The sequence below is a fragment of the Agathobaculum sp. NTUH-O15-33 genome, from assembly GCF_033193315.1.
Classification (GTDB): domain Bacteria; phylum Bacillota; class Clostridia; order Oscillospirales; family Butyricicoccaceae; genus Agathobaculum; species Agathobaculum faecihominis_A.
Window position 1 is genome coordinate 2797501 of the sequence record NZ_CP136187.1, and the last position, 57340, is coordinate 2854840.

The 57340-nt window shown below is 57.0% G+C and carries 52 protein-coding genes, 1 rRNA gene and 1 pseudogene (2 of these 54 running past the window's edge); 14 read left to right on the forward strand and 40 right to left on the reverse strand.

All coding sequences use genetic code 11. The annotated features are described in order from the left end of the window. The 16 genes from RWV98_RS13580 to rplS all read right to left on the reverse strand — a co-directional run. Window positions 1-130, reverse strand: a 16S ribosomal RNA gene (locus tag RWV98_RS13580) (it extends 1407 nt beyond the left edge of the window). A gap of 566 nt (window positions 131-696) precedes the next feature. Next, window positions 697-1014, reverse strand: coding sequence for an SCP2 sterol-binding domain-containing protein (locus RWV98_RS13585; protein ID WP_280963431.1), 318 nt, complete (start codon window positions 1012-1014; stop codon window positions 697-699). Between the two features lie 116 nt (window positions 1015-1130). After that, complete coding sequence (locus RWV98_RS13590; protein WP_280963432.1) at window positions 1131-1523, reverse strand: hypothetical protein; 393 nt, start codon at window positions 1521-1523, stop codon at window positions 1131-1133. Then, the gene (gene yihA / locus RWV98_RS13595; protein ID WP_317861390.1) at window positions 1520-2122 is read right to left on the reverse strand and encodes a ribosome biogenesis GTP-binding protein YihA/YsxC; all 603 of its coding nucleotides are present in this window, start codon (window positions 2120-2122) and stop codon (window positions 1520-1522) included. Before yihA ends, RWV98_RS13590 begins: the two co-directional genes overlap by 4 nt. 21 nt (window positions 2123-2143) lie before the next feature. After that, window positions 2144-4558: an endopeptidase La gene (gene lon, locus RWV98_RS13600; RefSeq protein ID WP_317861392.1), complete on the reverse strand. Its 2415-nt coding sequence runs from the start codon at window positions 4556-4558 to the stop codon at window positions 2144-2146. Between the two features lie 203 nt (window positions 4559-4761). Then, complete coding sequence (clpX, locus tag RWV98_RS13605) at window positions 4762-6078, reverse strand: ATP-dependent Clp protease ATP-binding subunit ClpX (RefSeq protein ID WP_317861394.1); 1317 nt, start codon at window positions 6076-6078, stop codon at window positions 4762-4764. A gap of 37 nt (window positions 6079-6115) precedes the next feature. Next, window positions 6116-6697: an ATP-dependent Clp endopeptidase proteolytic subunit ClpP gene (gene clpP, locus RWV98_RS13610; protein ID WP_317861396.1), complete on the reverse strand. Its 582-nt coding sequence runs from the start codon at window positions 6695-6697 to the stop codon at window positions 6116-6118. A 43-nt stretch (window positions 6698-6740) separates the two neighbouring features. Continuing rightward, on the reverse strand, window positions 6741-8072 hold the full coding sequence (tig, locus tag RWV98_RS13615) for a trigger factor (RefSeq protein ID WP_317861398.1): 1332 nt from the start codon (window positions 8070-8072) through the stop codon (window positions 6741-6743). Between the two features lie 81 nt (window positions 8073-8153). Then, entirely contained in the window at window positions 8154-8855 is a 702-nt protein-coding gene (locus RWV98_RS13620) for a metallophosphoesterase (RefSeq protein ID WP_317861400.1), read from the reverse strand. A gap of 5 nt (window positions 8856-8860) precedes the next feature. Further along, window positions 8861-10354: a threonine synthase gene (gene thrC, locus RWV98_RS13625; protein WP_317861402.1), complete on the reverse strand. Its 1494-nt coding sequence runs from the start codon at window positions 10352-10354 to the stop codon at window positions 8861-8863. A 25-nt stretch (window positions 10355-10379) separates the two neighbouring features. Beyond that, a complete protein-coding gene (locus RWV98_RS13630) occupies window positions 10380-11348 on the reverse strand; it encodes a dipeptidase (protein ID WP_317861404.1) in 969 nt (322 codons plus the stop codon). A 1-nt stretch (window position 11349) separates the two neighbouring features. After that, complete coding sequence (locus tag RWV98_RS13635; RefSeq protein WP_317861406.1) at window positions 11350-11697, reverse strand: YraN family protein; 348 nt, start codon at window positions 11695-11697, stop codon at window positions 11350-11352. Beyond that, window positions 11694-12311 carry a ribonuclease HII gene (locus RWV98_RS13640; protein ID WP_317861408.1) on the reverse strand — a complete coding sequence of 206 codons (618 nt, stop codon included), beginning with the start codon at window positions 12309-12311 and terminating at the stop codon, window positions 11694-11696. Before RWV98_RS13640 ends, RWV98_RS13635 begins: the two co-directional genes overlap by 4 nt. After that, on the reverse strand, window positions 12308-13171 hold the full coding sequence (gene ylqF / locus RWV98_RS13645; RefSeq protein ID WP_317861410.1) for a ribosome biogenesis GTPase YlqF: 864 nt from the start codon (window positions 13169-13171) through the stop codon (window positions 12308-12310). Before ylqF ends, RWV98_RS13640 begins: the two co-directional genes overlap by 4 nt. Window positions 13172-13173: 2 nt before the next feature. Beyond that, window positions 13174-13758 carry a signal peptidase I gene (gene lepB / locus RWV98_RS13650; RefSeq protein WP_317861412.1) on the reverse strand — a complete coding sequence of 195 codons (585 nt, stop codon included), beginning with the start codon at window positions 13756-13758 and terminating at the stop codon, window positions 13174-13176. A 135-nt stretch (window positions 13759-13893) separates the two neighbouring features. Continuing rightward, window positions 13894-14235, reverse strand: coding sequence for a 50S ribosomal protein L19 (rplS, locus tag RWV98_RS13655; protein WP_280963445.1), 342 nt, complete (start codon window positions 14233-14235; stop codon window positions 13894-13896). Between the two features lie 215 nt (window positions 14236-14450). Here rplS and RWV98_RS13660 point away from each other — a divergent pair, with 215 nt between their 5' ends. After that, entirely contained in the window at window positions 14451-15758 is a 1308-nt protein-coding gene (locus RWV98_RS13660) for an alpha-amylase family glycosyl hydrolase (RefSeq protein WP_317861416.1), read from the forward strand. A gap of 61 nt (window positions 15759-15819) precedes the next feature. On the opposite strand, the gene RWV98_RS13665 is transcribed toward RWV98_RS13660, so the two are convergent. Both RWV98_RS13665 and RWV98_RS13670 read right to left on the reverse strand, forming a co-directional pair. Continuing rightward, window positions 15820-17904 (reverse strand): S-layer homology domain-containing protein, encoded by a 2085-nt coding sequence (locus RWV98_RS13665; protein ID WP_280963447.1) that lies wholly within the window; start codon window positions 17902-17904, stop codon window positions 15820-15822. An 88-nt stretch (window positions 17905-17992) separates the two neighbouring features. Beyond that, window positions 17993-18787 (reverse strand): YlmH family RNA-binding protein, encoded by a 795-nt coding sequence (locus RWV98_RS13670; RefSeq protein ID WP_317861418.1) that lies wholly within the window; start codon window positions 18785-18787, stop codon window positions 17993-17995. A gap of 93 nt (window positions 18788-18880) precedes the next feature. Between RWV98_RS13670 and RWV98_RS13675 the strand changes: the two genes are divergently transcribed. Genes RWV98_RS13675 through RWV98_RS13685 form a run of 3 tightly spaced genes read left to right on the forward strand, consistent with a single transcriptional unit; the run spans window position 18881 to window position 20442 of the window. Next, window positions 18881-19453 (forward strand): biotin operon repressor, encoded by a 573-nt coding sequence (locus tag RWV98_RS13675; protein WP_317861419.1) that lies wholly within the window; start codon window positions 18881-18883, stop codon window positions 19451-19453. Further along, entirely contained in the window at window positions 19405-19863 is a 459-nt protein-coding gene (locus RWV98_RS13680) for a biotin--[acetyl-CoA-carboxylase] ligase (RefSeq protein ID WP_317861420.1), read from the forward strand. The genes RWV98_RS13675 and RWV98_RS13680 overlap by 49 nt, the downstream gene beginning before the upstream one ends. 36 nt (window positions 19864-19899) lie before the next feature. After that, entirely contained in the window at window positions 19900-20442 is a 543-nt protein-coding gene (locus RWV98_RS13685; RefSeq protein WP_317861422.1) for a hypothetical protein, read from the forward strand. Window positions 20443-20507: 65 nt separating this feature from the next. Here the strand turns inward: RWV98_RS13685 and RWV98_RS13690 are convergent, their stop codons facing one another. After that, window positions 20508-21323, reverse strand: a complete 816-nt coding sequence (locus RWV98_RS13690; RefSeq protein WP_317861424.1) for a ferredoxin — start codon at window positions 21321-21323, stop codon at window positions 20508-20510. A gap of 105 nt (window positions 21324-21428) precedes the next feature. After that, complete coding sequence (locus RWV98_RS13695) at window positions 21429-23087, reverse strand: ribonuclease J (RefSeq protein WP_280963452.1); 1659 nt, start codon at window positions 23085-23087, stop codon at window positions 21429-21431. A 625-nt stretch (window positions 23088-23712) separates the two neighbouring features. On the opposite strand from RWV98_RS13695, the gene RWV98_RS13700 reads away from it, so the two are divergent. Together RWV98_RS13700 and RWV98_RS13705 are read left to right on the forward strand one after the other, a co-directional pair. Then, complete coding sequence (locus RWV98_RS13700) at window positions 23713-24405, forward strand: 3D domain-containing protein (RefSeq protein ID WP_317861427.1); 693 nt, start codon at window positions 23713-23715, stop codon at window positions 24403-24405. A gap of 102 nt (window positions 24406-24507) precedes the next feature. Then, entirely contained in the window at window positions 24508-25032 is a 525-nt protein-coding gene (locus tag RWV98_RS13705; RefSeq protein ID WP_280963453.1) for a transcription repressor NadR, read from the forward strand. Between the two features lie 36 nt (window positions 25033-25068). Here the strand turns inward: RWV98_RS13705 and RWV98_RS13710 are convergent, their stop codons facing one another. Then, entirely contained in the window at window positions 25069-25449 is a 381-nt protein-coding gene (locus RWV98_RS13710) for a metallopeptidase family protein (protein ID WP_317861429.1), read from the reverse strand. A 151-nt stretch (window positions 25450-25600) separates the two neighbouring features. Between RWV98_RS13710 and RWV98_RS13715 the strand changes: the two genes are divergently transcribed. Beyond that, window positions 25601-26167, forward strand: coding sequence for a hypothetical protein (locus RWV98_RS13715; protein ID WP_280963455.1), 567 nt, complete (start codon window positions 25601-25603; stop codon window positions 26165-26167). Window positions 26168-26264: 97 nt separating this feature from the next. On the opposite strand, the gene RWV98_RS13720 is transcribed toward RWV98_RS13715, so the two are convergent. Genes RWV98_RS13720 through RWV98_RS13735 form a run of 4 tightly spaced genes read right to left on the reverse strand, consistent with a single transcriptional unit; the run spans window position 26265 to window position 30326 of the window. Next, complete coding sequence (locus tag RWV98_RS13720; RefSeq protein WP_317861431.1) at window positions 26265-27263, reverse strand: Gfo/Idh/MocA family oxidoreductase; 999 nt, start codon at window positions 27261-27263, stop codon at window positions 26265-26267. Window positions 27264-27278: 15 nt separating this feature from the next. Beyond that, entirely contained in the window at window positions 27279-28283 is a 1005-nt protein-coding gene (locus RWV98_RS13725) for a Gfo/Idh/MocA family oxidoreductase (protein WP_317861433.1), read from the reverse strand. Window positions 28284-28295: 12 nt separating this feature from the next. Next, a complete protein-coding gene (gene iolE / locus RWV98_RS13730; protein WP_317861435.1) occupies window positions 28296-29186 on the reverse strand; it encodes a myo-inosose-2 dehydratase in 891 nt (296 codons plus the stop codon). A gap of 12 nt (window positions 29187-29198) precedes the next feature. After that, window positions 29199-30326, reverse strand: a complete 1128-nt coding sequence (locus tag RWV98_RS13735) for a Gfo/Idh/MocA family protein (RefSeq protein WP_317861437.1) — start codon at window positions 30324-30326, stop codon at window positions 29199-29201. Between the two features lie 259 nt (window positions 30327-30585). On the opposite strand from RWV98_RS13735, the gene RWV98_RS13740 reads away from it, so the two are divergent. Beyond that, a complete protein-coding gene (locus tag RWV98_RS13740; RefSeq protein ID WP_317861439.1) occupies window positions 30586-31431 on the forward strand; it encodes an AraC family transcriptional regulator in 846 nt (281 codons plus the stop codon). Between the two features lie 71 nt (window positions 31432-31502). Here RWV98_RS13740 and RWV98_RS13745 read toward each other — a convergent pair whose 3' ends face one another. The 9 genes from RWV98_RS13745 to murC form a co-directional block, all read right to left on the reverse strand. Continuing rightward, entirely contained in the window at window positions 31503-32114 is a 612-nt protein-coding gene (locus RWV98_RS13745; RefSeq protein ID WP_280961054.1) for a cytidylate kinase-like family protein, read from the reverse strand. 204 nt (window positions 32115-32318) lie between these two features. Continuing rightward, window positions 32319-33500 carry an iron-containing alcohol dehydrogenase gene (locus tag RWV98_RS13750; RefSeq protein WP_317861441.1) on the reverse strand — a complete coding sequence of 394 codons (1182 nt, stop codon included), beginning with the start codon at window positions 33498-33500 and terminating at the stop codon, window positions 32319-32321. Window positions 33501-33581: 81 nt separating this feature from the next. Next, window positions 33582-34343: a carboxymuconolactone decarboxylase family protein gene (locus tag RWV98_RS13755; protein WP_280961062.1), complete on the reverse strand. Its 762-nt coding sequence runs from the start codon at window positions 34341-34343 to the stop codon at window positions 33582-33584. Window positions 34344-34597: 254 nt separating this feature from the next. After that, window positions 34598-37051: a M56 family metallopeptidase gene (locus RWV98_RS13760; RefSeq protein WP_317861443.1), complete on the reverse strand. Its 2454-nt coding sequence runs from the start codon at window positions 37049-37051 to the stop codon at window positions 34598-34600. 24 nt (window positions 37052-37075) lie between these two features. Beyond that, window positions 37076-40471, reverse strand: coding sequence for a M56 family metallopeptidase (locus RWV98_RS13765; RefSeq protein WP_317861445.1), 3396 nt, complete (start codon window positions 40469-40471; stop codon window positions 37076-37078). A 40-nt stretch (window positions 40472-40511) separates the two neighbouring features. Further along, complete coding sequence (locus RWV98_RS13770; protein WP_317861447.1) at window positions 40512-41000, reverse strand: M56 family metallopeptidase; 489 nt, start codon at window positions 40998-41000, stop codon at window positions 40512-40514. A gap of 19 nt (window positions 41001-41019) precedes the next feature. Continuing rightward, window positions 41020-41391: a BlaI/MecI/CopY family transcriptional regulator gene (locus RWV98_RS13775; RefSeq protein ID WP_317861449.1), complete on the reverse strand. Its 372-nt coding sequence runs from the start codon at window positions 41389-41391 to the stop codon at window positions 41020-41022. Between the two features lie 164 nt (window positions 41392-41555). Further along, window positions 41556-41897: a hypothetical protein gene (locus RWV98_RS13780; RefSeq protein WP_280961066.1), complete on the reverse strand. Its 342-nt coding sequence runs from the start codon at window positions 41895-41897 to the stop codon at window positions 41556-41558. Between the two features lie 10 nt (window positions 41898-41907). Then, entirely contained in the window at window positions 41908-43287 is a 1380-nt protein-coding gene (gene murC / locus RWV98_RS13785; protein WP_280961067.1) for a UDP-N-acetylmuramate--L-alanine ligase, read from the reverse strand. Window positions 43288-43415: 128 nt separating this feature from the next. Here murC and spoVG point away from each other — a divergent pair, with 128 nt between their 5' ends. Both spoVG and RWV98_RS13795 read left to right on the forward strand, forming a co-directional pair. Then, window positions 43416-43676 (forward strand): septation regulator SpoVG, encoded by a 261-nt coding sequence (gene spoVG / locus RWV98_RS13790; protein WP_280961068.1) that lies wholly within the window; start codon window positions 43416-43418, stop codon window positions 43674-43676. Window positions 43677-43769: 93 nt separating this feature from the next. Beyond that, window positions 43770-44906 carry an MGDG synthase family glycosyltransferase gene (locus tag RWV98_RS13795; protein ID WP_280961069.1) on the forward strand — a complete coding sequence of 379 codons (1137 nt, stop codon included), beginning with the start codon at window positions 43770-43772 and terminating at the stop codon, window positions 44904-44906. A gap of 197 nt (window positions 44907-45103) precedes the next feature. On the opposite strand, the gene RWV98_RS13800 is transcribed toward RWV98_RS13795, so the two are convergent. After that, window positions 45104-45661, reverse strand: coding sequence for a TetR/AcrR family transcriptional regulator (locus RWV98_RS13800; protein WP_280961070.1), 558 nt, complete (start codon window positions 45659-45661; stop codon window positions 45104-45106). Window positions 45662-45847: 186 nt separating this feature from the next. Here RWV98_RS13800 and RWV98_RS13805 point away from each other — a divergent pair, with 186 nt between their 5' ends. Then, on the forward strand, window positions 45848-48160 hold the full coding sequence (locus tag RWV98_RS13805) for an efflux RND transporter permease subunit (protein ID WP_317861451.1): 2313 nt from the start codon (window positions 45848-45850) through the stop codon (window positions 48158-48160). After that, window positions 48147-50249, forward strand: coding sequence for a hypothetical protein (locus tag RWV98_RS13810; protein WP_317861453.1), 2103 nt, complete (start codon window positions 48147-48149; stop codon window positions 50247-50249). The genes RWV98_RS13805 and RWV98_RS13810 overlap by 14 nt, the downstream gene beginning before the upstream one ends. Window positions 50250-50307: 58 nt before the next feature. Here RWV98_RS13810 and RWV98_RS13815 read toward each other — a convergent pair whose 3' ends face one another. Next, a complete protein-coding gene (locus RWV98_RS13815) occupies window positions 50308-50520 on the reverse strand; it encodes a helix-turn-helix domain-containing protein (RefSeq protein ID WP_317861455.1) in 213 nt (70 codons plus the stop codon). 263 nt (window positions 50521-50783) lie between these two features. Here RWV98_RS13815 and RWV98_RS13820 point away from each other — a divergent pair, with 263 nt between their 5' ends. After that, window positions 50784-51101, forward strand: coding sequence for a helix-turn-helix domain-containing protein (locus RWV98_RS13820; RefSeq protein ID WP_317861457.1), 318 nt, complete (start codon window positions 50784-50786; stop codon window positions 51099-51101). 466 nt (window positions 51102-51567) lie between these two features. Here the strand turns inward: RWV98_RS13820 and RWV98_RS13825 are convergent, their stop codons facing one another. Beyond that, the gene (locus RWV98_RS13825; protein WP_280961074.1) at window positions 51568-53355 is read right to left on the reverse strand and encodes a Na/Pi cotransporter family protein; all 1788 of its coding nucleotides are present in this window, start codon (window positions 53353-53355) and stop codon (window positions 51568-51570) included. 114 nt (window positions 53356-53469) lie between these two features. Between RWV98_RS13825 and RWV98_RS13830 the strand changes: the two genes are divergently transcribed. Next, window positions 53470-54204 (forward strand): gamma-glutamyl-gamma-aminobutyrate hydrolase family protein, encoded by a 735-nt coding sequence (locus RWV98_RS13830; RefSeq protein ID WP_317861459.1) that lies wholly within the window; start codon window positions 53470-53472, stop codon window positions 54202-54204. Window positions 54205-54266: 62 nt separating this feature from the next. Here the strand turns inward: RWV98_RS13830 and rpoD are convergent. From rpoD to RWV98_RS13845, 3 genes and pseudogenes are all read right to left on the reverse strand, one after another. After that, window positions 54267-55425 (reverse strand): annotated as a pseudogene (rpoD, locus tag RWV98_RS13835) (RNA polymerase sigma factor RpoD). A gap of 2 nt (window positions 55426-55427) precedes the next feature. Continuing rightward, on the reverse strand, window positions 55428-57194 hold the full coding sequence (dnaG, locus tag RWV98_RS13840; RefSeq protein ID WP_317861461.1) for a DNA primase: 1767 nt from the start codon (window positions 57192-57194) through the stop codon (window positions 55428-55430). Window positions 57195-57232: 38 nt separating this feature from the next. Then, window positions 57233-57340, reverse strand: the 3' portion of a protein-coding gene (locus RWV98_RS13845) for a deoxyguanosinetriphosphate triphosphohydrolase (RefSeq protein WP_317861463.1). The gene runs 894 nt beyond the window's last position; the window shows 108 of its 1002 coding nt (coding positions 895-1002); the start codon falls outside the window, past its right edge — the gene reads right to left on this strand; its stop codon occupies window positions 57233-57235.

The window sequence follows — 57340 nt, forward strand, 5'->3', positions numbered from 1 at the left end:
ACTCACCCGTCCGCCACTAGGTTAAAGATTCCTATCCCCGAAGGAATATTCCAAAATAACCTCGTTCGACTTGCATGTGTTAGGCACGCCGCCAGCGTTCATCCTGAGCCAGGATCAAACTCTCTAAAAATTGTATTAACAGAGCCAAAGCTCAATTAATCGACTTCTTAGAGTCTGACGATATGGTTTGTTTTAAGTGGAGTTCCATATGTCCACCGATTTACTTTATAGAGTGTTTACTCTTAAAAGAATTTTCAGGTTCACATTCCTACACCAGTCTTTCAACCGATGCAGTCAAGCTTTCTCGTTGTTTAATTTACAAGGTGCAATTTCGCTGTTTCGGAGAGTTTTCAGAACTTTTCAGGCTCTTTCGTTTCTCGGTGACAGCTTATTTAGTATATCAGGTTCGGAATCGTTTGTCAAGAACTTTTTTCAACTTTTTTCGTTTTCAAAGTCTTGCTCAGTTCCTCGCCGCCGCTCTCTCAGAAGCAGCTTATTTAGTATATCGCACACCCCTCCTTTTGTCAACACCTTTTTTAGCGAAAAAAGAAGAAATTTGCGGCCTCCCCAATCTTCGGGGTGGTTTTTATATTTTACTGCAATTTCACGCGGATTGTCAAGGATATTTTCACACAAAAATCCCGTCCGCTTTCTGTGGAAGCAGACGGGATTCTTGTACTTTTTGATCGGAAAGACTTACTGCTTGAGCAATTCGGCCAAGACCATAACCTTGTCCACATTACCCTCGACCTTGATCTTTCCTTCCGCCATGGCAACCTGAGGAACCAGTTTGCCGGTGAAAACCTTTTCGATGTTAGTCATGGTGCCGCATACGCTGGCATCGCGATCGATGTACTCATAAGGCATTACAGAAAGCACGCCGTTGAGGATTTCCACATAGAAAACGCCCCCAACCTTACCGGTCAGGTTGAACTGTACCGCAACCTTCCCCTGCGTACCGCTGATATCGGCCTTGCTGAGCCTGTTGTAAATCTTTCCGATCAGCTGATCCATTGTCATTGGCTTCGCCCCCTTATACACTATAGGTTAACTATATTATAAGACTTTTTCAAAAAATTGCAACAGTATTTTCCCACTTTATCAGACAACATTTCTAAAAAGTAACATTTTTAGCTTTTACGGATAAATTGCGTGCGGCATTGGGGACAAGTAATGTTTATTTTGCCACGTCCACGCGGCACGCGCAGGCGCTTGCCACACTGCGGGCACTTATAATACCGGTGCGTTTTACGGTCGGCAAAGCGTGCGGAGGCATCGCGCAGCCGCTGGCGAATCGGATTCCAAAAGCCCATAAAGCGTTGGTTCTCCATATAGCGCGCGTTAATATTGCGCGAAAACATGCGGAAATAGCAAAGGAAAAGCAAGGCCACCGCCAGCCAGCCCATAACGGCCCAGCCGGTCGCCCAGCGTAGAGCGATCAGCAAAAGACACAGCAGGAGCAGGGCGTTATTCAACGGATCCCCGCCGTAGCGACCCATCATCATGCGGCGCAAAAAATTCATGATTTATACGCATCCTTTCCCATATGCGCGATCAGCATGTCTAAAACGGTCTCTCTGCCATCGCCTTTTTCTGCGGAAAACGGAATGACGGGGACCTCTTCCGGCAGCAGCAGTGTCTGCCGGATCACATCAAGACAGCCCTGTAATTGGCTTTTCTTGATCTTATCCAGCTTATTGGCGATCACGAGCCAAGGCATGCCCGAAGCGCGGAACCAGTTCGCCATCGTCGCGTCGTCCTTCGTTGGCGCATGACGGATGTCGACGATCTGCACCCCGCAGGAGAGCAGGCCGGAATCGAAATATATCTGCATCAGCTCGCCCCAGCGGTTCTGTTCCGCCTTGGATACCTTGGCGAAGCCATAGCCGGGCAGATCGACAAAATAAGTCTGTTTGTCGATCAGAAAGAAGTTGATGTGTACCGTTTTGCCCGGCTGCGCGCCGACGCGCGCAAAGTTTTTGCGCCGCAGCAAACGATTGAGCACAGAGGACTTGCCGACGTTGGATTTGCCCGCAAAGACAAATTGCGGCAAACCATCCCTCGGAAAATCCTTTTCACTCACAGCGGATCGAATAAATTCTGCTTGTTGCAGATTGAGCATGTAGCTGCCCTTCCCTTCTGTTTACTGTACCACGGTCGGCACTGACGGATCCGTGCAGGGCACGGCCCGCCGGGTCGTTTTTTTCTTTTTCTTGGGACGGCGCGAAAAATCGATTGCGGTCTCCATCACCGTATCCATATGAGCGGCAGGCACAAACTGCAGCTTCTCGCGCACGACCGGTTCGATATCCTGCAAATCAGACTCGTTCTCCTTGGGTATCACAACGGTCTTGATGCCGGCGCGGAACGCCGCCATGGTTTTCTCCCGCAGGCCGCCGATCGGCAGCACGCGGCCGCGCAGCGTCACCTCGCCCGTCATGGCGACGTCGTGCCGCACCGGGGCTTCGGTCAAGGCGGAGATGAGCGCGGTGGTGATCGTCACACCGGCGGAGGGGCCATCCTTCGGGATAGCGGCCTCCGGGAAGTGGATATGCAGGTCGTTGACCTTATAGAACATCGGATCAATCGCCAGCTCTTCTGAACGGGAGCGCACGAAGGTAACGGCAGCCTTGGCGCTTTCCTGCATGACGGTGCCCAAATTGCCGGTCACCTCGATCTTGCCCGTGCCGGGCACGACGGCGACTTCGACCTCCAGCATCTCGCCGCCCACGCTGGTCCACGCAAGGCCGTTGACGATGCCGACCTCATCATTATGCGAGATCAAGTCTTCCTTATACGGGGCCACGCCCAGCAGGTCCTCCAGCTTGTCCTCTGTCACGGTAAGGCCCGTTTCGCCGTCCGCGATCTTCTTGGCCGCCTTGCGGCACACACGCGCGATCAACTGCTCCAAGCGGCGCACGCCCGCCTCACGGGTATAGCCCACGATGATGGCGCGCAGCATCTCCTCAGGCAGCGTAAGCTGTTCTTCCTTTATGCCGTGCTTTTTCATCTGCTTGCCGATCAGGTGGCGCGTAGCGATCTGCACCTTTTCCTCTTCGGTATAGGAAGAAAGCTCGATCACCTCCATGCGGTCGAGCAGCGGACGCGGAACGCCGCCAAGGTCGTTCGCGGTCGTCAGGAACAATACATCGGACAGGTCGAACGGCAGTTCGATATAATGGTCGCGGAACGCGACGTTCTGCTCGGTGTCCAGCACCTCGAGCATGGCGGAAGCCGGGTCGCCCCTAAAATCGTTGCCCATCTTATCGATCTCATCGAGCAGGATCAACGGGTTGGACGTGCCCGCGCGGCGCAGCGCGTCCATGATACGGCCGGGCATCGCGCCGATGTAGGTCTTGCGGTGGCCGCGGATGTCCGCCTCGTCGCGCACACCGCCCAGCGACATGCGCGCATAGCTTCTGCCCATTGCCTCCGCGATCGATCGCGCGATCGAGGTCTTGCCCACGCCGGGCGGGCCGACCAGACACAGCACCTGCCCCTTTAGCTCGGGCGACAGCGCCTTGACCGCCAAGAATTCCAAAATACGCTCCTTGACCTTGGTCAGACCAAAGTGATCACGATTCAAAACCGCTTCGGCTTCCGTTAGGTCGATGCGCTCCTCGCTCTTTTTATCCCAGGGCAGCTCAAGCACCGTGTCCAGATATGTACGCACCACGCCCTGCTCGGCCTGTGAGCCGCTGAGCTTGGCCAGCCGGTCAGTTTCCTTAAGGAGCTTCTCCTCGGATTCCGCGGGCAGGTGGAGCTTCTGGATGCGCTCGCGGTAGCTGTCGGCTTCGGCCGCGATGTCCTGCTCGCCCAGCTCGCCCTGAATGACCTTGATCTGTTCGCGCAGATAATATTCGCGCTGGTTTTTATCGATCTGCGTTTTCAGCTCGTCCTGAATTTCGTTTTCAATTTTTAGGATTTCCGTCTCTTCGCCCAGCAGCCGGATGATCATGGTCAGGCGGCGCGTCACGTTGAGTTCCTCCAATATCTCCTGCTTGACCTCGACGTCGACCGCGAGATTCTGGGCGATAAAGTCCGCCAGAAAGCCGGCGTCGCCGCCAGCCGCCACCGACATTTCCACATCGGCTGAAACGCGCGCGGCATACTGCGCGTATTCGGAAAAGCGTTCCTGCGCGGTGCGGATCAGCGCCTGTGAGCGGCGCTCGGCAGCGCCCAGCGCATAATCGATCAGCTCCGAAACCTCGGCGAACAGGCAGTCCTCCTCGTCCTCCGGATGGTTGAACTGATACGCGGCGGCGCGCGCTTTGCCCTCGACAAGCACGCGGATATTGTCGCCCGGCAGGCGCAGAATCTGCTTGATCACGCAGATCGTGCCGATCTGGTACAGATCGCCCGGCCCGGGCGCATCGGTCTTCAGTTCGCGCTGCGCGGTAAGGAAGATCATCTGCTCATTCTTCATTGCCGCTTCCAGCGCGCGAATCGACATTGTCCGCCCCACGTCGAAGTGGATCAGCATCCGCGGAAACGCGACCAAGCCGCGCAGCGGCAGCACAGGCAGCAGGCGCAGGGTAGTTTCTTCGGTTTGTAACATGTATTTTTCTCTCCTGTATACGGGGGATGTGCGTCGCACGGCGCTATTTTTCGCTTCTGTGCGGCGTTAATAGGGTTAGTATAGTCTATTTTTCGCGTTTTGGCAAGCGGTAATGCCTGTTCAGAATAGCAAAACGCAGGCGGAAACACACGTCCCGCCCACGTTTTCCATCGTCCACCGGTCAGGGATCGGCGGACGCCGTTTTATGCGCTTTTGTTATTTTTGCCCGGTTTTGCCACAGGCCGCGCGCGCCCTTTCCCCTCGGGCAGGCGCAGCCGCTCGCCGTGTTCCAGCACCGGTTCGCTCTCGCCCGTGACCGTACCGCGCGTGATCGTCACCTTGGTGATGGTCTCGTCGGACGGGATGCGGAACATGATATCGGTCATCATCGTTTCCAGCACGCCGCGCAGGCCCCGCGCGCCCGTTTTGCGCTTGAGCGCGATCTGCGCCACCTCGGTCAGCGCTTCCGGCTCGAAGACGAGCTCGGCGCCGTCCATCTTGAGCAGCGCCTGATACTGCTTGACCAGTGCGTTTTTCGGTTCCTGCAAAATGCGGACCAACGCCGATTCATCGAGCGTTGAAAGCGCCACGAGCATCGGCATACGCCCGATCAGTTCAGGAATCAGACCGTACTTCATCAAATCGTGCGGCTCAATACGGGCCAGCAGTTCATCGTTGTTGTCCGCCTCGTTGCTGTGCACCTCCGCGCCAAAGCCAAGGCCCTGCTTACCCACGCGCTTTTGGATGATGCCCTCGATGCCGTCAAACGCACCGCCGCAGATAAACAGGATATTGGTCGTATCGATCTGGATAAAATCCTGATGCGGGTGCTTGCGGCCGCCCTGCGGCGGCACGTTGGCCGTTGTGCCTTCCAGCATTTTCAGCAGCGCCTGCTGCACGCCCTCACCCGAAACGTCGCGGGTAATGGACGGATTTTCGCTCTTGCGGGCGATCTTGTCGATTTCATCGACATAGATGATGCCATGCTCGGCCAGCTCGATGTCAAAATCCGCCGCCTGAATCAGGCGCAGCAGGATATTCTCAACATCCTCACCGACATAGCCGGCTTCGGTCAGGGTGGTGGCGTCCGCGATGGCGAACGGCACCTTAAGCGTTTTGGCCAGCGTCTGCGCGAGCAGCGTTTTACCCGAACCGGAAGGGCCGAGCATCAGGATGTTCGACTTTTGCAGTTCGATATCGCTCTCGCCGCTGTAGATACGCTTGTAGTGGTTATACACGGCCACCGACAGAGCGACCTTGGCGCGTTCCTGCCCGATGACATATTCATCGAGCGTGGCCTTAAGCTCCTGCGGGGTTGGCAGCTTTTCGGGTTCGAGCACCGCCTCGTCCTCGCGCAGCGAAGGCGCAAAATCCAGCTCATCGTCCAAAATGCTGGTGCATACGCCAATACATTCGTCGCAGATATACACGCCCGGCCCCGCGATAAGCTTGCGGACGCGGTTCTGCGGCTTGCCGCAGAACGAACACTTCAGCGTCTTATCATCATCAAAATTTGGCATCTTGCACCCCTAAAATACTGTGACATTTCGATCGCTTTTATCTCTTATCGAAGATACGGTCGATCAGGCCGTATTCCAGCGCTTCCTCCGCGGACATGAAATTGTCGCGCTCGGTATCGTGCGCGATGATCTCAAGCGGTTTGCCGGTGTTTTCGGCAAGGATGCGGTTGAGCTTGTCGCGCGTCTTGAGAATCCAATCGGTATGGATCTTCATATCGGAGGCTTGACCCTGCGCGCCGCCCGAAGGCTGGTGGATCATGATCTCCGCGTTGGGCAGCGCGAAGCGCTTGCCCTTGGCGCCCGCCGCCAGCAGGAACGCGCCCATCGAAGCCGCCAGACCGACGCAAATGGTCGATACATCGGGCTTGATATAGTTCATTGTGTCAAAGATCGCCATGCCCGCGGTAACAGAGCCGCCGGGGCTGTTGATATAGAACGAAATGTCCTTATCAGGGTCCTGCCCCTCCAGATAGAGGAGCTGCGCGACGACGAGCGAGGCCGTCACATCGTTGACCTCTTCGCCGAGCATAACGATCCGATCGTTGAGCAGACGCGAATAAATATCGTAGGAACGCTCGCCGCGCCCGGTCTGCTCAATGACCATTGGTACCAAACTCACGAAAAAAGACTCCTTTCCTTATTGAAAAGAAACTGCTTTGTAATTACTCTTCGCCCTCGGCGGCGTCGTCCGCCTTTTTCTTGGCAGCGGCCTTCTTCTTAACCTTGGCGTTGGTGGTCAGGAATTCAAGCGCGCGGTCGATCTTCATGTCGGCCGTGAGAGCGTCGGCATTGACAGCGGCGCGGACCTTTTCGGCCTCCATGCCATACTGCTCTGCCATTTTAGCATACTGCTCATCAAGATCGGTGTCGGAAACGGTCAGGTTCTCCAATTCGGCAACCTTTTTCAGCGCAAGGCGCACCTTGACCTGACGCTCGGCCTGATCGCGGAACATCGAGCGGAAGGTGGTCATGTCCATATTGTTCATGGCCAGATAGCGGTCGAGCTGCATGCCCTGCATCTGCAGGCGGTAGCCAAAGTCCTGAATGATCGTGTTGATCTGGTTTTCATACATGGCTTCCGGGATATCAGCCTTCATGTTTTCCAGTACGGCGTCCAGCACTTTTTCTTCAAAGTCGCGGTCGGCGGCCTGCTGGCGCTCGTTCTTCAGGCGCTCGGCGATCTCTTTCTTCAGGTCGTCAAGAGTCTCGCTGGTTTCGGATACGTCCTTGGCGAACTCATCGTCGATCTCGGGCAGAATGGTCTCCTGCACCTTGTGCACCTTGCACTTAAACACGGCTTCCTTGCCGGCCAGATCGCTGGCATGGTACTCCTCGGGGAAGGAAACGACAACGTCCTTTTCCTCGCCGGCCTTCACGCCGATCAGCTGATCCTCAAAGCCCGGGATAAAGGAACCGGAGCCAAGCGTCAGCTCGTAGTTTTCAGCCTTGCCGCCGTCGAACGGCGTACCGTCCACAAAGCCTTCAAAATCGATTTCGACCGTGTCGTTCTTCTTGGCCTTGCGGTCAACGGTCTCGGTGCGGCCGCCGCGCTCGGCCATACGGGTCAGCTCCGCCTTCACGTCGGCCGCGGGAACCTTTACGGTCTCCTTCTCGGCTTCGACGCCCTTGTATTCGCCCAGCTCTACTTCGGGCTCGACCGGCACCTTGGCCACGATCGTCAGGCCGCCTTCTTCCTCGGCGTCGCCCAGATCGACGTCCGCGCGGCCCACAGGCTCGATGCCGGCTTCCTTGACCGCCATGTCCATCGCGTCCGGATATACGATATTAAAAGCATCCTCAAAGAAAACGCCTTCGCCATAAAGCTTTTCGATCATCTTGCGGGGGGCCTTGCCCTTGCGGAAGCCGGGTACCGTAATGTTCTTGCCGGACTTCTTGAACGCCTTATCCTTTGCGGCGTCAAACTCCTGAGCCGAAACAGCGATGGTCAGCTCCACCATGCTGTGTTCCAGCTTTTCTGTCTTTTTCAGTTCCATGTTGCCAAACTCCTTACTATCAATACTTCGATTGTATCCAATCTATTTTATCAGATATACTTTCGGATTTCCACACTTTTTTTATTTTTTAAGCAAAACCGGTGTAAAATCCACATGATCTCCCGAAACCAGCCGCCATTCGATGCCGTCGTACACCCCTTCCACCGCGTACCGCAGGCTTTCCGAGTGCAGGTGACCGTAAAAACAGCGCCGCACGCCGTACTTTTGCAGCATGGAAACGATCGCTTCGCAGCGAAACGAGGCGTAAAGCGGCGGGTAATGGAGAAAACAGACGATCTCCTCCGGCGCGGCCGCGGCCCCCTGCCGGAGCGAGGCCTCCAGCCGCATCAGCTCCCGCCGGAATATTTTTTCGTTGTGCGGATCGGCAAAGTCCTGCTCAAAGGGCCAGCCGCGCGTGCCGCACAGCGCGGTGTTTTCGTAAAAGAAGCAGTTATTATGCAGAAAATCGATGCTTTGCATGCCGTGCTCCTCAAGGAACCGGTGCATCTTGGCCGCCGTTTCCCACCAAAGATCGTGGTTGCCCTTTAAAATGAGCTTACGCCCGGGCAGGCTTTCGAGCAGTTCAAAATCCGTGCGCGCTTCGCTCAGGCTAATGCCCCACGAGATATCGCCGCCCAGAACGACCGTGTCCTCCGGCGCGATCAGCGCGCGCCAGTTTTTGACGATCTTTTCCGTGTAGCCCTGCCACCTGCCGCCAAATATATCCATCGACTTGGGCACGGCGGTGGAGAGATGCAGATCGGCCAGCGTAAAAAGCGCCATCCGTCTTACCGCGCCTTCAGCAGCTCGATTGTCTGAAAGATCGCTTCCTTGTCCACCACGCGGTCAAAGCGCGGCGTCTTGCCCGCGAGCGCGGCAAGCGGCGCGGGAGCCTTTTCGCCCGTCAGCTGTTCCAGAACGCCGAGCTGCGTCACATCGTCCCGCTCGAGCGAACCGCCCAGCGCTTCGATCACCGAACGGCAGAACTTAAACGGCGACGCGGTGGAAGCAATGACGACCGGCGTCTCGTCGCCGGTGCGCGCGCGGTAGTCCTCGTACACCCGCACGGCGACCGCCGTGTGCGTATCGGCCAGATAGTGCTCCTTTTCCCACAGTGCGCGGATGGTCTCGGCGGTCTCGGCATCGTCGCAGCAGCCCGCGTCGAAATCCGCGGCGATACCGGAGAACATTTCCGCCGTCAGCGCGTAGCGGCCCTCGGTCCCCAGCTTGTCCATCAGTTCGGCGACCAGCTTGTCGTTCTGTCCCGAGGCGAGGAACAGCAGGCGTTCCAGATTGGACGAGATCAGGATATCCATCGACGGCGAGGCGGTGGTGTAAAACGCGCGGTTCTTATCATAGCTGCCGCCCTTTTTGAAAAAGTCGGTCAGCACATTGTTGCGGTTGGAGGCGCAGATGAACTTGTTCACCGGCAGGCCCATCTGCTTTGCGATGTACGCCGCGAGGATATTGCCGAAGTTGCCCGTGGGCACGCAGATATTGATCTGATCGCCATGCGCGATCTTACCTTCGGCGAGCAGATCGCAATACGCCGAAATATAGTAGGCGATCTGCGGGGCCAGCCGCCCCCAGTTGATCGAATTGGCGGAGGACAGCATCATACCGTCGCGGTCCAGCGCCTCGCGCGTCGCCGCATCGGTAAAGATTTGCTTGACGGCGGACTGGGCGTCGTCGAAGTTGCCGCGAATGGCGACCACCTCAACGTTTTCCCCTGTCTGCGTGTTCATTTGCAGCTTTTGCATCGGGGACACGCCGTTTTCCGGATAGTATACCATGATCTTGGTGCCCGGCACATCGGCGAAGCCGTCGAGCGCGGCCTTGCCCGTATCGCCCGAGGTCGCGACGAGGATGCACGCGGTGCGCTTTTCGCCGATCTTGCGGAGCGACGCGGTCAGCAAATGCGGCAGGATTTGCAGCGCCATGTCCTTGAACGCGCAGGTGGGGCCGTGCCACAGCTCCAACAGATGCTTGCCGTCCGCGAGCGATACGACGGGCGCGGTATTCGCGCCGCCGAATTTTTCATCCGCATACGCCTTCGCGGCAAAGTCCGTAAGCTCTTCCGCCGAAAAATCGGTCAGGAACCGGCCGAGTATCATGGCCGCGCGGCCTTTGTAGTCCATTTTCGCCAGCGCGTGCCAATCCTCCGCGGAAAGCGACGGGAATTCGGTCGGGCAATACAGGCCGCCGTCCGGCGCGATGCCGTTCGCGATCGCGTAGGCCGACGAGACCGCACGGCTCTTGTCTCTCGTGCTTACATATTCCATTTACGTTAAACCTCCGAATTTTTAATTACAGCATTTTTTCTATAAACGCGAACGCATTGTCGTAAAACAGCCCGTTCACGGTGCTTTCCTTATACCCCTTGCGCAGCATCAGTTCGCCCAGCTTATACAGGTCGCCCAGACCTCCCACCCCGGCGGGCAGCTCGTCGCACCCGTCCAGATCGCAGCCAAGCGCCAAATGGCCCTCGCCGTAAAGGCCGAGAAAATGCTCGATATGGTCGAGCGCGTCCTCCAAGACCGAATCGCTCTGACGCACCAAAAACGGCGTGTACAGGTTGACGCCCACCAGACCGCCCCCCGAAACAATCGCGGCAAACTGCCGGTCGGTCAGGTTACGCGGATGGCGGCAAAGCGCGCGCGAATCGCTGTGCGTGGCCACAAAGGGCTTCGCCGCCGTTTCACATACGTCCCAAAAGCCCTGTTCGGACAGGTGGGACACATCGACAATAATCCCCTTTTGTTCGCAATCCCGCACCAGCTTGCGCCCTTCCTCCGTCAGCCCCTCGGCTTGATCGACCGACGCCGGGCAGCCGAATTTGCTGCGGTAATTCCATGTCAGCGTCAGCAGGCGCACGCCCGCGTCATAGGCCAAATCCAGTCCGTCCGGAGTGTCGGGCAGCAGTTCTGCGCCCTCGACTGAAAGGAACGCCGCCGCCTTGCCTTCGGCCGCCGCGCGCGCCAAATCCTCCGATGTACGGCAAAACGTCAGCCAATCGGCGTTTTTTTCAAATTCGCCCATCGCGGTTTTTACCATGCGGGCAAAGCGCTCGTTTGGCGGCGTATCCAAAAGCGATGCCCGACCGGCCGCCAGCTCGGCGCTCGGCGCGCGCGCGCCGCAGAACAGCGCAAAAAACTGTGCGTAATGCGTATACCGCCGCGCGCCGGCCAAATTCACGTGCAGGTCGTTTTCCCGCAGGACCTTGCCGGTCTCGCAGCATTCATAGATCGTGTCGCAGTGCAGGTCAAAAAGCTTCATACTATCCCCCAAAGGCGTCTATGAGGTGGCAGATATCCCGCGGGGCCGCGCCTTCCTCCCCGTATACCTCGATCACATCGAAGCGCGGCTGCCCCGCGCCGGGGTTTCGCTGCAGCCACTGTTCGGCCGTGACGCAAATGCGCTGCCGCTTGGCAGCCGTCACATGCTCGCGCGGCAGCGCAAAGCGGCTGTCCCTTCGCGTTTTCACCTCGGCGAATACAATATATGGGCCGTCGCGCGCAATAATGTCGATCTCACCCAGCCGGGTGCGAAAATTCGTTTCCACGATACGGTAGCCCTTGCGCTTCAAATACGCCTGCGCTTGCCGCTCGCCCCATGCGCCCTTCATCGCGGCGCCTCCGGGTGCTGCTCGTAGAACTTGCGCAAAAATGTGCGCCGATGGATCGGGCACGGGCCGTATCGCAGCAGCGCTTCGTAATGCGCCCGGCTGCCGTAGCCCTTGTGCTTTGCAAAGCCGTACTGGGGATAGGTTTCGTCATACTGACGCAGCAGCCGGTCCCTCGTCACCTTGGCAATGATCGACGCGGCCGCGATTGAGGGCGATAGGCCGTCTCCGCCCGCGATACAGCGGTGCGGTACCGCCAGCCCTTCCGAGCGGTTGCCGTCCACCAGCACAAAATCCGCCGGAACGGAAAGCCCCTCCACCGCCTGCCGCATCACGCGGTAAGTCGCCTGTAAAATATTGATCTCATCGATCACCTGCTCATCCACCAGCGCCGCCGACCACGCGACCGCGTTCTCGCAAATGACGGAGTAGAGCGCTTCGCGCTTTTTTTCCGTCAGCTTCTTGCTGTCGTTCAGGCCATCGATCACAAGGCCCGGCGGCAAAATGACCGCCGCCGCGCACACCGGTCCCGCGAGCGGCCCGCGCCCGGCTTCGTCCACGCCGCAGACCGCCCGGTAACCATCCGCCGCAGCCTGTTCTTCATATTCCCAGATCATGCGTATTCCTCCGGTGTTTCCAGCGTGATGCGGCCCAAAACGCCGCCGCGGAACTCGTCCAGCAAAATACGCGCCATACGCTCGGTATCGATCTCGCCGCCGCGCAGCAAAAAGCCGCGCTTCTTACCGGCCTGTTGCAATAGATCATAGCCGGGAAAATCGCTGTCCGCCGGCGCCGCCACGCCATATCGCGCGGCGATCGTCTCCGGGGCGCGCGCCGCGAGCAGCTCCATCAGCTTGCAGCCAAGCGTTTCCACATCCAATATATCGTCCTTGATCGCGCCGGTGACCGCCAGCAGCAGGCCAACGCGTTCGTCGTCAAATTTGGGCCAGAGTATGCCCGGCGTATCCAGCAAATCGATGCCGCTTTCCACACGGAACCACTGGCTGCCGCGCGTCACGCCCGGCTTGTCCGCCGCCTTGGCCGACTTGCGGCCCAGAATACGGTTGATGAACGTGGATTTGCCGACATTCGGAATGCCGACCACCATCACGCGCACCGACTTGCCGATCTGTCCCTTTTCGTTCCACTGCGCGATCTTATCCGCGAGCAGCGCGCGCACCGCGGACGCGAACGCCTGCGTGCCTTGTCCCAAGCGACTGTCCGTCTCTATGACCGCCCAGCCCTTTTCACGGAACCAGCGAGCCCACGACGCCGTTGCGGCGGGATCGGCCAGATCGATCCGGTTTAAAATGATCAGGCGCGGCTTGCCCGCGGCGATCTCTTCCATGTCCGGGTTGCGGGACACCTGCGGGATGCGGGCGTCCACCACCTCGCACACCGCGTCCACCTGCTTGATATACTCCGCCATTTGCCGGCGGGTCTTGGTCATGTGACCGGGATACCACTGAATATTCATACTTACTCCACCGAGCCAAACTGGCTGAACGGGAACAGCACCGAAAGCACATGGCCGAGCACATAGCGCTCATCCACCATGCCCAGATCGCTCCGTCGGCTGTCGGACGAGTGGTTGCGGTTATCGCCCATCACGAAAATACAGCCCTCCGGCACGGTCTGCGGGTAGGTCATATCGCCCAAGTGCTCGAACGTGTTGATCTTCTCCGCGATATAAGGTTCGTCCAGCACGGTTCCATTGACGATCACATCGCCGGTGTCGGCGCTGATTTCAATCGTATCGCCGCCGGTCGCAATGACGCGCTTCACGATCGGCTGGCCGTGATAAAAATTCGGCTTGTTCAAAACCACGATATCGCCTTTTTCGGGCGTATAATTCAGGTTGCTCACCAACATGATGTTGTGATCCTGCAGCGTCGGCACCATTGAGGAACCGTCCACGCCAATCAATCGGGCAAAAAAGGTAAAAACGATCACAAAAAAGATCAAAACGGTCAGCAGAGACTCGCCCCAGCCGAACAACTCGCTTTTGAAGCGGCCTTCCTGCTTTTCGTGCTTGCCCGCGCCGTTTTCCTGTATTTCCTGCATAATCAGTCCTCCAAACAATACATACTTTGTTATTATAGCTTTTAAATGCTGCAAACGCAAGCCTTCACGCGGCATTTCCGCCCGATAAACAAACAAAAACGGGAAGCATAAAGCTCCCCGTTTTGTTTGATCCTATTAAACCTTTTCCGCAACCTTGGCAGCCTTGCCGACTCTGCCGCGCAGATAGTACAGCTTGGCGCGGCGAACCTTACCACGGCGCACGATCTCGAACTTCGCAACGTTCGGGGAATGCACCGGGAACGTCTTCTCAACGCCTACGCCGTAAGAAATGCGGCGAACCGTAATCGTCTGGTTGACGCCGGAGTGCTTTCTGGCAATAATGATACCCTCGAACACCTGAATGCGCTCGCGGTTACCTTCCTTGATCTTTGCGTGCACCTTAACGGTGTCGCCGATCTTCAGATCGGGCAGATCGCTTTTCAGCTGCTGCTCGGACAGTACCTTGACTAAATCCATTTTCAAGTCATCCTTTCGTCTTAGACATTCTTACCCCGTTTCACCGCGAAACAGACAGAGGAATGCCCGTGTTACCGATATATTCTACCATATCGCCCAGCCGCACGCAAGTGTTTTTTTCGTTAAATTATATTCTTTCGGCATTTTACTTGTAATTCCAAATATCCATAGTATACTTAAACTATCCCCAAATTGTAAAGGAGGATAATCAATTTATGTGGGCATACGAAAGCGTGTTCTATCAGATCTATCCGATCGGTTTCTGCGGCGCGCCGCGTGAAAACGACGGTGTCGCCGTTCCACGCATCGCCAAGGTGGGCGACTGGGCGGCGCATATCGAAAAGCTCGGCTGCGACGCCGTGTACTTCTCCCCCCTGTTTGAATCCGACTCGCACGGCTACGACACCCGTGATTACCGCAAGCTGGACTGCCGCCTTGGCACGAACGCGGATTTTGCAAAGGTGTGCGATACCCTGCACGAGCATAACGTCCGCGTCGTGCTGGACGGCGTGTTCAACCATGTCGGCCGCGGCTTCTGGGCCTTCCGCGACGTGCAGGAGAAAAAGCGGGACTCCCCCTACAAGGACTGGTTCCATATTTCGTTCGACGGCAACTCGAATTACAACGACGGCTTTTGGTACGAGGGTTGGGAGGGCCACTATGAGCTGGTGCGCCTGAACCTGCAAAACCCTGAAGTCGTGGCGCATCTGTTCGATTGTATCCGCCTGTGGGTGGACGAGTTCGATATCGACGGCCTGCGGCTCGATGTCGCCTATTGTTTGGACAAGGATTTTATTCGGCAGCTGCGCGCGTTTTGCGACGGCTTGAAGCCCGGCTTTTTCCTTGTCGGCGAGCTGCTCCACGGCGATTACAATCAATTTGTCGGGAACGAGATGCTGCACTCCTGCACCAATTACGAATGCTACAAGGGCCTGTATTCTTCGCTCAACTCCATGAACCTGTTTGAAATCACGCATTCGCTGCTGCGTCAGTTCGGCCCGGAAAACTGGACGCTTTACCGCGGCAAGCATCTGCTGTCCTTTGTCGATAACCACGATGTGACGCGCGCAGCCTCTATCCTGTCCGACCCTAAGCACCTGCCGCTGCTCTACGGCATGCTGTTTGGCATGCCGGGCATTCCCTGTGTATACTACGGCAGCGAATGGGGCATTACGGGAGAAAAATCGCATGGCGACGACGCGCTGCGTCCCTCCTTCGACGCGCCTGAATGGAACGACCTGACCGACCGGATCGCCGCCATGGCGGGGGCGCACCGCGCGAGCAAGGCCCTCTGCTACGGCGATTTCAAGCAGCTTGTACTCACCAATAAACAGTGTATCTGGGAGCGGGTATGCGAGGAGGAACGCGTTCTCGTCGCCCTCAACATCGATTCCGAACCCTTCACCGCGCACTTCAACGCAAACGCCGGCCGCGGCGTCGACCTGATCACCGGCGAGATGCACGATTTCGGCGGCGGCAGCGAACTGCCCCCCTACTCCGTCGCGTTCTGGAAGACCGAGTAAAAACAGCATACGATCACGCAAGGCCGCCCCGCTGATAAGCGGGGCGGCCTTTATAATAGTATTAAATGTAGTCGACAACCAGAACCACCACTGAATTATCGTTCATCGTAATGGTGAACTCCACAAGGCCCTTGCTCTGGCGGAAGGCCTCCAGCGTTGTCTTTTTAAAGGTCATCTTCGTCTTATCGACCGTATAATCGGTATTCTGCACGAGCGTTTGCACGGCGTTGTTCCGGATCGCGGTCACGCTGCGCACATTGAGCCGATCGAGATCGAGCGGCACGCTCACCTCCACCGGGTCAAAGGTGTCGTATTCGGCCACCTGCGCCGTCAAGCCGGAGGGCGTCGAATCGGATACCGTCAGCTGCGCCTGCTCCTCGGTGCCGGTTTTCAGGTTGACCGTGATCGTATACAGGCCCTCGGGCAGCTGCGCCAACAGACCGCGCCGCAGGATAATGCTGCGCGTCGCGCTGTCAAACTCGTAATCCAGATTGGTCAGCCCCAGCACGACCGAACGGATATCACTCGCGGCGTTGATTGAAGACAGACGAAGCGACAAATCCTTAAAGCCGGCGGATTTATAGTACCGGTCGAACGAAAGCTCCGATGCGCCGGCCAGACTGTTGGAATTGGTCACCGCGACGGCGATCGAATACTTATGTCCATCCGACGAGGTGATCAGCAGCGTGTGGTTGCCGCGCGCCAGCGTGGCAAGGTACGAAGTCTGCACGCGGATGCCGTTCGCGGTTTCCGTATAGGCGACCGACGGCGAAAGGATCAGCCCGTCGCAAGTGACGGTTTGCACCTTGGCGCCTGTCGGCAGCGAAATATCGACCGCCGCGCCCAGCGGCGAAAGATCGTTTAAATCAACCGAGATCGAGGTAGGCGTCACGCTCGCGGCGGAAGAAGTGTTCACCGTTTCGCCGCCGATGTTCGCGGTCACGCCGCTTGCGAGCGTATAGCCGGAAACCGCGATATCCTTTGCAATGGTCACGCCGTTTACATTGATCTCCGCCTGATAGATCGAGCCGTAGCCCGTGATGGATGCCGCCTTATCCGCCGTCAGGTGATAAATCGAGGTGCCCGCGGTCGTGTTGACGGAAGCTTCGCCCGCAAGGTGCAGGTTGCTTACCGCCGCGTCCAGCGTCAGCGACACGCGGCTGCCGCCGTCCACCGCTACGTTGGCAAAGCCTTCATAGCCGGTCGTCGTCAGCCCGCGCTCGTAAAGGGTCGCGTTGGAGTCGATCTCGGTCTCACGGATATGGCTAGCGCCCGTTGCAGTTACTTGCAGCAGGCGCCCCATCGGAGACGAAACGATCATGTGATCGCTCGTCGTATTTACCATTGTAACCGTACCACCGGACACGATGACAGAACCCTCAACCTTCACATTTGTGAGGGTCACAGCGTCGGCCCCGAGGCCTTCGGTGATGTACAGATCGCCAGTGATCGTCGCGTCGGACAGCGTGCAGTTTTCCGAAATCGTCACATTGGCGGTATCGCTCTTCAGATCGGCTCCCGTGTAGGCCTTGCCGGCCGTGGACAGCGAGGTGCCGAGGTAGAAATACAGTATTTTAGCCACTTCGCCGCGGGACACGACCTGATCCGGCTTAAAGGAACCGTCCGTATAGCCCGCCAAAAAGCCCTTATCGGTCGCGGCCTTGATATAGCCCGCGCTCCATTTCGATATCTTGTCCTTATCGGTAAAGGAAAGCGACTCCGGATCGATATCGCCGGGGTCCGCCTTGAACAGACGGCCGATCAGCGTCGCGGCCTGTTCACGCGTAACCGGGCCTTCGGGCTCCATCTTGTTGTCGCCCACGCCGTTGATGTAACCGTACTTGGCCGCGATGCGCACGGTATCGTAGTACCACGCGTTGCTCTTTACGTCGTCGTAATTGATGGCCGCGGTCTCGGTAAAATGAAACGCGCGGTTAATATAGCGCATAAATTCAGCGCGCGTCATATCCCGGTCGGGCTCAAAGTCGCCGGTCGTCGCGCTTGGCTTATACACGCCCTCTTCATTTAAATATTCAATATAGGTTTTCGCCCAGTGCTTGTCGATATCGCTCGCGGCAAAGGCCGCAGGAGCCAGACCGACCATCAGTGATGCGGATAGCATAAAGGCTATCAATCTTTTTTTCATGGATGCAACCACCCCTCAAAGTTCCTGACTTTAGTATAGCATAGTTTGCGAAACGTGACAATCCCTAAAAAAAACCTTAACAGGCCGTTTATAACACACTTTTTGCATAGGTGACAAATAAGCGGCCTTTTCGGCTGATTCCTCCAAACGACACGATCCGCGCCCTGCCGCGGCCGCGCACGGTCAGCCGGTCGCCCTCGCGCAGCTCGCGCTCATCTTTCAGGCAGGGCGCTCCATTGACGAACACCGTTCCCCGCGCGATCTCCGCCTGCGCGTTCGCGCGGGACAGGCCGAAGATAAGCGCGATCACGCTGTCCAGCCGGGGCGACGCCACCGAGCCTTGCCCTTCCTCCTCCCGCTGCTCGGAAATGCGCAGGCTTTCGATCGGCTCGCGCGTCAATTCGATCCGTTTGCGGCCCGCCTTATCAAAGTGCATGAGCAAGAAATCCGCGATCTCCTCGCTTACCAATAAATCCGCGCCCGCTTCATGCACCACGATATCGCCGATCATCGCCCGGTCGATCTGCAAGCCCATCAGCGCGCCCAGATAGTCGCGGTGCGTCAGCTCGTCCCCCGGCCTTTTGTGCGCCCTCAGCAACGCGACCGGCGCGGCCTGTTTGGCGCTTTCCTCATCCAGATAATCGGGATAAAACACGGCCATGGCTCGCTCGGCCCCCTCGTAGCCGCCCCAGAACAACGCGCCGCCGCCCATTTGGCGCGCCGCCGCCTCCGCCATGGCGCGCTCGGCCATGTTCAAAAACCGCGTGTGCGTCAGGTAGCCGCGGGTCTCGCACTCCTGCGCCTTGTCCAATACCTGCGCCAACAGCAGCCGGTCGTCCTCTGTGCGCGCCAGCGCGCTTATGATCTCCTTTTTGGTCTTCAATGTCCTTCCTCCCAATCTCCACTTTTCCCATTGTACAATTTACCGCTTTGGTTTACAATAGGAATATCGTTTTATAAGGGGGCAAGCAATGTTATGTCTGTCAAAGATGCGGTACTGAAAGCGCTGGAGGAGGCGCGCGGCGAACAAATATCCGGCGCCGCGCTCGCCCGCACGCTCGGCGTTTCGCGCGCCGCGGTGTGGAAGGCGGTCGGCGCGCTGCGGGAAGCGGGCGTAGCGATTGACGCCGCGCCCGGCGGCGGTTATCTGCTCCGCACCGAGGACGACAGCCTGACCGCCGCCGGTGTAGGCGCGCTGCTGGAGACCGAAGCCTTTGGCCGCGAGCTGCTCGTTATGCCCAGCCTTACCTCCACCAACACGGTACTCAAGCAGGAGTATACGGCAAAGCCTCACGGCTTTACGCTGATCGCGCTTGAGCAGTCGGGCGGGCGCGGCCGTCTGGGCCGGTCGTTCGCTTCGCCGCCCGGCTCCGGACTTTATATCAGCGTGCTGATGCATCCCCGCTTTCCGCTGGACAAGCTGCATTTTGTCACGGTGGCAGCCGCCGTCGCGGTTTGCGAAGCGATCGAGCAGACCGCCGGTTTCACCCCCGGAATCAAATGGGTCAACGACGTGCTGATGGAGGAAAAAAGCTCTGTGGTATCCTGACCGAGGCCGTGATCGAAGGCGAGACTGGCGCGGTGGACGCGGTCGTCACCGGCTTCGGCATCAATTTGTTCCCCAGCCCCGCGTGGCCGGAGGAGGTACGCGCGGTTGCCGGGGCGCTCAGCGAATTTTCCGCCGCGCCGCGCCGCGCCGCGCTGGCCGCCGCCCTGCTCGGCGCGTTCGAACGCGGCATCCGCCTGCTGAGCGAAGGCGGCACCGCCGCGCTGATCGCGGCGTACCGCAGCCGCCTGTGCTGCCTCGGCAAACCGGTTACCGTGCACAGCCCCGCCACGCAGTACCACGCCGTCTGCGTGGGCCTGACCGAGGAGGGGCACCTGCTGGTCCGCGACGACGCGGGGCAAACACACACGCTTTCCACCGGCGAGATCAGCATCCGCCTGTCCCCATCGTAAAAAACAAGACCACACGATTATAAAGGAGAAGCCCTTATGTTTGAAACCGCCTCCGGCGTCACCGTTCCCCATCCCGAGCGACTGCGCGAGGAATATGAGCTCGCCGGCGATACCCTGACCATGAACCTCAGCTTTGAAAAACTGCCCGCCTTTGTACAGGCCTTTTACGAGCTGCTTCCCGAACCGCTTTTTCTCGCCGTCCACCCGGACGCGGATAACGAAAACCTCGTCTATTATCTGGACGGCATGACCAAATCGCAGCTTGAAACCGTACTCGGCGGCTACGGCGAGCTGCTCTATCAGGACGGCCTCTCCTCCTTTGCGATCGCCTCGCACGAAACGGAGGAAGAACTGTTCGTGCAAAAGTACAAGGTGCTGTCCCTTTACAGCACCAAGCTGCCCCGTTTCTTCCCGCTGCTCCAGCAATTCGGCGTGGCCCCCACCGCCAAGCTCGTCACCGCGTGGGATACCTTTTCCGAGGCGGAACCCGGCTCCGCATCCCGTTTGCAGGTCGCGGGCGAGACCGTGGAGGACATGATCAAGGAACTGCAAAAGATTGGTATGTATCAGGCGAAATAAAAAAGGTCACAGGAAAGGCGCGTCGCATCATTGTATGCAACGCGCCTTTGCTTTATGACCGTCTTTTAGAGAAACACCGCGTTTTCCGCGCGGCGCGCATAAGCGGCTTCCAGCTCGCTTTTATGGTATAAGTAGCCCGGATCGTCAAAATACTTGGCGTTTTGCGGGCATTTTTTCACGCAAGCGCAACACTTTATGCATATTCCGCGAATCTCCCGCACATCGTCCGGATCGATCGAACCCATGGGGCACAGCGCCGCGCACAGGCCGCAGTTGTCGCACGCGTCGCTCGTCTTGGGCTTTACCTTGCGGATATCAATCGGGTTGCCCGCGCGGTCGCGCGGCTGGTAATAGCCGCGGTACGGCTTTGGCGTTCCCGCGACCGCGACCAGACCATCCATGCCCGCGCGCGCTTTTTCAGCGGCCTGCGCGGAAAACCGGCGCAAAGCCGCGAGGTCGTCCTCATCCGGCCGCCCGGCGGCCAGCGTTTCGGAAAAGGCGTGCTGGCAGGCGAACGCCCCGGCGGCAAACGGCCGGAACCCGTCTTCCTCTAAAAGGTCGCGCAGCTCGATCAGCGCGTCGTCAAAGTCGCGGTTGCCAAAGGTGACGAGCGGCACGGCCAGCGCGCCGCCGCCCCGCACGGTTTTCACATACGGCAGCAGGAGATTGGGCACCCGCCCCGCATAGGTCGGCGTGCCGAACACCACCAGATCATCCTTCTCAAAAGCGGGCGCGCGCTCCCGCGCGGCCGGCTCCGTAAAATCATAATACTGGACCGGCGCGCCGAGCCGTTCGCCAATTTCCCGCGCCGCCGTGCGCACGATCGTCTCCGTCGTTCCCGCCGCGCTCCAATACATGCCCCATATCTGTTTGATCGGCATCTGCCCATCCCTGCTTCCTTATATATAATAAGGTAAGTATATCAAAAAAGCCTTCCCCTGTCTATGCACAAAAAAGGCGGCCATGCGGCCGCCTTTTTGAATCTTTTATATTTCCATAATGATCGGCAGCACCATGGGGCTGCGCTTGGTCTTTTTGAAGAGGAAATCGCTCAGGTCGCCCTTGATCGCGCTCTTCAGGCCGTTCCATTCGCGCACGCCCTCGGTGGCGCAGCGGTCGAGCGCCGCCTGCGACAGCTTGCGCAGCTCTTCCATCAGATCCTCGGCTTCCTTGACATAGACAAAGCCGCGGGACACGATATCCGGCCCGGCGATCACCACGCCGGTCGTCGCGTCCACCGTGACGACCACAACGAGCAGGCCGTCCTCGGACAGATGCTTGCGGTCGCGCAGCACCGCGGTGCCCACGTCGCCGATGCCAAGGCCATCCACCAGAAGCCGTCCGGCGGGCACGGGATTTGCCAGCCGGGCCGTGCCCTCGCCGATCTCGATCGGCCGCCCGATCTCGGAGATCAGAACATTTTTCGGATTGACGCCCATTTCGCGCGCAATGTTCGCGTGCTGCACCAGCATGCGGTATTCGCCGTGTACCGGAATGAAGTACTTCGGCTTGCAAAGGCCGATCATCAGCTTTTGCTCTTCCTGACAGGCGTGGCCGGATACGTGAATCGCGGCCGAGCGGTCATAAATGACCTCCGCCCCCTGCTTGTAGAGCTCGTTAACCATATTGTTGACCGACTTTTCGTTGCCCGGGATGGCGGAAGCGGCGATCAGGATACGGTCGCCCGCCGAAACCTCGACCTGCTTGTGGCTGCCGTAGGCCATGCGGTAAAGGGCGGACATGGTCTCGCCCTGCGACCCGGTGGATACAATGATCAGCTGGTTGCGCGGATAACGCCGGATATCGCTGATATCGATCATCGTCTTGCCCGTGTCCTGTAAATAACCGAGCTCTGTCGCGACCGAGGATATCTTCTCCATGCTGCGGCCGCATACCGCGACCTTGCGGCCCGCCAGCGCGGCGATGTCGAGGATCTGCTGCAAACGCGATACGTTCGAGGCGAACGTCGCGATAATGATGCGCTGATCGCTCTCCATGATGAACTTCTCCAGCGATTTGCGCACGGTCTTTTCGCTCGGCGTATAGCCCGGACGTTCGACGTTGGTCGAATCGCTCATCAGCGCGAGGATGCCCTTCTTGCCCAGCTCGCCGATGCGGACCAGATCGATCATTTCGCCCAAATCAGGCGTCAGGTCGATCTTGAAGTCGCCCGTGTGGAACAGCACGCCAAGCGGCGTGGTGATGGCAAGCGCGACCGAATCCGCGATCGAGTGGTTGGTGTGGATAAATTCCACCTTAAAGCAACCAAGCTTGATCGTATCGCCCGCGCGCACACGGCTGAGCTTTACCTTCTGCGGCATGCGGTGCTCGGACAGCTTCGCCTCGATGATGCCGCAGGTCAGCTTAGTCGCATAGACCGGCGCGTTGCATTCGCGCAGCACATACGGAATCGCGCCGATGTGGTCCTCATGACCGTGGGTGATGACGTAGCCGCGCAGCTTTGCAAGATTGCGCTTGATATACGTCGTGTCCGGGATGACCAGATCGACGCCCAGCATGTCGTCGTCCGGAAACGCGATGCCGCAGTCTATGACCAGCATGTCGTTACCGTACTCGATCACCGTCATGTTCTTGCCGATCTCGTTGAGGCCGCCGAGCGGTATGATTTTCAGTTTTTCTTTCATAATAGAACTATCACTTTCCTTATTATATTAAAAATTAATTTCATGATCGAAGCGGGTTCCTGCCCGCATTTCAAAAAGGTGAAAATTCCCGTTTCTTCACCTTTTCTTTCAAATCATATCAAACAGTGACAACACAGGCTGGTTTTACCACGAAAACCGCGGCACATTCCGTACGCAGCCTGCAAACACTTATTATTAGCATACCACAACCGAAAGGGACTGTAAAGAAATTTCTGTCCGGCGGACCGTAAAGCGGATATTCCACGCAGGGCTGCTTTCTAAATGTAGTATCGTCTGCCTTTCGCCGTCCTATACCTTGGACCTTCTGCGAAATCCGGCCGATTCGACATCCCGGTATTTTTTCAACTGGATAAATTTTGGATGTATTTTCTTATCGAATATGCTGAAAACTTTAGAAGCCTTCACAGCTTTCTGTCCACGACCGAAAAACTATTGTGCACATTACACTAATTTCCTCAAAACCATTTGACAAATCAGCTCCGATGCAGTATCATTGGTTACAGATCGGAAACAGACCGACAACAAAACAGTAACAACCTGAGAACAAATCGGTAACACGGTGCCGCGACCACGCGGGTTCTCACGACGATTTAGGAGTGTTTCAATGACTACGACCTTGAGAAAGCATGCAGTGAAGCTGCTTGCCGCCGCGGTGGCGATCAGTTCTCTGGCGACAGTCGGCGCCGCTGCTGTGTCCACGACGGACGCGCCGGTACCCACCGCCGTGCTCACCTCAAATCTGAATTCCACTGTCGGCAACGCGCTGACGAGCGACGAAGTCCTTACTGCCGAGCAAGCGCTGAACAAGGCCAAGGCGGAAGCCGAAGCCAAGGAAAAGGCCGAAGCGGCTGCAAAGGCCAAGGCGGAAGCCGAAGCAAAGGCCGCGGCACAGGCCAAGCAGCAATCCGAGCAGGCGTACAGCGCGCTGCTGAACGATCCCATCGCTGCTAAGACCGTTGCCTACTCCTCTTCCCTTACGGCCGACAGCGTCGTTAAGAACAACGCCACGTCGCTCGGCAACTACAAGCTCACCTTCTACTGCCCCTGCGCGATCTGCAACGGCAACGACAGCGGCAAGACCGCTTCCGGCACCTACGCAGAGGAAGGCCGCACCATCGCGGTGGACAGCTCGATCATCCCGCTTGGCAGCCGCGTTTATATCGACGGCTACGGCGTCTTCATCGCCGAGGATACCGGCGGAGCGATCAAGAGCAACAAGATTGACGTATTCGTTGGTTCCCATGAGCGTGCGTACGACCTCGGCGTCAGCTATGCCGATGTTTACCTGCTCGCCTAATTTCATCTGACCGCAAAGGACTATGCTTGCATAGTCCTTTGCTTTTTGCTATGATAAGGTAAGATAGCGCAAGCCACAGGCAACAAAGGGAGGAAACCGCACATGAACGCAGCCGAACGCCGCCAGCATATCACCCATCTGCTCTCTGATGCAAAGGATCCGGTCTCGGCCACGGCGCTCGCGGCGCAGTGCGGCGTCAGCCGGCAGATCATCGTGGGCGATATCGCCCTGCTGCGCGCAGGCGGCCTATGCGTGCTTGCCACGCCGCGCGGCTATGTGCTGGAAGCGCCGCCCGCCGTGCCCGCGTATGCGTCGTGCAGCGTGGTGTGCCGCCACGGCGACGAGCGTATGATGCAAGAGCTCTATACCGTTGTCGATCTGGGCGGCGCGCTGATCGATGTAACGGTCGAGCATTCGGTCTACGGCGAGATCTGCGCGCCGCTGCGGATTTTTTCCCGCTTCGACGCGGATGCGTTCCATGATAAGATTCTTTCCTCCGGCGCCCGCCCACTATGCGACCTGACGGGCGGCATCCACCTGCATACCCTGCGCGCGCCGGATCAGCAGACACTGGACCGTGTTGTCGAAGGCCTTCGCGGCGAGGGCTTCCTTCTTTCCGAAACTTAAAAAAAGCCGCCGACCCGTCATGGGCCGGCGGCTTTTTTAAAGCTCGTCCTTTTTCGCCGCGCGATAGGCCGCGATCTGCTCTTCATCCCACACCTCCAGATCGCGCACGCCCGCGCGCCCTTCCACATGGTGGCGGAATTCATGCCGCAGCACTTTTCGCATTTCCTCGGTCAGCGCCTGTTCGTCCAGATCGCCGAACACCCGGCGAAAGGAACCGTAAAACATCACGATATACTTGCCCATAGCCGGGTCTATCCGGTATTCGCCCAGAATATACAGGCTGCCGTCCTGATCCGCCGGATGCAGCAAACGGCCGGGATCGACGATGATCCCGCCGTTGAGCTCCTCATAAAACGCCGCGGGCAGCTCTTCCGCGAGCAGACCCAATATCTCTTCAAATCGATCGATCGAAATCATGCTGAAAGTCCATCCTTTCCGCCCTTACTATAACACAGCGCACCGTCCGCCGCAACCGTGTATTTTTTCTTTTATAGGTGTCTTGACAGGTGTTTTATTTTGCTGTATACTAGGCTACAGTAACAAAAGATCGGAAAGGAATTTAAACATTATGACGAAAAGCAAGAGCCTGTACCATCTGGTACTCGCCGGCGTGCTCTGCGCGATCGGCATTATCATTCCAATGTTTTCTCCCATCAAGATTCGCCTCGATCCCATGTCCTTCACGTTGGCCAGCCATGTAGCTGTATTTCTGGCGATGTTCATTTCCCCCGCTGTCGGCGTTGCGGTATCGCTCGGCACTACACTCGGTTTTTTCCTTGGCGGTTTCCCGTTGCCGGTTGTACTACGTGCACTGTCTCATATCATTTTTGCGGCTGCTGGTGCGATTTATCTGCGCAAGCGTCCCGAACTTGTTGATTTTCATCAGCCGGTCGAAAATCGTGGTCTTAAGCTTACTGTTTTCGGCTGTTGGACCAGCCTGATCCATGGTGTGTGTGAAGCGTTGATTGTTATTCCCTTCTATGCCGCTACCCTGTCCGGCGGCGAGCTGATCCGCGTTGTACTACTGCTCGTGTGCGTGGGTTCTTTTGTTCACTCTATGATCGACTATGCAATCTCCCTAATCATCTGGAAACCGCTGAGCGGCACCATGCGCAAGTCCTCGGTCACTGCATAAATTACATAACAGCGAGTCTGGCGCAGTCCAGCCTCGCTGTTTTTTTCTAAGGCAAACAAGACCGTCGGTTTAAACCGACGGTCTTGCTTTGTTTGTTCTACGCGGTCACCGGCTCCCATTGCCCAGTCTGCTGCGCGTGGATGAGGGCTCCCGCCGCCACGCAGGCCGCGTAGCCGTCTTGCGTGCCCGGCCCCGGCTCGGCGACAAGGCCGCGCAGGTGATCCACCCAGTGCTGTAATTCCGCGCGGTAGGCTGTGACAAAGCGGTTTGTCCAATCCTCCGGAATGGCCTGCGCGCACTGTAGATACGACCGTACGAGAGGTTCCGCGCTTACCGGAAGGCGGATAGTGCCCTTTTCACAGACCAACTCGCACAAAATCTCGTAGCCGTAATAGCTGTTGCCCGATACCTCCACATCGATCAGCACGCCGCTTTCGGATTGCATCAGCACCAGCTGCGGGTCTTTCAGTTCGGGACCGGCAAACTGCGTGGACCGTGGAAAGCGCACCGAGACCTCGCTTAGATCCTCGCCCAGCAGCCACCGGCAGATGTCGATCTCATGAATGGCGATGTTGGTGATATGCTGCGCCGTGGTATGGTGCGCCGGATGGCTGCGCGTACGGCTGATGCAGTGCGCCATCAGCGGCGCGCCCAGCTCGCCGGAATCCAGTATTTTTTTCATCTTGATGTAATCCGGGTCAAAGCGGCGCATAAAGCCCACCTGTACCAGCCGCTTACCGGCCGCCCGCTCCGCCTCCACGACTTTTTTTGCATCCTCCAGCGTGGTGGCAAGCGGTTTTTCGCAAAATACCGGTTTGCCCGCCTCAATGCATTTCACCGCCAGATCGGCGTGCGTGCCGTCCCAAGAAGCGATCAGCACCGCATCCACCTCAGGCGAAGCGATCAGCGCCTCCGCGCTGTCCATGACCTTTGCGCCGTATGGTTCTGCGAAGGCCGTTGTTTTTTCCGCGTCCAGATCATATACGGCGGTCAGCCGCGCGCCGTCCACATAGGTCGCAATATTGTGCGCGTGCGTCCGGCCGATGTTGCCGCATGCGCCGAGCACGCCGACCGCGATTTCCTTCTTTTGCATCATTGCTCGCGTCCCTTCTTATTTTTTGCCGTCCAAATACGCCTGATGAAGCTGTAAGCAGAATTTCAAACTCATGGTGCCGTCGTGCGCGGTGGTCTCCGGCTTGCGGCCGGTCAGCACACAGTCGACAAAGTCATTCATCTCGCCCGCGAAAGCGTCGCCCCAGCGCGCGATAAAGCTTTCCTGACACTCCTCTACATAGCCCGCGTCCGTAAACGAGGAAAGATAGTTTTTACGCGGCACGGAATTGACGCGGATGGTACCCTTGGTGCCGACGATCTCGCTCTCCACATGGCTGCACGTCGCCGTGCGGCCCACTTGAATAAACGCGGTCGAATCGTTGTTGAACTTGGTCAGCGAAAAACCGTTGTCATAGTCGTTATACGCGGCAAGGCCAGTGCAAACATACGCATCGCCGGTCGCAAAGGATTCTACCGGGTCTCCCTCCAAAAACCAGCGCGCCAGATCGGCGTCGTGACTGCCCATCTCGATAAACCACGGCACATAAATGCCCTTTTTAACCCCTTCCAGATGCGCGTCCAGCACGCTGGCCGGGTCGAGCGATACGCCCTTGAACAGAATCGGCTTGCCGATCTCGCCCGCGCGGATCTTTTGTTTCGCTTCCGCGTAGGAGGGATCAAAACGGCGCATGAAACCTACGGTAAAGCACAAGTCCGGGTTTTCATCGACCGCTTTTTCTATTTCCTCGCAGTCCTCCACCGTCTTGGCCAGCGGTTTCTCACAGAAAATATGTTTCTTTGCCTTTAAAGCCGCAAGGCAGGCTTCCTTGTGCGCGTCCGCGCCGGTTGCAATGACAAGCGCGTCCAGTTCGGGATTGCGCAGCATCTCATCCAGATCGGTATAGCCGTAGGGAATACCGAATTCCTCTTGCGTTTTCTTGACCTTGCTTTCGGTGCGGGCGCAAACGGCAATCACTTCCGCGTTCGGGTTGCGCTGCAGATCGGTCAGATGCTGCCGCCCCATGCTGCCAATGCCAATGATACCAAAGCGAATCTTTTTCACGGTCAGCCCTCCTTACAGCTCCGCCGTACGGCGGATATAATCACACGCCATGAGCGCATACTCAAACGGATTGGCCTTGGCCGGGTCTTGCTCAGCCTCAACGATAAACCAGCCTTCATAATGCGCGTCGCGCAGCGCCGCAAACACGCCTGGGTAATCCACGCAGCCATCGCCCGGAATGGTGAAGCAGCCTTCCAAAACGGCCTTGCGGAATTTAAAGCCCTCGGCATAGGCCTGTTGCATCTTGTCACGGCGGATATCCTTCAGATGCACATGGCCGATGCGCGGCCCGAACGCCTTAGCCGCCTCGACCGCGTCCTCGCCCGAAAAGGTGAAGTGACCCGTATCATAGCACAGCCATACATAGCGCGGATCGGTATTTTCCATCAGGCGGCGGGTCTCGGCAAAGGTCTGCACCACGGTCGCCATATGGTGGTGAAAGCACAGCTTAAAGCCGCGGTCCGCCGCGATCTTACCCAGCTTATTAAGGCCGGTGCACAGCTTTTGCCATTCCTCGTCGGTGGCTACCGGCTTGTTGTCGCCAAACATCGAGCATTCCTCGGCGAACAGGCAGCGGGTCAATTCGCATACGTTGATGCGGCTCGCGCCCATCGCCTCAAGAAAGTCCAGCTGTTCTAGAAACGCCTTTTCGTTTTCCTCATAGGGCGAGGAGCACAGGAAGCTGGAAAACCACTGGCTGGCGATCTTGACGCCGCGCAGATTGAGCGCCTTGTTCAGCACCTTGGGGTCGGTCGGGAATTTGCCGCCGACCTCGGTGCCTTCAAAGCCCGCGAGCTTTGCTTCCGAGATCATCTGTTCAAAGGTCAGCTCCCCGCCGAGCTGCGGCATATCGTCGTTCGTCCAACCGATCGGCGCGATGCCGAGCTTTACGTTATTAAACATGCTTTTTCCTCCTCAGCACTTTTCCCACTGGCCGGATCGCACGCTCTTCAGCACCGCGCCGATCACGCCGTCCACCTTGGCGCCCATTTCAAAATCGCAGAGATAGGATGCGCCGTGCATCGCCTGCATCAGCGCGTGCGCCTGCAGCGTCTTCATATCGTCGAAAGCGATCGCAATGCCGCCCGCGGGCTGGAACCATTTAAAGCCCTCGTGCTCCGGGTTGAGCAGTACGGTGCGGAAGCCGCAGTCACGGCCGTTGTCTCGGTCGGCGTCGGCCTTGAAGTAGACCTGCACCTCGCCCATGCGCTGTAAATCGTACACGACCGTGCCCTCTGTTCCCTGTATCTCATAGTAGAAATAATTCTTGCGGCCGGTCGCCACACGGGAGGATGAAAAATCGCCGATCGCGCCGTTTTTGTATTTTACCAAGAAAGTGATCAGGTCGTCGTTCTCGACCTTGCCCATCTCCGTGGAGTCGGGCTTTAGCGGGCGCTCCGGAATGACGATGGACTGTACCGCGCTGACTTCGTCCATATCGCCCATCAGCATCTGTGAAACCGAAAGCAGATGGCTGCACAGGTCGCCAAGCGCACCGGAACCAGCCAGCTTGTTGATGTGGCGCCATGCCAGCGGAATCGAAGGATCGAGCAGCATATCCTGATCGTATGTAGCGTGTACGCGCATGATCTTGCCCAGACGGCCGGACTGGATCAGCTCTCTGACATACTGGTTGGCCGGGTTCATTATGTTGGAAAATCCGCAGTAGTTGACCACGCCCTTCTCCTTCGCCAGATCGGCAAGGATGCGGGATTGTTCCGCCGAAAGGCTGAGCGGCTTTTCGCAGAACACGTGCTTGCCATGCTCAAGCGCCGCCTTTGCCATTTCAAAGTGCATGGAGTTCGGCGTCGCCACATCGACCAGATCGACGTTCGGATCGGTCACAACCTCCATCCAATTCGTGGTATGGCGGTTATAGCCCATGCTTTCGGCAAAGGCCGAAACCTGCTCCTCGCTCACGTCGCTCACCAGCTCAAACACCGGCATATCGTCGCCAAAAATCATTTTTGCGTTGTGGAACGCGGTGGTGTGCGCCTTGCCCATCCAGCCCGCGCCAATCAAACCAATGCGAATTTCTTTCATGTCATATTCCTCCCAAATGATCGCTCTCTCAAATTTTCCTCTTCGTTATATCAAGAAATGATATTGGCATCTTTTCCGTGTGCTCTTCTTTTTACCAATGGACAATCAGAAAAAAGGCCTGCAAACCGGTGCTTTTTTGCTTGCTTTTGTTTGCAGCCCTATCGTATAATATTTACTATCAGAAATCACTACATAATCTTGATATAAAACATCAAAAAATTATACTGTTTTATGGAAGCGCGAAAGGGAGGTTTTCTTTATGCTGAAGGACGTTGGCGTACTGCCCGATTCCATCCGCTTTTACCGCGAACCGGATGCCTTTACCGCCGCTAACCTTTGCCATGCGCCGCACGCCGGGATCTACCACTGCGACCGCCAGTATGTGGTACAGCGAGACGAGCCGCTCCATGCCTGCCAGATCATCATTGTGGACGCGGGCGAGCTTGGCTGCGAATATTTGGGCCAGCACAAGACCGTGCCCTCCGGCGCGATCCTGCTGCTCGACTGCCGTACGCCGCACCGCTATTACGCCGTGACGGACGACCTGCGCATGCGCTGGTTCCATATGGTCGGCGGCGGAAGCGAAGCCTATACCCAGCTGATCCTGCAAAGCCAAGGCTTTGTGCTGCCCATCGCCCACAGCGCCGCGATAGAGACCTGCTGCGAGCGCGTGCTCACCGTAATTCGCCGCAAGGTAGACGAACCGCACATGCTTTCCGTCGCGCTGAACGATCTGCTGGCGCATTTGGCGATCATGGCGAACGCCAGCCCCAAGAGCGAGTTGGAACAAGCGATTCAGTCCTCCGCCGCATATATGGATACGCACTTTGCGGATAAAACCACCTCGGTAGAGCAGCTTGCCCACCGGGCCGCCATGAGCACGTGCTATTATCTGCGCAAATTCAAGGAATACCGCGCGGTCACCCCGCACCAATATTTACTGAACGTCCGTCTGCGCGCGGCCAAGGAGCAGCTGACCACCACCTCCCGCAGCGTTGAGGAGATCGCCGAAGCATGTGGTTTTTGCAGCACCTCCCACCTTGTTTCGGCCTTTCGCAAAGGCACCGGCCTTACCCCCCTGCAATTTCGCATCAAATGGCGATAAAATGCGCGAAGGCCGCGCCCCAATGGGGCGCGGCCTTCACGTTCTTCTCTTCTCTCTTCTTTATGATACGCTCACTTCTTGAGCTTATCAACATAGGACATAATGACTTCCACTGCATTTTCCACGCCCAGACGGCCCGCGTTGATGCAAAGGTCGTAATGGTCGCACTTGCCCCACACCTTGCCGGTGTAGTAGTTGTAATAAGTAGAACGCTGTTTATCCATCTTTTCGAGCGCAGCCTCCGGCGTTTTGCCTTCGATCTCGTAATCGCCGCAGGTCTGTATGCGTTTGACGCGGTCTTCGATGGAACCATGGATGAAGAAATCGAACCGGTTTTCAAAATCCCGTAGGACGTGGTCGGCGCAGCGGCCAACGACAACACAGGGGCCCGCCTCCGCGAGTTCGCGGATGGTGTTGGCTTGCGCCAGATAAAGCTGATCGGTCAGGCTCATGCCGTTCAGGCCGACCGAACCAAACATGGTAAGCGAATACAGGAAGCTGTTGGTGGCCCGCTTGTCGAGCTGTTCAAACAGCTTTTCATCAAAGCCGGTTTTCTTGGCTGCGCGCGTGATGAGCTCGCGGTCGTAGAACGCAATGCCCAGACGGAGGGCCAATTTCTGGCCGATTTCCCGACCACCTGTGCCATATTCACGGCCTATCGTGATAACTAAGTTCTGATTCATAACGCACCCTCCTTTTGTCCTGCCAACTATACAAAGTGTACAATCTTGATAACCATAGTATGCACCAGTTTATGATTTTTGTCAAGAGGATTTCACTATTTTATTCTAATTCATGGAAACGCATAGCGTTTCATCCAGTTTCCACTTTATAGCAGCATTTGTTCCGCATCCGCCTGCTGGATTTCTTAAATAATTGCGTGTATTTTATTGGCCACATGCATACGAACGCTCATAGATTCCCGCACATTCCCCGGCACTGAGCGGAACCCGGTCACATGCGAACAGGCCGCCCATGGTAGCGCGGGCATTTTCAGCTAAGGTCATAAACTCGTCGCTCCGGATACCGTAATCGGACATTTTAAGGTTTTCTACGCCGCATTCCTTTTGAAGCTGCCCCAACCGCTTGACAAAGTCCATCGGTTCCTTGGCTTCGGCCATGCCCAAAGCTTTCGCCATACGGACAAACCGCTCGTCACAGGCGTGATGGTCGATGAACCATGTATAATACTCTTTGGAGATCATGATAAGACCCGCGCCATGGGGCAGTTCCGGGTGATAGGCGCTCATCGCATGCTCCATAGAGTGCTCGCTGGTGCAGGCGCTCACTGTCATCACCACGCCGGACAGGGTATTGGCAAAGGCCACGCCCGCTCTTGCTTCTCGGTCGCCACCATTCTTCACCGCCCGTGCTAGATATTTACCGATATGCTCAATCGCCGTGAGCGCATACATATCCCCCATGGGGTTGGCTGCGGCGGATATATAGCATTCGGTGGCGTGAAACAGCGCGTCGAAGCCCTGATAGGCGGTGAACTTGGGGGGAACGGTTGCCATCAGTTCCGGATCTACGACAGCCAATACGGGAAACAGGCTGTCCATGCCGCCGCAGCCGATCTTTTCATTGGTTTCCGGATTGGTGACCACGCCCCACTGATCCACCTCAGATCCGGTGCCCGCGGTGGTGGTGATACAGATCACGGGCAAAGCCGCCTCCTCTAAGGGGCGGTTTTTGCCTGTCGCTCCCGCGACATAGTCCCAAAGCTCGCCGGGCTGGAGCGCGTACATCGCCATGATCTTCGCCGCGTCCATCACGGAGCCCCCGCCCAGCGCTGTGACGAAATCGCAGCCACTGTCCTTTGCTAATTTAGCCCCTTCTTCCACTGTGGATTTGAGCGGATTGGCGCCTACCTTGTCAAACAAAACGGTCTCCACACCGGCCATACGCAGCTGCTCTTCCGTACGCTTCAGTGCGCCGTTCTTCCGGACAGATCTCCCGTTAGAAATGACCAGCAGGGTCTTTTTACCCGGCATGGTCTGGTTGTGCAGCTCATTCAGTTTTCCCTCGCCGAACAAAATGCGGGTCGGTACATACATTTCAAAATTCATGTCATAGTCCTCCATTAACGAAAATCATAGGTTTATTACTATCAGCCGTATCAGTCCGCCTTTCCCTGATCGACATGCTGCTTATGTTCCCTCCTTTTCGGCAGCCTCGTTGACACAACGAAGTGCGTTTAAACTGCGAGGATAGCCGATGTAGGGAAGGCACTGTGAAACGATTTTGATCAAAAACGCCTTATCGTTGCCCACTCTCAGATTGGCGGCGGCATGGCTGACGAGTTGCGGCTCACACCCGCCCTGCGCAGCCAGAAAACAGAACGTAATCATCTCACGCTGTCGGTAATCCAATCCCCCGCGGGTATAGAAATCGCCAAAACAGTTGGCGGCCAACCAGCGGTTGATGTGGCGGCTTTCCTCAGGACCGGACTGCCAGAAATCCCGCATCCCTTCGCCAAAGATGTCCACTTGCGCCTGAATACCGGCTGCCAACCGGGTGTCCATGGTGGTTTTTGCCTGCGCCTCTAGGGGCAGACGTTCACCGCGCGCCGTCAGCGCCTCGTTCAGCGTGTTTAGAAAAGGAAACACCCTTCCCATTCCCAGATAGTCCACGGCCTGATAGACGATCTCCCGAATTTCTATCGGTGTAACGCCAAAGTTTAACGCCGCGGGAAGCATATCCCGAAACAGGTCCGTACCCTGACAGCCCAACAGCGCCGACAGGATCGCTATAAAACGGGTACGCCCATCTAAATCGTCGCTATTCACCACCTCGTCAAAAGCAAAGTTTTGAAACCGTTCGATCAACTCCGGATCGGTCGTGCATAGGTGCGTTTGATGACCGGGAAACATTTTTTCATAGTAGTGTTTTGAATAATCCGAGAGCTCCATACGCTTTCCTCCTGCCTCTTTATTCTTTTGAAGATTTCTTGCTCACAGCTTTCTGATATGACTGTACCACTTGGAGTAAACTCCATGTCAAGAGAAAATTTGAAATTTATTTTCCGCACAGCGTTGTTCTTTTCCTGACCATATGAAAACCTCCAGTCATAGTTTGATCCTACGACTGGAGGTTTTTTACTGGATTCATTACTATGTCGAAACCTGATACAGCGCCTTAAACGCATGGCCAAAGCCTTTTCCCACTACGAATTCAGACCGACCGGCAGCCAATAATCGCCGTCCTTGTGCATATGTACATCGACTGAGCCGCTGCTGTCGTCAAATGTGAGCCGCACGACGGCGTCGCTCTCATTTTGGGATAGGATTAAAGTTTCACCATGAAATTGACTATACCATTCTAAATTCGTATAAGTAGTGGATTGCAGCGCGGTATCCGGCTGGCGCAATGTGGAAAGATCGGGCCCATTATAACATCCGGCATCACCCGCTCGGATATTTAAAGCATATTCCAGCAACGGCCAACCCAATCCCGTTCCGTAATATAAGTTAAATTTATCACTTTGCGTATATTCCAAATCACTTATATTTTCTATAGCGGTAATGACCGAGCGGCCGTTTTCCTGTCCGGTTGTGACGCGGTACGCCACTCGCCCATCGCTGGACCCTCCGCCATAGCTTTGCAGCACGGCGATACAGGCTTTGGGGTCGTCCGTCGATACAATGACATAATCCCGGAACGCGGGCGACGAACCGCCCAGTTTCGTATACCATACTTCTTTTTTGTCCGGCGTGGCATCAGCCGACAAACGCAACTGATAATTGACCAATTTCTGCCGCTGTTCCTTGGATTGTACGGTGTAAAGGGGCCATACCGACTTATGATAAGCCGATCGTGCAAACTGCCGTGTCAAATCTGCGGCGGTGCGGCTGTTCTCGCCCTTTTCGGTCGTCCAGTCCTGCGACAACCATACCTTCTTATCACCGTTTGAAGAAGTGGCTAGCACCGGAGCCATGGTCAAGCACACGACGCTATTATCTGCAAAAGCATAGCGAACCTCGGCAAGGTCGTTCGTTCCGTCGTTCGTTGCATCCCACATACGGATTAACGATCCCTCGCCGCCATCAAGCTGTAATATGGCAACCGCCGCCTGCACGGGATCGCGCATCGCTTCCGGCGGTTCGTCCCAAATGTGCTGTCCGGAACTTCCCGGCGCATGGTCTGGCAAACCAAGATCATTTTGGTACAAAGTACAGAATGCTTCCAAGCTATTCGCCTTTTGCATAAACGGCGTGTCATTGATATAAGGGTTGCCTTCCACCTTATCTACCTTCCATGTACCGTTTTGTTGCCGAAAATGCAGTCGCTCGGCAATCCGCGTCAGCACGCTGTCAGTCCCGCCCCACTCCGTTACCAAAATCACCTGTTGCGTTATTTCATCCGGAAATACGGTAAACCGTTCCACATGCGGGTTGGACGCACCGATGCGCCACAAAGGCTCGCCCGGTATCGCACCCCCCAATTCACCGACTTGCTTGCCGTATTCCACTTGCTTATCGTACAACTGTTTTGCCAGATCATCGGTCAGCAGCCGATACCACGGCTCTGCGTCACGGTAGCTTCCGCTCATCCATTGTCGTCCAAGCTCAACCAATTCTGCATCCGTCAAGCTTTCCGTTTTCTCACGGATCGAAAAACCGCAGCCCAACGTGCCGACCAGCACGGCGGCCGCGACGACCAGCGCAGCGCCGCGTTTTTTCACCCGCGTATCAAACAAACCCTCAAACCGCCGCATCAGCGTTTTCTTATCCCCGGTAAAGCACGATACCAGTGAACGGCGTTTGGCCTTATCGATCGCCGAGCGCAAGATCGTCTCACCGTACGCACGGCGTTCGGCGCTGTCCAAATTCTTTGCGACCGCGTCGTCACACGCCATTTCGATATCCTCACAGGCAAACCGCGCCATTAGATGGATCAGCGGATTGAACCACTGCATGGATCGTGCCAGCACGAGCAGCAGCTTGATCCACAGATCGCCGTGCCGATAGTGTATCAGCTCATGCCGGAAGATGAACGCCGCGTCCTCACGCAAAAGCGCCTCCCCCGGCAAGTAGAGCGTGGGACTGATCAATCCGGCCAGCATGGGACAGTCCGCCGCGCCGCTGACCAACAGCGGAATGTCCCGCGAAATGCCAAGCGCTTGCTTTTCCCGCATGAACACTGCGTTAAGGAATTCATTTTTCATCACGCGCGCGTTTTTCCTCAGCCGCCGGCGGAATAACAAATACATGACCGCCTGCCAAGCAGCGAAGCCCATAGCGCCCGCAAGCCATATCCAAGCGACCATCGGCCCCACATGAAGAGTGGTGATGGAAGCCGTGTCTTGCTCGCCCAGCGCTGCCGCCTGCCGCTTATCCAGCCAGTGGTTGTCCAGCGGGTCCAATGTCGTTTCGTTCTGCTGCGGTAACGCCACCTCATGCAGCAAATAATAGGTGTGCGGCGTCACCTGTACCGGCGGTTCAGGCAATGTCAGCTGCACTGGTATAAGCAGACGAACCGCGAGCAACGCCCACACCAGACACATGGCCCGCGCGGGGTAGCGTTTTTTCAGCACCCGGCGCAGCACGATCGGAATCAGCGCGACCGCCGAAACGGTTAGCCCGATTTGCAATAGATCAAAAAGTAGGTTCTCCCACATTTTACGCCCCTCCGTCTCTTGGGTTCAGGCCGCTTTTTTATGTGCTTCCCATAGCTCACGCAGCGCACTGTTCCCCGACCAATCGATGGACGCATCGACCGCGTCGTCCACCTCTTCCGGGTCGCTGGCATACCGGCGGTCCAGTTCTGCAAGGATGTCATCGGTGTATGGGTCAGCCCAGCCCATATCCAAATACCAGAGCAGTTCATTCGTATCACGGTAGGGATAATAATCGACCGCTTCCGCAAGCAGCACATCGTAGGGACTGTATTGGCGGCCCAGCATGCCGATCGTTTCACCTTTTGCGTTATAAAGCGACCAATCATCTGGTACGTAGATTGCAGGGCGTTCCGTCGTCAACTGTATGCGGCGTAGGTTGAGCCGCAGCGTCGGCCCATCGGACAGCTTACCGGTCAACGTTACATTCTCTTCGTCCGCCGCTGTCGTATCGCGTGACCATTTGATGTTCCGTGTGCCGAGCACGGTATCCGCCGCATGCTCAGGCGTATCCAGACCACCCGCTTGCAGATCGGTCTGCGCATATCCCAGCACCATCGGGCTAAGCGTTGGGAACCACGAGCCCCCTCGGTACAGCGTTAAAAAATCCGCTGAAGAGGTCACGCCGTCGCGACTGTCGCCCAGCGGCTCAGTGCGCGCGATCTCCCCGTTTTCCTGAAAGTATACCCGTTCGGCGGTATAAAGCAGCACTTTTTCTCCACTTTCGCTGCTCCATTGCACGCGTACTGTGCAGGCGTTTGCATCCGGCTCCGGCGTAATCTCCCAGCTATCAATAAATACCCCCTCTGCCGTTCTGTCTTGGCTATACATGTACTGTTCTCCCTGCTTTTTCAGGCGAAGCGTCTTGCACGCTTGTTTCTGCGCCTCTGTCTGGCTGGCAAAGGAAAGGGATTGCGGACCCAGCCGCGCCGCATCGCGCCGCATGGTCTGATAAGCTGCAGCTATATCTGAATTATGCGTATCATACTGTACATCGGAAGCAAAGGCCAGAAAATAGGTCAAACCGTCCCGTTCGGCAAGCTTGGTACAAGGCACCGGATAGTTAGCTTCCCAGTTTTCTCCAAAATTTTCATAAAGCGCTGCTGTTAAATCCATGTTCAGCCACATGATAGCGCCGTAGTCGGTCTCATTTTCCACATCCTTACCCATTGCGTATTGCAGCCCGAACCGCGGCAATCCCTCTTTAACCAGTAGATAGCCGCGCTCAAGGAAGCTTTCAGGCAGAGTAAGCGTGTAGCCATAGGTCGGATCGTAATACGTGGCTGAAGAAATGGAATGGTCTTCCTCTACCGGTGCGTTTTCATTTTCCGTGCGGAACACAAAGGAGGCCGTATAGCGTGTGCCTTCCGCTTCGTACCGGACGGTCACGCCGCGATAGGTATATCGTTTGATCGTGGAGGCCAATAATTCAGCAAAATTCGGTTCCACAACAAACTGACATCCGCTTCCGTCCTGCGCAAACTGGATTTCTTTGTGCTCCGTCACGCGCTCGTCATATTGCAGGGTGCCGTCCTCGCGAACGACCGCGTCCGTCACCGTAGCGTTTATGGGAGCCGCTTTTCCGTCAAGCGGCTCCAGCTTGATCTTCACGCCTTCAGGCAGGATCGGGATATCTCCGGCAGCGGCTGCCACAGCTTCTTCTACTGTCGCGCCGGTTGGCAGGGCTTTGCCGTCGATCCACGCGTGAAAGCTTTCGTCAAACCGGTCGACAAGGCCGGTCGGCAGCCAATAATCGCCAGCCTTCTGCATGCCGATATCGACCGATCCGCTGCCGTCGTCAAACGTGAGCCGCACGACCGCATTGCTTGCGGTTTGGGAAAGAAGCTCTACCCCGGCGAGCCACGACCGAAACGAGGTGTCCGCGCCGTTTTCCGTTTGCTTCGTAACCCATTCGCCAAAGTAGCCGAATACGGTTTCCGCCGCGCTCAGCGGCTGCGCCAAATCGGCGTAATGACCGCTGTTATAACTGTATTCCAACGGAATATCTGCTTTCGCCGTGGGCCACGGCAGGCCGGTATTGTAATATATATCAAACAATTCATTTCGCGTGAGCCCGGTTATTCGCGCCGCCATGTCGTCCATATCTTCCAATAGGAAGGTCAGATGGGTATCGTATTCTTCAAAGCCGGTGATGACCGAGCGGCCGTTCTCCTTGCCCACAATCACTTTTACCGCGGTGCGGAAGTCTGTCGTACCGCCGCCGTGTCCCTGAAAAACAGCAATACAGGCATTTGGGTCTTCCGTCGGTACGATGACGAACGCATCAAACGTCGGCGACGAACCGCCGAACTTGCTATACCAAACGCCGCCCGGCTCGCTATCCGCCCATCTCCGTTGATGGTTCGCCAAGGCTTGCCCTTCATTGGGCAGCACCGGATACAGCGGCCACACCGATTTGTACGAGACCGCGCGGGCAAACTGCTGTGTGAGGTCGGCGGCCGTGCGGTTATTCGTACCATCCGCCGCCGTCCAATCCCCTCCCACGAAGATCACGACGCTGCCGTCGGCAAAGGTATACCGCGTTTCGGCCATATCGTCTTCCCCGTTGCCCGTTGCGTCCCATTCCCGGATCACTTCCGCCGTAGCGCCTTGCAGGAAATCGGATTCTGAAACACGGTCGGGCAGGCCAAGGTCATTTTCATACAGCATACGGAAGGTTTCCAGACTGTCCGCCTTGGTGGCGACGGTTTCGCTTCTCGCAACGCTCCAGCTGTCACCGTTTTTTTCAAAATACAGCCGCTCCGCAACGCGCGGCTCTGCGCCCACGGTTTCGTCTTCCCTTGCTAGAATAAGCAGCGCCGTATCCTCTTCCGGTACGACCGTATAGCGGGTATAGCCGCTTTGCTGCTTTTCCACGGCCACAGCGGCTGCCAAACGCAGCATTTCTTCTTTTTCCGGGCCGCCGCTGCCCGCGCGCACGGAAAACGCGCACCCCAGCGTGCCGACCAACACGGCGACCGCGACGACAAGGGCCACGCCGCGTTTTTTCACCCGCGTATCAAACAGCCCCTCAAACCGCCGCATCAGCGTTTTTTTATCCCCGGTAAAGCATGAAACCAGCACGCGGCGTTTGGCCTGCGCCACAGCCGAGCGCAAAATAGCCTCGCCGTACGCGCGGCGTTCGGCGCCGTCCATCTCCTTTGCGACCGCGTCGTCGCACGCCAGCTCAATATCCTCATAAGCAAACCGCGCCATCAGATGAACCAGCGGATTAAACCACTGCATCGCCCGCGCCAGCACGAGCAGCAATTTGAGCCATAGATCCCCGCGCTTGCAATGCGTCAGTTCATGCCGAAAGATAAACGCCGCATCGGGCGCGCTAAGGCTTTCATCCGGCAGGAAGATCGCAGGCCTTGCAAACCCCGCCAGCATGGGGCAATCCGCCGCGCCGCTGACCAGCAAAGGAATCTCCCGTGCAATGCCGAGCGACTGCTTTTCTTCCTCAAAGACCGCCCGCAGTATAGGATTTTTTCACATCCGTTGCTTGTTCATTCAGCGCCTGCCTAAAGCGAAGGTAGCCGCGCCACTGCCGAAAGACGAACAGCGCCATGCCAAGCAGCCATATGTAAAACAAGATATTGCCCCAATAGGTTCTGATCCAGCTATTTTCCCCAGCCGCGCCGACATACTGATCGGCTTCGGCGGCCGTCATCCAACGGCCTGTAAGTTCGATCTGCTGAAGCTGTTGATTGGCGGCCTGCGGCTGCGTCATCCGCACATAATTGACGCGCGGCGTGACCTGTACCGGCGGTTCGGGCAGCGTCAGCTGCACCGGGATAAGCAGCCGTATCGCGAGCAGCGCCCACACCAGACACATGGCCCGCGCGGGGTAGCGCTTTTTCAGTACCCGGCGCAGTGCGATCGGGATCAGCGCCACCAATGAAACCGTCAGCCCAATTTGCAACAAATTAAAAAGAAGGTTTTCCCACATTATGTCCACCCCTCCGTTCTTATCGTCCCTGCGCGTCAAGGAAGGCGCGCAGTTCGTCGATATCGCTGTCGGTCAGCTCGCCCGCGTCCGACAGACTGGCCACCAAATTTTTGACCGACCCACCGCACAGCCGCCTGACAAAGCTGGCGCTCTCGCGCTGCAAATAAGCATCTCGTCCGATCAACGGCGTGTAAAAGTTCTGCCGCCCCTCTTTCTCGCACCGCAAGAAGCCTTTTTCACACAGGCGCGATAAAAAGGTAAGCACGCTTGTGGCCTTCCAGTCCTTCGCGGCGTTCTGCTGTACGTCAGCCGCGGTGATCGGCGGCGAATGCGCCCATATGATCTGCATGACCTCCAGCTCGGCGTCGGATAACCGCTTGATCTCCTGCATCCCGTCCCCTCCTTTTCTATGTTTGTAGAATTCTTTCTGGTTATATTCTACATCAGTAGAATATAGCTGTCAAGTATGCGCAGTTTACAATTTGGAAGCACGCAAACAGCCCGCGTTCGGTCAAGCCGAATGCGGGCTGTTTGCGTTGTATGGATATCGGTACGTCAAACCACCAAGATTGTAATGCCGTTGTTATGTCGCTCTAAATCGCGGTCCTGCCGCAGCGCGGGCGCGAGGTCGAGCGCCCGCCGGGTGTCCGCGTCGAAAATAGAGAGCTTCTCGCCCGTAATAAAAAAGGAAATACGTCCGGACTGCTGCATCCGTTCCAGCTTACGCCGTACCTCGATACGGATGCGGCCGCCGGTGCCCGAAGAGCCGTAACCGTGGATCAGCTTGATTACCTGACCCCGGCGGCAGCTTTCCAGCGTGTGCAGCAGCCTGCCGATGGCCTGCGCGGCGGTCGGCAGACCCTCTTCCAAATTTAATACCTGATAATTTTCAGCCATGTCCCTGCCCTTACGAAGCGCCTGAGACCAGCATCGGGCCCACCTCGTTGATGTTGCCCGCGCCCATCGTCAGCACCAGATCGTTCGGGCCCGCTTCGCGCGCAAGATAAGCCGCGATCTCCTCAAAGCTGTCCAGCGCGACCGCGCCGGGCACCTTTTCCGCCAGATCGTGCGAAGAAATGCCCACGGTATTTTTTTCCCGCGCGGCGTAAATCGGCGCGAGCACCGCCTGATCGCATAGGGAAAGCGAATGCACGAATTCATCAAACAGCGCCTTGGTGCGGGTATAGGTGTGCGGCTGGAACGCGCACAGAATGCGGTCGAAGTTCATTTGGCGCGCGGCGTCCAGCGTGGCGCGCATTTCGCTCGGGTGGTGCGCGTAATCGTCCACCACCGTCGCGCCGCAGGGCATTTTGCCCATCAGCTGGAACCGGCGGGAAGAGCCGGTAAACGCCGAAAGTCCCGCCGCGGCCTTATCGCCGGGCACGCCGAGATATTCAGCCGCCGCGCAGCAAGCCAGCGCGTTCATCATATTATGCCGCCCCGGCACGGAAAGGCGCACCTTTGCGTAGGGGGCGCCGTCCACCAGTACGGTAAAACGATAGTATCCGTTTTCCTCCAATATCTCAGCGGCGCGCACATCGGCGTTTTCCGAAAGGCCAAAGGTGCGCACGCGGCGCTTCAGCCCATCGATGCAGCGCATGACGTTTGCATCGTCCGCGTTCGCAACAACGAGACCGCCCTCCGGCGTCAGCTCGCAGAACGAACGGAACGAATGGATGATGTCGCTGAGATCCTTGAAGAAGTCTAAGTGATCCTCCTCAATATTGAGCACGACCGTGACCGTGGGCGCGAAATTCAAAAAGGAGTTGCAGTATTCGCAGCTTTCCGCGACAAAGTAGCCCTTACCGCCAATGCGCAGCGTGCCGTCGATCGCGGGCAGGCGGCTGCCGACCATAACGGTCGGATCGAGGCCGCCCTCAAGCGAAACGAGCGTCATCATCGAGGTCGAGGTGGTCTTGCCGTGCGTGCCGGAAAAGCATACGACGTTTTCATAATCGCGCATCAGATGGCCCCAAGCCTCGGCCCGCTCCATCACGGGAATGCCCTTTTCATGCGCGCGCACCATTTCGGGGTTATCGTCGTGCACAGCGGCCGTGCGGACGACCAGCGCCGCCCCTTCGACGTTTTCAGCCAGATGCGCGTAGGTGATTTTTGCGCCCAGCTGTTCCAGCCGGTCGGTCACTTCGGTATGGAGGCGGTCGGAGCCGGTGACCGGCACCCCCATAGAGAGCAGCAGCTCGGCCAGCGAGTTCATGGATACGCCGCCGATACCGGTCAGATGGATCGTTTCTTTCCGGTCGATATACGGTTTGATTGAAAGGGCCATTCGTGAGAGCCTCCCAGATTTTTTCATTCTTTTTATTGGTCTACGGTATATTATAATGCAGGATGCCCAAAATATATATAGGCAAACAGACGAAATTGACATTTTATTTGGTAGCAAAGGAGTATACTATGGAGATCACGGATATCAAATTTCGCCACCTTGAGGAATACGGGCGGTTGAAAGCGCTGGTTTCGGTTACATTCGACGGCGTGTTTGCGGTGCATGACATTAAGATCATCGACGGGCACGACCGTCTTTTTCTTGCTATGCCCTCGCGGCGAATGCCGGACGGCAAGTTCCGCGACATCGCGCATCCGGTCGGCAATGAGCTGCGCGAGGAACTGGAGCACCGCGTGCTGGACGCCTACCGCGCGACCATTATGGAATGAGCCTTGATCGGGCGCGCCATCACGGGTTGAATCGGTTTATTTGCATTTTTCCCCACCTTCGTGTAAAATAGCCTTATATGAGGTGGAGTTTAAATGAGAGTATTGATTTTATCGGTAACGGCGGGCTTTGGCCACCACGCCACCGCCAAAGCGATCGGCGACATGCTTACCGCCAAGGGCGCGGAGGTGCACACGCTCGATGTTTACGCCTATATCAGCGGTCTTGTCAAAACAACGATTGACAAGGGCTATCTGTTTTCTTCCAAGCATATGCAAACGCTTTACCGCCTAGTCTATCAGCTGGCGGAAAATAACGGGCAGAGCTATCTTTCCGCGGGGCCGAGCATGATTAACGTTATCAACGCGCTCGGCGCTTCCAAGTTTGCCAAGGTACTGGCGGGCTACGCGCCGGATGTGATCCTGTGCACCCATGTTTTTGCCGCGCAAATGGTGGACGAGCTGAAAAAGCGGAAAAAGCTGCCCGATATCATGACCATCGGCATCGTGACGGATTACACCCTCCATCCCTATTGGGAGGATGTGCCGCGCGTGCAGTATATCGTCACCGCGAGCGAGCTATTAACCTACCGCTGCGTGGGGCGCGGCATACCGGCTTCGCGCATCCTGCCGTTCGGCATCCCGGTGCACCCTAAATTCAACCAGCCGCTCTCGCGCGAGGACGCGGCGGGGCAGCTCGGCATCGATCCAGCCCGGCCCACCATCCTGCTGATGGGCGGCTCAATGGGCTACGCGGACAATGCCAAGAATCTCGAAAAGCTGACCGAGATCGGCCTCCCCTTCCAGTTCCTTGTCGTATGCGGCAACAACAAAAAGCAGCTGCTCCGCGTTGAACAATACGCTTCCCGGTACGAGGGCGACTGTCTGGTAAAGCCCTACGGCTTTGTCGGCAATGTGGAAGTGATGATGAGCGCGGCGGACTGCATCGTATCCAAGCCGGGCGGACTGACCGTGAGCGAAGCGCTGGCCAAAAACCTGCCCATGCTTCTGGTCGACCCGATTCCGGGCCACGAGGAGCGCAACGTCGATTTTCTGGTCAACAACGGCATGGCCGCGCTGATCACCAAGCATTTCCCCATTGACGAAGCGGTCTATCAGCTGTTTCACAGCCCCGGCCGCTTAAACACGATTCGGCAAACCATGAACGCCGTCGCCCACCCGGACGCCACCGAGCGGCTGGCGGACTTTGTTCTAAACCTGAAAACGAAATAAAAGAGGGAGCGCAGCCTTTTTAGGGCCGCGCTCCCTTGTTATAACCTCTGTCATTCTGAATGTAACGGAGTGAAATGAAGAATCCCGCGCGTACAGCGTCACGGCAAGTCATATCAAAACAAACGGACGGCAAGCCTCGCCCCAGACAGCGCACGGTTTTTCCCTTCCCCTTTTGTTCCCGCGGCGGACGCCGCACGCTATTTCTCCAACTGGATGAGCGGCGAGAGCACATGCTCCATCAGTACGACGATATCCCTGCTTGAAATTTCGTCGCCGCTGCTGATCCACTTTTCCAGCATGCCGATCACGCCGCTGGCGATGAAGCGCGCCACATACCGGTCCTCCACCGTCCGCCCGGGCGTGATGGCAAGGCGGCATTCCTCCACTACCTCGATCAGCTTGCGGCCAAAGCCCTCCGGGGCGGATGTGCGCATCAGCACGGTCACCGCGTCGCGGTTTTCCTCTAGATAATCGACCGCGCGCGCCAGCATGGGGCGCAGCGAGGTATTGCGCTCGGTCGGTCGGAAGCCGTCGATCATGGCGCGGAAATCCGCGATCATCTCCTCCTCGATGCGTTCGCGCAGGTCATATACATCCCGGTAATGCGCATAGAAGGTACCGCGGTTGATATCGGCTTCGCGCACGACATCGGTCACAGTGATGCTCTGAAAATCCTTTTGCTGCATCAATGTGGTCAGCGCCTGCCGCAGCAGCTTTTTGGTACGCCGGATTCGTTTGTCCTCTTGTGGTTCCATAGGTGCGCCATCCTCCTTTTGCTGTGAAAATATTTGTCCGCAAACATACATTAACTATACATTTTGTTCATTATCATATATTTAATACATATTTAGCTCTTGTGTTCAGTAATCTTATGCTATATACTATAACACGAAAAGAAAACGAACGCAACGTCTATTTTTCGGAAGAGTGGTGTTTTTCTTGTGAAACTTAAGGGACATAGCCCTGTCGACCTGATCATTAACCATCGCAAGCTGATCGAAAAGATCTTTACCATATGCGTGTTGTTCAGCCTGCTCAGCGTGCCTTTCGTGGGCGTTAACTACGATTTGACCAAATACCTGCCGGATTCCACGCCCTCCGCGCAGGCGCTCGATATCATGAAAGAGGAATTCACTTACCCCGGCATCGGCCGCGTCATGCTAAACGATGTAACGCTGTATGAAGCCAAATCCATCAAGGACCGCATTGCCGATGTGGACGGCGTAGACCTAATCCTTTGGTGCGATACCTCGACCAACATTTACGGTTCCAGCCAGTTTATCGACTATTCCAAGATAGATGATTACTACAAAGACGGTTCAGCCTATATGGACCTCACCTTTGCGGAGAGCGACTCCTCCTCCCGCACACACCGCGCGGTAAAGGAGATTCGCGAGATCGTGGGCGACCGGGGGCTCGTCGCGGGCTCGGCCGCGTCGGACACCGATTTAGGGCCGACGATCAACGGCGAGGTCGCGCGCGTGATGGTGCTCGCGGTCATATTCATCTTTATCATCCTGACGCTCACCACCACTTCGTGGTTCGAGCCGGTGCTCTTTCTCTCGGTCATGGGCATTGCGATCGTGATGAATATGGGCTCGAACATTATATTCGGCGAGATCTCGTTCCTGTCCAACGCGGTGGGCGCGGTGTTGCAGCTCGCTTGCTCAATGGACTATTCCATCTTCCTGCTGCACTCGTTCACGCACGAAAAGGCCAACGGCATCGAACCCGAGCAAGCCATGGCCAACGCGCTGCGCAGCGCCTTTACCTCGATCGGCGCGTCCGGCGCGACCACCGTCGTCGGCTTTCTGGCGCTGGCGCTCATGCGCTTCGGTATCGGACCGGATATGGGCTTTGTGCTGGCCAAGGGCATTATCCTAAGCCTTGTCACCGTCCTGCTGCTCATGCCCGCGCTCATCCTTCGTTTTCAAAAGCTGATCGACCGAACGCAGCACCGCTCCTTCATGCCGTCGTTTCGGCGTTTCGGCGAATTCGCGTATAAAATCCGCAAGCCGGTCTTTATCCTTGTGATGCTGCTGGTGCTCCCTTGCTACATCGGGCAGGGCATGGCGGATTTTACATATGGCAACGAAGCGGTATCCAATTCGCCCGGCACGCCCGTGTACGCGGCGGAACAGCAAATGAACGCCAAGTTTGGGCAAAGTAATATGATGCTCGCCCTCATTCCCGCCGGCGACAACGTGACCGAAAAAGAAATGTCAGACGAGATAGGCGACCTGCCCTATGTCAAGGCGGCGCTCGGCCTGTCCTCTGTTTTGCCGGACGGCATTCCCGAAAGCTTTTTGCCGCACAGCTTGACCAGCCAGCTCCACGGCGATAATTGGGCGCGCGTTATCGTGAACGTCCGTTCCGCAGGCGAGAGCGACGCCGCGTTCCGCTATTCGGACGAGATCCGCGCCATCATCGAGCGGTATTACCCCGAGCAGCAGACCTATCTTGTCGGCGTCACGCCCTCGACGCAGGATATCAAGGCCATCATTACCACGGACTATTCGTTCGTCAATATCATTTCGCTGCTCGGCGTTGCGATCGTCGTCGCGATCACGTTTAAATCCATCGTGCTGCCGCTCGTCGTGCTGATCCCAATCGAGGCCGCCGTGTTCATCAACACCGCGCTGCCCTACATCACCGGCACGCGGACCATGTTCCTCGGCTTTATCATTGTTTCTTGTGTGCAGCTCGGCGCGACGATCGACTATTCCATTTTACTTACCAACAACTATCTGGACGCCCGCGCGCAGGGCGACAAAAAGGAAGCCGCCATTCGCGCCGTCACGTCGAGCGCGCTGTCCGTGCTCACCTCGGGCATTATCCTGATGACGGTGGCCTACGGCCTGTATTTCATGTCCTCGATCGAAGCGATCGGCGGGCTCGGTCATTTGATTGGCCGCGGCGCGCTGCTTTCCATGATCTTGGTGCTGCTGATGCTGCCCGTCTGCCTGATGTTGTTTGACCGCTTCATCGTCAAGCCGGACTACGCGCAGAAGAAGCACGCCCGCATGAACCGTATCCGCGCGCGCAAGATCAAGCTGCCCACGATCGACAAGCTGCGCGAGCAACGCTTGCAGCTGCAATCCCAGATCCGCGAAAACCGCCGCGCGCGGCATAAGGCCATCCGCGACCGGTTGGCGCGATATACCAAGTCCGCCAAACAGGACGCTCCGCCCGATCCGCCCCAAAACGACTCCACCCCTACCGCCGAGGAGGAAAACGACCATGAAAAGAAATAAAACGCGCCTGACCGCCATGGCGCTCGCCCTGATCCTGCTGTTCACCAGCGCGGCCACCGCCGCGCCGCCGACGGTGGAGACCGACGAGGTCGTATACGTTAACCTTGACTATTACGGCGTGCCGCACGACACGCGCATCGTCAAGGGCGTCAGCCTGAACGGACAGGATACCTTTACCGATTACGGCAATTATGCCGATGTATACAACATGACCTCGCACGACCAGCCGGAGCTGGCGGACGGTTCGGTGACTTGGAACCTGAACAGCGACGAGCGCCAGCGTTTTTACTATGAATGCATCCCGAACGAGACCGAAACCATGCAAATGCCGTGGGATTTCGACGTATCCTACAAGCTGAACGGCGTGCCCACCACGGCGGAAAAGTGCGCCGGGGCGGACGGTCTGGTGGAGATCACTCTGCACGCGCTGCCGAACGACGCGGCCAGCGAATACTACAAAAACAATATGATGCTGATCGCCGCGACCGGTATCGACACCTCCAAGGCCCTTTCGATCGACGCGCCCGGCGCGCAGATTCAATCGGTCGGCACGTACAAGATCGTCTTCTTCATGGGCCTGCCCGGCGAAGAAAACACCTTTACCGTGCGCATCGGCTCAAACAGCTTTGAAAGCATGGGTCTGATCCTGTTCATGGCGCCCGCCACGCTTTCCTCGCTGAATCTGCTTTCCGATATGCGCGATATCAAGGACCGCATCGGCGATTCTGGCGACAGCCTGTATCAGGGCTTATCCGACATGCTCAAGACCATGCAGTCGATGCAGGGCGGACTGAACACCATGAGTCAGGGCATCGCGGGCATCAACGAGGTGCGCCGCCAGCTAATCGATTCGCGCGGCACGCTCGACCCGGAGGCCGATGAAGCCCTCGCCGCGCTGGACGCGCTCGCGGGGCAGTCCGATTCCCTGATCCCGGAGCTGAACTCCATGCAAACCACGCTTACCTCGCTCAACGCGACGGTAAACAGCATGCTTGGCACGCTTTCCGATTCTAACCCCACGGTATCCGGCTATCAAAAGCTGTTGCAGGACCTGTATAAGACGCTCGGCAATCTGGACGATATGCTGGAAGAGTTACGGGAGAAAAAGGAAGCGAACGACTGGCTTTACATCAATGATTTACAGGAATCGATCAGCGGTCTGGAAAAAGATCTGACCACGCTGCAAGGCGATATGAAGACCATGCGCGAGCGGCTGGACAGCCTCGCCGGCCGGCTTGTCGCTCTGCGCGGCCAAATCGACGACGCGCCGCTCGGCGACGAGCTGCGCGGCCTGCTGGATGTTTTTCTCGGAAGCGCGGAAGACCTGACCGATTCGCTCATGGGTACGCTGAAGACACTGTCCGACGCGACCGGCAGGCTCAGTTCTTTGATGGGCACGTCGGATTCGATGCTGGATACTCTGGATGATATGAACGACATTCTGACCGATTACGACGGTATCTCCGGCGATCTGATTGGCGAAGGACAGGATTTCACCCGTCTGGCCGAAAGCTCGCTGGAAATGGTCGGCAAGCTGCTGGCCGATATCCCCGCGCTGTCCGTTTCGCTGGAACAGCTCACCTCGGACGCGAACGCAATGGCGGATAAAGGCTCCAATATGATGGTATCCCTCACCAAAACGCTCGCTTCCGCGACCAAGTTGATGCAATCCGCGCAGGACACGCTGCGCTCGGTGCGGGATAAGTCGGACGCAAGCATGCAGACCTCAATCGACGGCCTGCTCGACGTATTGGAGCGCGCGGCCGGTTCCAGCTCTTCCAGCAGCCTGCAATCCGCGACCGATTCCATCCACAACGCGATCGACGAGGGCAAAAAGGATCTGGAAGAGGACACCAACGTTCTCAACATCGACGCCGAAGCCGATCTGCAATCGGTCACCTCGTCGGAAAACCCCTCTCCCGCCAGCCTGCAATTCATTTTACGCACCGATGAAATATCGGTGGATGAACTGGAAGACGACGCGCAAAACGAACCCGAAGCCGCAGACGAAGGCGTGTTCGCCCGCATCGCCAACATCTTCAAAAAGCTCTTCTCCGCCATAGCGGGCGTATTCACATCGGAGCAGTAAGAAAATCAAACAAATAAAAACGCCGCATGGTAGCGGCGTTTTTATTTGTTTCACCCCTTTATATCATCTTTCCGCTTTCTTTAAGCGTAAAGATCCCATCATAATCACAGTCTAACGCCGCCGCGATCTCGCGCAGCTCTTTTTCGGAAAAATTGTCACGCGCCAGCTTATTGCTCAGGTTGTTTCCGTTTGTCCCAAGCCTTGTGACAAGCTCCTTGATCGTCATATCCCGCTCCAGCAGCACCGTTCTGATTTTCTTTGCCATTCCCATTTGTGTAATCCTCCATCTATATGTCACAAATTGTATACCAAAATAGCGATTCTTCAACAAATCTTGTTATTCATATATAAAAGCGGGTTTCACCATATGACATTCTCTCGTATTCAACTGTAAAATATTATATCGCACAAAATAGCTATAGTTAATATTATTGATAACTACTCTTCGACAAACGTAAAAATTATCGGTATAGTAAAACAAAAAGATAAGTTGTAGGAATGAATAAACAATAGAACTAAAAAGAGGGGTTAAACATGAAGCTATTGATGGGACAGCGCTTGAAAAAAGCGCGAATCAGCCGTGGACTGACCGGCGAACAATTAGCGGAATTATGTCACATCAATGCGACTTATCTTCGCCAAATCGAAGCAGAGCGAAAGACGCCCAGTCTGCCGGTATTTATCAGCTTATGCGACGAACTTAAAGTATCGCCAACCTACTTACTTACCGAAGTGCTGATAGAAAACGAACTAAGCGATTTTGGCGTACTTTCGGATCTATGGCAGAGCGCCACGCCTATTCAAATTCAAATTGTGACCGCTATGGTGCGCAGTGCATTGGAGCAACTGTAGTTTGGCATACCAAGAATCGGCAGAGTGGGGTCACTCCGCCCTACAAGCGGGGGACGCTTGGCTGGCGTAGGGCGGCGTGACTCACGCCGCCGCACGCGGCTACCGCCGCGCATCAAATCGTGAGCGAAGCGAACCACCAATCAAACGGAGCGCCGGCAAATGTGGGCGCGCAAAGCAGGCCGGTCCGGCCGAGCAGAGGCACCCGTCCACTGAATCCCTAGGCACCCGGTACAGCGCCACAAAACGTCACACAGGTACAAAGGGGCGGCGCGCGCCGCCCCAAACGGCATAAGGGAAAAGCGTGGAAGTCAAGAGGGAAGGGAAAACCGTTTAGGTTGTCCCCTCCCTTTTGCCCCCGCGGCGGGCGCCGCAACGTTCCCCCGCGGCTCATGCCGCGCATTAAATCGCGAGCAAAGCGAGCCACCAATACAAAAAGGACGCGCCAAAACGCGTCCTTTTCGTTTCATCAGTTGGCCGCTTCGATCGCGTCCACCTGCGTTAAATATTTTTGCTGGTAGTATTTCAGCTTGTCCGCAAACTGGCGGGTCTTCTTGTACTCCTCCTTGGCGTACTGGTGCGTATCGAATTCGGACGCGCCCTCGCCGAGCTGGATGGTATAGATCGCGATGTTGGAGCAGTGATCGCTGATCTTCTCCAAATCGTGTACGATATCGAGGAAATGGATGCCGGTCTGCATCGTGCAGTCGCCCGCGCCAAGCCGCTCGATATGGCGGCTCTTGAGGCGCTCCTTGAGCGTATCGACAACCTCTTCGACCGGCTCGACCGTACGGGCCACGGAGACCGAACGGGTCACATAGCCCTCTACCGTCAAATCAAGCGCTTCGCCCACTGCCTGACACATGACGTGCAGCTCCTGCGAAGCGGAATCGGAAAAGCTGAGTTCGCTTTGGCGGAACGCTTCCATGCGGTCGAAAATATTCTGCGCATAGTCGCCGATCTTTTCAAAATCAGAAAGCGAATGCATCATCTCCGCCGACTGGCGGCGCTGATCCACCGAACGGATGTTATGAACATTCAGCAGATACTTGCCGATCTCGACTTCGGCACGGTCCAAAAACGCCTCGTGCTCGCGGAAGGTCTCATCATCCGGCTGCTCGTTGCCAAACAGCGGATCGGTTGCAAGGCGGAAGTTGCGCTTGGCCGCGTCGCCCATTTCGGCGATGCAGCGCTGCGCCTGCTCCAGCGCCAGCGACGGCGTGGTCAGGAAGCGAGGCTCCAGCTTGGAGAGCGGGTCCTCCTTCTGCTCGCCCGTGGGCACGCTCCACTCCGCCAGACGAACCAAAAACCCGGTAAAGGGCAGGAACACCAACGTACAGGCCACGTTGAACAGCGTGTGGAAGTTTGCAATGCCGCCCTTATCGATCGCCGTGTCCCAGAAGGAGAAGCCGATCGCGGCGTTTAGCCCGTATATCGCGGTTAAAAAGACGATGGAACCGATTAGGTTGAAGTAAAAGTGCACCATCGCCGTGCGGCGCGCGTTTTTCGAGCCGCCGAGCGAGGACAGAAACGCGGTAATACAGGTACCGATATTCTGGCCCAGAATGATCGGCACGGCGGCGGCATAGGTAATTACGCCCGTGGTGGACAGCGCCTGCAAAATACCGACCGACGCGGAGGAGGACTGGATGATCGCGGTAACGCCCGCGCCGACCAGCACGCCCAGAATCGGGTTGGAAATCGCGGCGAACAGCTGCGAGAACTGCGGCAGGTCGGCCAGCGGCGCGACCGATTTTTCCATAATCGACATACCGATAAACAGAATACCGAAGCCGGAGAAAATATCCGCAATATCGCGCGTGCGGCGTTTCTTCGCCAGCATCATCACGATAACGCCGACCAAAACGATAACATAGGCGAGGTTGGCCGGCTTTAGCATTTGCATAAACAGGTTGCCGCTCAACCCGCCGCCCGAATCGAGCCGCAGGATCTGCGCGGTGATGGTGGTGCCGATATTGGCGCCGAGAATGACGCCGACCGACTGCCGCAGTGTCATAATGCCGGCGTTAACAAAACCGACCACCATAACGGTCGTCGCCGAGGACGACTGAATGACCATGGTGACGACCATGCCCATCAGCAATGCTTTGCCGACGTTGCTGGTCATTTTTTCAAGCGTTTTTTCCAGTTTGGCGCCCGCGGCGCGTTCGAGGCCCTTCCCCATTGTCGTCATGCCGTAGATAAACAGCGCCAAACCGCCTACCAACTGCACGAGCGAGAGCACATTGAACTCCATGCGCTTCCTCCGTTTCACACATTCCTTACACGTTTCTTACCATTTCTCCATACGTTATAAGTATACAGTACTACGCAAACCCAGTCAACGGGTAAACGTGGAAGGAGGAAAAACATGGCGAAATGCCCACTGATCTTAGTATCCACCGGCCGCGGGATGGGAGAATTGTCAGTTTTTCGCCGTCAAAGTGAGCTTTACGGCGATTCTGTCGACCGCGCGGGCGGCGTGGCGGTGCTTGCGAGCGGCGGCAGCGCGCACATTTTGGCCGCACGGATGGACGGCCTGCTGCTCGCGGGCGGCGGCGATCTGCACCCAGCCCTATACGGCGAAGCGCGCAATAGCGACCGGCTTTCCATCGACACCGCGCGCGACGCGGAAGAGCTGGCGCTTTTCGAGGCCTTTTATGCCTGCGGCAAGCCCATCTTCGGCATCTGTCGCGGCATACAAGCCATCAACGTTTTTTTAGGCGGCACGCTGCACCAGCATATCGAGGATCACGGCGAGGGCTGTCATCCCGTATGCTGCACAGCCCTTCTCGGCGCGCGTATCGGCGCGGCGCCCATGGTGAACAGCTACCACCACCAAGCCTGCGCGCGCATCGCGCCGGGGCTGACGGTTGCCGCCCGCGCGTCGGACGGCACAGTGGAGGCGCTGGTGGGCGGCAGCGCGCCCTTGCTCGGCGTACAGTGGCACCCGGAGCGCATGGCGCCGCCCCTTTGCGAGGACGTCAAAGGGGCCGACCATCTGCCGCTGTTTACCTTGATTGATCGAGCGCTGCTGACACACCTTCCAAAAAAGGACCCGCGCGGCGTTCTGTCAGCCGCGCGGGTCTCAGACTGTCAAAAATAATTTTTTGACAGTCTGGCGGCCTGCTCCCAACGGAGCAAGCCGCTTTACCATAATTGTATCGTTTAGTTTAAAAAATCCTTTAGCTTCTTGCTTCTGGACGGATGGCGCAGCTTGCGCAGCGCCTTGGCTTCGATCTGGCGGATGCGTTCGCGGGTGACGTTGAATTCCTTGCCCACCTCTTCCAGCGTGCGGGTGTGGCCGTCCTCGATGCCGAAGCGCAGACGCAGCACCTTTTTCCTCACGCGGGGTCAGCGTTTTGAGCACCTCGACCAGCTGCTCCTTGAGCAGCATAAAGGATGCGGCCTCCGCCGGTTCGGGCGCGTCGTCGTCCGGGATAAAATCGCCCAGATGGGAATCCTCTTCCTCGCCGATCGGCGTTTCAAGCGAAACCGGCTCCTGCGCGATCTTCAAAATATCGCGCACGCGGTCCACCGGCATCGACATTTCCTTGGCGATCTCCTCCGGGCTGGGGTCGTGTCCCAGCTCCTGCAGCAGCTGGCGGGAAACGCGGATGACCTTATTGATCGTTTCCACCATGTGCACCGGAATGCGGATGGTACGCGCCTGATCCGCGATCGCGCGGGTGATGGCCTGACGGATCCACCACGTCGCATAGGTGGAGAACTTAAAGCCCTTGGTACTGTCGAACTTTTCGACCGCCTTGATCAGGCCAAGGTTGCCTTCTTGGATCAGGTCGAGGAACAGCATGCCGCGGCCCACATAACGCTTGGCAATAGAAACGACCAGACGAAGATTTGCCTCGGCCAGACGCTTTTTGGCCTGCTCGCCGGGATAGCCGCCGGCGGCCATTTTTTCCGCCAGCGCGATCTCTTCCTCCGGCGAGAGGAGATCGACCTTGCCGATCTCCTTCAAATACATACGCACCGGGTCGTCGATCGCAAAGGTCTCGGCCATGGCGGAGGTGTCAACCAGCTCCTCCTCGGGGACCTCTTCCACTTCCTCGGGCTCGAACACCTCGTCGTCGTCATTACCCAGCGCCTTTTCCAAAACGCCCTCGGCTTCGATCTCGATGCCCATGCCTTCCATGGTTTCGTACAGCTTATCGATGTCCTCGCTCTCCAGCTCCAGCTGGGAGAGCGCGTCGGCGATCTCCTTGAGCGTCAGCTTGCCGTTTTTCTTGCCCAGCGCGAGCAGATCGGTCAAAACCTTCTGCTGCTGCTCCATATCCGGCGCGCCGCCCTTTGCGTTCGTATTGCTCATCGTCATATCGTTTGTCCTCCAGCGTTTTGTTTTTTCATGCGTCCAAAGGTCAGCAGCGGATCCTCGCCCTGCTCGGCGGTCGTGCCGTCCTTGACACGCTGCAGCCTGATGGTATTTATGTATTCTAATAGCGCTTTTTGTTGCTCCGCGGCGGGAACGCCTTCGTTCAGCACACGGGTCAGGTGGCTCATTTCTCCCGGCTCCAGATAGCCTTCAAAGGCCACGACGTCCACCATGTGCCCTTCGGCGTCCAGTTCCAGTGCGCGCTCGTATATCTTACGCAGCACCGGCGCGGAGAACCACGCGGCAGGCAAATCTTTTTTCAGCCCCGCCACCAGCTTTTGATCGGAAAAGATCAGGCGCAGCACGCCCTCCTCCGCCTTGGCCGATTTAATATCCGGATAGGTGAGGGAGCGGTCCTTGGGCTGCGCCATGCCCACGGGCGAGCGGATCTCGCGCCGCTCGGCGGTTTTCCGTTTTTTCAGGCGAATGCCAAGCTCGCGCTTGACTTCGACCAGCATGGCTTCCGGCGTGACGCCCGCCATGCGCGCCGCCTTGCTCGCGTACACTTCGCGCTCGACTCCGCTGTCGATACCCGCGAGCATGCGCGCCGCGTCCTTCAGGAACAGCACGCGCGCCTCGTCGTCCTCCAAATCGTACTTGGAGGCGATCTGCTCCAGCCGGTAAGCGTTGTGGTTCTCGCTCCGCTCGATCAGATTGCGGAACGCATCCGGCCCTTTTTCGCGCAGAAACTCGTCCGGGTCCTTAGCGCCCGGTATTTTCAGCACCTTGACTTGCAAATCGCAGCGCCCCAGAATATCGATCGCGCGCTGGGCGGCGGCCTGTCCGGCCCCGTCCGCGTCGTAGGAGATCACGATCTCGCTCGTATGCCGCGCCATCATGCGGGCCTGATCCTCGGTCAGCGAGGTGCCGAGCGAGGCGACCGCCGAATCGAACCCCGCCTGATGCAGGGCAATGACGTCCATATACCCTTCCGCCAATATAAAGTAACCGTTTCGCGTGGTTTTAGCCAAATTCAGCGCAAAAAGGTTGCGGCTCTTGTGAAAAATCGGCGTTTCGGGTGAATTCAGGTACTTTGGTTTGGAATCATCCATCACGCGGCCGCCGAAGGCGATCACATTGCCGCGCACATCGATGATGGGAAACATCACGCGGCCCCGGAACCGGTCGTACACGCGGCCCTTTTCCGATTTGCTTAAAAGCCCGGCGTCCAGCATTTCCTCCCGCGTGTAGCCCTTGGCCTTCATCGCGTCCAAAAGCGCGGAAAAGTTGTCCGGCGCATAACCCAGACCAAAACGGTTCATCGTACGCCGGTGCAGGCCGCGGTTGAAAAAATATTGCTGCACCGCCCGGTTTTCGGGCTGCCAAAGCGTATCGTAAAAAAAGCGCGCGGCGTCCTTGCACAGGGCGTACAGCCGGTCGCGGCGGCGGGCCGCCTGCCGGTCGGCCTCGCCCTGCGTGGGCACCTCCATACCGGCCTTTCCTGCCAAAAAGCGTACGGCGTCCGGGAATTCCAGCCCCTCCGCCTTCATCACAAAGGTGATAACGCTGCCGCCCGCCCCGCAGCCAAAGCAGTGAAAAATCTGCTTATCCGGTGCAACGGAAAACGACGCCGTTTTTTCATTGTGAAACGGACACAAGCCGAAATAGTTTGCTCCGCTCTTTTTCAGCTGTACATACTGAGAGACGATATCGACGATATCGTTTCGTGCGGCCAGCTCGTCCAAAAACACACGGTCGAACGGCACTTCCCGTCACCTCTTTTCTCTATAGCATACCCATTTCGTCAGGCTTCTATTTTATTCCAGCTTTTCGGGATGAATATTCGCTTATAGGTCGCGATCGAGTAGCGGTCCGTCATGCAGGCGATATAATCGCAAACGGCGCGCTCCCG

What these genes read in the sequence shown, in the direction of transcription:
- RWV98_RS13585 (WP_280963431.1), bottom strand. Translation starts at nt 1,014, where the DNA reads ATGGATCAGCTGATCGGAAAGATTTACAACAGGCTCAGCAAGGCCGAT.
- RWV98_RS13590 (WP_280963432.1), bottom strand. Translation starts at nt 1,523, where the DNA reads ATGAATTTTTTGCGCCGCATGATGATGGGTCGCTACGGCGGGGATCCG.
- yihA (WP_317861390.1), bottom strand. Translation starts at nt 2,122, where the DNA reads ATGCTCAATCTGCAACAAGCAGAATTTATTCGATCCGCTGTGAGTGAA.
- lon (WP_317861392.1), bottom strand. Translation starts at nt 4,558, where the DNA reads ATGTTACAAACCGAAGAAACTACCCTGCGCCTGCTGCCTGTGCTGCCG.
- clpX (WP_317861394.1), bottom strand. Translation starts at nt 6,078, where the DNA reads ATGCCAAATTTTGATGATGATAAGACGCTGAAGTGTTCGTTCTGCGGC.
- tig (WP_317861398.1), bottom strand. Translation starts at nt 8,072, where the DNA reads ATGGAACTGAAAAAGACAGAAAAGCTGGAACACAGCATGGTGGAGCTG.
- RWV98_RS13620 (WP_317861400.1), bottom strand. Translation starts at nt 8,855, where the DNA reads ATGGCGCTTTTTACGCTGGCCGATCTGCATCTCTCCACCGCCGTGCCC.
- thrC (WP_317861402.1), bottom strand. Translation starts at nt 10,354, where the DNA reads ATGGAATATGTAAGCACGAGAGACAAGAGCCGTGCGGTCTCGTCGGCC.
- RWV98_RS13630 (WP_317861404.1), bottom strand. Translation starts at nt 11,348, where the DNA reads ATGAAGCTTTTTGACCTGCACTGCGACACGATCTATGAATGCTGCGAG.
- RWV98_RS13635 (WP_317861406.1), bottom strand. Translation starts at nt 11,697, where the DNA reads ATGAAGGGCGCATGGGGCGAGCGGCAAGCGCAGGCGTATTTGAAGCGC.
- RWV98_RS13640 (WP_317861408.1), bottom strand. Translation starts at nt 12,311, where the DNA reads ATGATCTGGGAATATGAAGAACAGGCTGCGGCGGATGGTTACCGGGCG.
- ylqF (WP_317861410.1), bottom strand. Translation starts at nt 13,171, where the DNA reads ATGAATATTCAGTGGTATCCCGGTCACATGACCAAGACCCGCCGGCAA.
- lepB (WP_317861412.1), bottom strand. Translation starts at nt 13,758, where the DNA reads ATGCAGGAAATACAGGAAAACGGCGCGGGCAAGCACGAAAAGCAGGAA.
- rplS (WP_280963445.1), bottom strand. Translation starts at nt 14,235, where the DNA reads ATGGATTTAGTCAAGGTACTGTCCGAGCAGCAGCTGAAAAGCGATCTG.
- RWV98_RS13660 (WP_317861416.1), top strand. Translation starts at nt 14,451, where the DNA reads ATGTGGGCATACGAAAGCGTGTTCTATCAGATCTATCCGATCGGTTTC.
- RWV98_RS13665 (WP_280963447.1), bottom strand. Translation starts at nt 17,904, where the DNA reads ATGAAAAAAAGATTGATAGCCTTTATGCTATCCGCATCACTGATGGTC.
- RWV98_RS13675 (WP_317861419.1), top strand. Translation starts at nt 18,881, where the DNA reads ATGTCTGTCAAAGATGCGGTACTGAAAGCGCTGGAGGAGGCGCGCGGC.
- RWV98_RS13680 (WP_317861420.1), top strand. Translation starts at nt 19,405, where the DNA reads ATGGGTCAACGACGTGCTGATGGAGGAAAAAAGCTCTGTGGTATCCTG.
- RWV98_RS13685 (WP_317861422.1), top strand. Translation starts at nt 19,900, where the DNA reads ATGTTTGAAACCGCCTCCGGCGTCACCGTTCCCCATCCCGAGCGACTG.
- RWV98_RS13690 (WP_317861424.1), bottom strand. Translation starts at nt 21,323, where the DNA reads ATGCCGATCAAACAGATATGGGGCATGTATTGGAGCGCGGCGGGAACG.
- RWV98_RS13695 (WP_280963452.1), bottom strand. Translation starts at nt 23,087, where the DNA reads ATGAAAGAAAAACTGAAAATCATACCGCTCGGCGGCCTCAACGAGATC.
- RWV98_RS13700 (WP_317861427.1), top strand. Translation starts at nt 23,713, where the DNA reads ATGACTACGACCTTGAGAAAGCATGCAGTGAAGCTGCTTGCCGCCGCG.
- RWV98_RS13705 (WP_280963453.1), top strand. Translation starts at nt 24,508, where the DNA reads ATGAACGCAGCCGAACGCCGCCAGCATATCACCCATCTGCTCTCTGAT.
- RWV98_RS13710 (WP_317861429.1), bottom strand. Translation starts at nt 25,449, where the DNA reads ATGATTTCGATCGATCGATTTGAAGAGATATTGGGTCTGCTCGCGGAA.
- RWV98_RS13715 (WP_280963455.1), top strand. Translation starts at nt 25,601, where the DNA reads ATGACGAAAAGCAAGAGCCTGTACCATCTGGTACTCGCCGGCGTGCTC.
- RWV98_RS13720 (WP_317861431.1), bottom strand. Translation starts at nt 27,263, where the DNA reads ATGATGCAAAAGAAGGAAATCGCGGTCGGCGTGCTCGGCGCATGCGGC.
- iolE (WP_317861435.1), bottom strand. Translation starts at nt 29,186, where the DNA reads ATGTTTAATAACGTAAAGCTCGGCATCGCGCCGATCGGTTGGACGAAC.
- RWV98_RS13735 (WP_317861437.1), bottom strand. Translation starts at nt 30,326, where the DNA reads ATGAAAGAAATTCGCATTGGTTTGATTGGCGCGGGCTGGATGGGCAAG.
- RWV98_RS13740 (WP_317861439.1), top strand. Translation starts at nt 30,586, where the DNA reads ATGCTGAAGGACGTTGGCGTACTGCCCGATTCCATCCGCTTTTACCGC.
- RWV98_RS13745 (WP_280961054.1), bottom strand. Translation starts at nt 32,114, where the DNA reads ATGAATCAGAACTTAGTTATCACGATAGGCCGTGAATATGGCACAGGT.
- RWV98_RS13750 (WP_317861441.1), bottom strand. Translation starts at nt 33,500, where the DNA reads ATGAATTTTGAAATGTATGTACCGACCCGCATTTTGTTCGGCGAGGGA.
- RWV98_RS13755 (WP_280961062.1), bottom strand. Translation starts at nt 34,343, where the DNA reads ATGGAGCTCTCGGATTATTCAAAACACTACTATGAAAAAATGTTTCCC.
- RWV98_RS13760 (WP_317861443.1), bottom strand. Translation starts at nt 37,051, where the DNA reads ATGTGGGAGAACCTACTTTTTGATCTATTGCAAATCGGGCTAACCGTT.
- RWV98_RS13770 (WP_317861447.1), bottom strand. Translation starts at nt 41,000, where the DNA reads ATGTGGGAAAACCTTCTTTTTAATTTGTTGCAAATTGGGCTGACGGTT.
- RWV98_RS13775 (WP_317861449.1), bottom strand. Translation starts at nt 41,391, where the DNA reads ATGCAGGAGATCAAGCGGTTATCCGACGCCGAGCTGGAGGTCATGCAG.
- RWV98_RS13780 (WP_280961066.1), bottom strand. Translation starts at nt 41,897, where the DNA reads ATGGCTGAAAATTATCAGGTATTAAATTTGGAAGAGGGTCTGCCGACC.
- murC (WP_280961067.1), bottom strand. Translation starts at nt 43,287, where the DNA reads ATGGCCCTTTCAATCAAACCGTATATCGACCGGAAAGAAACGATCCAT.
- spoVG (WP_280961068.1), top strand. Translation starts at nt 43,416, where the DNA reads ATGGAGATCACGGATATCAAATTTCGCCACCTTGAGGAATACGGGCGG.
- RWV98_RS13795 (WP_280961069.1), top strand. Translation starts at nt 43,770, where the DNA reads ATGAGAGTATTGATTTTATCGGTAACGGCGGGCTTTGGCCACCACGCC.
- RWV98_RS13800 (WP_280961070.1), bottom strand. Translation starts at nt 45,661, where the DNA reads ATGGAACCACAAGAGGACAAACGAATCCGGCGTACCAAAAAGCTGCTG.
- RWV98_RS13810 (WP_317861453.1), top strand. Translation starts at nt 48,147, where the DNA reads ATGAAAAGAAATAAAACGCGCCTGACCGCCATGGCGCTCGCCCTGATC.
- RWV98_RS13815 (WP_317861455.1), bottom strand. Translation starts at nt 50,520, where the DNA reads ATGGGAATGGCAAAGAAAATCAGAACGGTGCTGCTGGAGCGGGATATG.
- RWV98_RS13820 (WP_317861457.1), top strand. Translation starts at nt 50,784, where the DNA reads ATGAAGCTATTGATGGGACAGCGCTTGAAAAAAGCGCGAATCAGCCGT.
- RWV98_RS13825 (WP_280961074.1), bottom strand. Translation starts at nt 53,355, where the DNA reads ATGGAGTTCAATGTGCTCTCGCTCGTGCAGTTGGTAGGCGGTTTGGCG.
- RWV98_RS13830 (WP_317861459.1), top strand. Translation starts at nt 53,470, where the DNA reads ATGGCGAAATGCCCACTGATCTTAGTATCCACCGGCCGCGGGATGGGA.